Annotated in this window: 59 protein-coding genes, 1 pseudogene and 1 riboswitch; of the genes and pseudogenes, 43 read left to right on the top strand and 17 right to left on the bottom strand. The window is 45.0% G+C overall.

From position 1 onward, the window contains the following. The first annotated feature begins 283 nt into the window (after window positions 1–283). Window positions 284–394, top strand: a riboswitch (TPP riboswitch). A 109-nt stretch (window positions 395–503) separates the two neighbouring features. The 6 genes from ASG85_RS15640 (at window position 504) to ASG85_RS15615 (ending at window position 4,832) form a co-directional block, all read left to right on the top strand. Further along, window positions 504–1,517: an ABC transporter substrate-binding protein gene (locus tag ASG85_RS15640; RefSeq protein ID WP_060646777.1), complete on the top strand. Its 1,014-nt coding sequence runs from the start codon at window positions 504–506 to the stop codon at window positions 1,515–1,517. Between the two features lie 27 nt (window positions 1,518–1,544). After that, entirely contained in the window at window positions 1,545–1,835 is a 291-nt protein-coding gene (locus ASG85_RS15635; protein WP_029194191.1) for an MTH1187 family thiamine-binding protein, read from the top strand. Continuing rightward, window positions 1,835–2,602 carry an ABC transporter permease gene (locus ASG85_RS15630; RefSeq protein WP_029194190.1) on the top strand — a complete coding sequence of 256 codons (768 nt, stop codon included), beginning with the start codon at window positions 1,835–1,837 and terminating at the stop codon, window positions 2,600–2,602. The genes ASG85_RS15635 and ASG85_RS15630 overlap by 1 nt, the downstream gene beginning before the upstream one ends. 18 nt (window positions 2,603–2,620) lie before the next feature. Continuing rightward, on the top strand, window positions 2,621–3,397 hold the full coding sequence (locus ASG85_RS15625; RefSeq protein WP_060646776.1) for an ABC transporter ATP-binding protein: 777 nt from the start codon (window positions 2,621–2,623) through the stop codon (window positions 3,395–3,397). Continuing rightward, window positions 3,381–4,187: a TatD family hydrolase gene (locus tag ASG85_RS15620; RefSeq protein WP_060646775.1), complete on the top strand. Its 807-nt coding sequence runs from the start codon at window positions 3,381–3,383 to the stop codon at window positions 4,185–4,187. The genes ASG85_RS15625 and ASG85_RS15620 overlap by 17 nt, the downstream gene beginning before the upstream one ends. 84 nt (window positions 4,188–4,271) lie before the next feature. Continuing rightward, window positions 4,272–4,832 carry a DNA-3-methyladenine glycosylase I gene (locus ASG85_RS15615; protein ID WP_060646774.1) on the top strand — a complete coding sequence of 187 codons (561 nt, stop codon included), beginning with the start codon at window positions 4,272–4,274 and terminating at the stop codon, window positions 4,830–4,832. Window positions 4,833–4,889: 57 nt separating this feature from the next. Here the strand turns inward: ASG85_RS15615 and ASG85_RS15610 are convergent, their stop codons facing one another. The 3 genes from ASG85_RS15610 to ASG85_RS37905 all read right to left on the bottom strand — a co-directional run bounded on the left by ASG85_RS15610 (window position 4,890) and on the right by ASG85_RS37905 (window position 6,625). Then, window positions 4,890–5,192 carry a hypothetical protein gene (locus ASG85_RS15610; RefSeq protein WP_235550140.1) on the bottom strand — a complete coding sequence of 101 codons (303 nt, stop codon included), beginning with the start codon at window positions 5,190–5,192 and terminating at the stop codon, window positions 4,890–4,892. A 123-nt stretch (window positions 5,193–5,315) separates the two neighbouring features. Further along, on the bottom strand, window positions 5,316–6,305 hold the full coding sequence (locus ASG85_RS15605; protein ID WP_060646773.1) for a YpdA family putative bacillithiol disulfide reductase: 990 nt from the start codon (window positions 6,303–6,305) through the stop codon (window positions 5,316–5,318). Between the two features lie 143 nt (window positions 6,306–6,448). After that, on the bottom strand, window positions 6,449–6,625 hold the full coding sequence (locus ASG85_RS37905) for a hypothetical protein (protein WP_156389925.1): 177 nt from the start codon (window positions 6,623–6,625) through the stop codon (window positions 6,449–6,451). Window positions 6,626–6,775: 150 nt separating this feature from the next. On the opposite strand from ASG85_RS37905, the gene ASG85_RS15600 reads away from it, so the two are divergent. From ASG85_RS15600 to ASG85_RS15585, 4 genes are read left to right on the top strand one after another with little or no spacing between them, the layout of a single operon-like run. Then, the gene (locus ASG85_RS15600; protein WP_060646772.1) at window positions 6,776–7,717 is read left to right on the top strand and encodes a hypothetical protein; all 942 of its coding nucleotides are present in this window, start codon (window positions 6,776–6,778) and stop codon (window positions 7,715–7,717) included. A 38-nt stretch (window positions 7,718–7,755) separates the two neighbouring features. Further along, the gene (locus ASG85_RS15595; protein WP_060646771.1) at window positions 7,756–8,064 is read left to right on the top strand and encodes a Dabb family protein; all 309 of its coding nucleotides are present in this window, start codon (window positions 7,756–7,758) and stop codon (window positions 8,062–8,064) included. A 9-nt stretch (window positions 8,065–8,073) separates the two neighbouring features. Next, window positions 8,074–8,331 carry a DUF2164 domain-containing protein gene (locus ASG85_RS15590; protein ID WP_060646770.1) on the top strand — a complete coding sequence of 86 codons (258 nt, stop codon included), beginning with the start codon at window positions 8,074–8,076 and terminating at the stop codon, window positions 8,329–8,331. A 40-nt stretch (window positions 8,332–8,371) separates the two neighbouring features. Next, on the top strand, window positions 8,372–9,010 hold the full coding sequence (locus ASG85_RS15585; RefSeq protein WP_156389926.1) for an NUDIX hydrolase: 639 nt from the start codon (window positions 8,372–8,374) through the stop codon (window positions 9,008–9,010). A 54-nt stretch (window positions 9,011–9,064) separates the two neighbouring features. Here ASG85_RS15585 and ASG85_RS37900 read toward each other — a convergent pair whose 3' ends face one another. Then, on the bottom strand, window positions 9,065–9,229 hold the full coding sequence (locus ASG85_RS37900; protein ID WP_156389927.1) for a hypothetical protein: 165 nt from the start codon (window positions 9,227–9,229) through the stop codon (window positions 9,065–9,067). Window positions 9,230–9,243: 14 nt separating this feature from the next. Then, window positions 9,244–9,498 (bottom strand): YpbS family protein, encoded by a 255-nt coding sequence (locus tag ASG85_RS15580; RefSeq protein ID WP_057302708.1) that lies wholly within the window; start codon window positions 9,496–9,498, stop codon window positions 9,244–9,246. 176 nt (window positions 9,499–9,674) lie between these two features. Between ASG85_RS15580 and hrpB the strand changes: the two genes are divergently transcribed. From hrpB to ASG85_RS15555, 5 genes are all read left to right on the top strand, one after another. Continuing rightward, a complete protein-coding gene (hrpB, locus tag ASG85_RS15575; RefSeq protein WP_060646769.1) occupies window positions 9,675–12,161 on the top strand; it encodes an ATP-dependent helicase HrpB in 2,487 nt (828 codons plus the stop codon). Between the two features lie 33 nt (window positions 12,162–12,194). After that, window positions 12,195–12,914, top strand: a complete 720-nt coding sequence (locus tag ASG85_RS15570; RefSeq protein WP_057302710.1) for an alpha/beta hydrolase — start codon at window positions 12,195–12,197, stop codon at window positions 12,912–12,914. Further along, on the top strand, window positions 12,907–13,173 hold the full coding sequence (locus ASG85_RS15565; RefSeq protein WP_082562114.1) for a hypothetical protein: 267 nt from the start codon (window positions 12,907–12,909) through the stop codon (window positions 13,171–13,173). The genes ASG85_RS15570 and ASG85_RS15565 overlap by 8 nt, the downstream gene beginning before the upstream one ends. A 43-nt stretch (window positions 13,174–13,216) precedes the next feature. After that, a complete protein-coding gene (locus tag ASG85_RS15560; protein ID WP_057302712.1) occupies window positions 13,217–13,867 on the top strand; it encodes a class I SAM-dependent methyltransferase in 651 nt (216 codons plus the stop codon). Window positions 13,868–14,084: 217 nt separating this feature from the next. Next, entirely contained in the window at window positions 14,085–14,519 is a 435-nt protein-coding gene (locus tag ASG85_RS15555; protein ID WP_156396607.1) for a hypothetical protein, read from the top strand. A 75-nt stretch (window positions 14,520–14,594) separates the two neighbouring features. Here the strand turns inward: ASG85_RS15555 and ASG85_RS15550 are convergent, their stop codons facing one another. Further along, window positions 14,595–15,632 carry a stalk domain-containing protein gene (locus tag ASG85_RS15550; RefSeq protein WP_057302714.1) on the bottom strand — a complete coding sequence of 346 codons (1,038 nt, stop codon included), beginning with the start codon at window positions 15,630–15,632 and terminating at the stop codon, window positions 14,595–14,597. A 196-nt stretch (window positions 15,633–15,828) separates the two neighbouring features. Between ASG85_RS15550 and ASG85_RS15545 the strand changes: the two genes are divergently transcribed. The 3 genes from ASG85_RS15545 to ASG85_RS15535 all read left to right on the top strand — a co-directional run bounded on the left by ASG85_RS15545 (window position 15,829) and on the right by ASG85_RS15535 (window position 18,426). Continuing rightward, on the top strand, window positions 15,829–16,956 hold the full coding sequence (locus tag ASG85_RS15545; RefSeq protein WP_057302715.1) for a low temperature requirement protein A: 1,128 nt from the start codon (window positions 15,829–15,831) through the stop codon (window positions 16,954–16,956). Window positions 16,957–17,061: 105 nt separating this feature from the next. Beyond that, window positions 17,062–17,940 (top strand): collagen-like protein, encoded by an 879-nt coding sequence (locus ASG85_RS39585; protein WP_156396605.1) that lies wholly within the window; start codon window positions 17,062–17,064, stop codon window positions 17,938–17,940. A gap of 156 nt (window positions 17,941–18,096) precedes the next feature. Beyond that, window positions 18,097–18,426, top strand: coding sequence for a DHCW motif cupin fold protein (locus ASG85_RS15535; protein ID WP_060646767.1), 330 nt, complete (start codon window positions 18,097–18,099; stop codon window positions 18,424–18,426). Window positions 18,427–18,455: 29 nt separating this feature from the next. On the opposite strand, the gene ASG85_RS15530 is transcribed toward ASG85_RS15535, so the two are convergent. Further along, a complete protein-coding gene (locus ASG85_RS15530; protein WP_060646766.1) occupies window positions 18,456–18,875 on the bottom strand; it encodes a cupin domain-containing protein in 420 nt (139 codons plus the stop codon). Between the two features lie 71 nt (window positions 18,876–18,946). Here ASG85_RS15530 and ASG85_RS15525 point away from each other — a divergent pair, with 71 nt between their 5' ends. Then, a complete protein-coding gene (locus ASG85_RS15525) occupies window positions 18,947–19,525 on the top strand; it encodes a histidine phosphatase family protein (protein ID WP_060646765.1) in 579 nt (192 codons plus the stop codon). A gap of 44 nt (window positions 19,526–19,569) precedes the next feature. Here the strand turns inward: ASG85_RS15525 and ASG85_RS15520 are convergent, their stop codons facing one another. Next, window positions 19,570–20,241 (bottom strand): SIMPL domain-containing protein, encoded by a 672-nt coding sequence (locus tag ASG85_RS15520; protein WP_057302720.1) that lies wholly within the window; start codon window positions 20,239–20,241, stop codon window positions 19,570–19,572. Window positions 20,242–20,347: 106 nt separating this feature from the next. On the opposite strand from ASG85_RS15520, the gene ASG85_RS15515 reads away from it, so the two are divergent. The 10 genes from ASG85_RS15515 to ASG85_RS15470 all read left to right on the top strand — a co-directional run bounded on the left by ASG85_RS15515 (window position 20,348) and on the right by ASG85_RS15470 (window position 32,047). Beyond that, window positions 20,348–20,554: a hypothetical protein gene (locus ASG85_RS15515; protein ID WP_060646764.1), complete on the top strand. Its 207-nt coding sequence runs from the start codon at window positions 20,348–20,350 to the stop codon at window positions 20,552–20,554. Window positions 20,555–21,042: 488 nt separating this feature from the next. Beyond that, entirely contained in the window at window positions 21,043–22,092 is a 1,050-nt protein-coding gene (locus ASG85_RS15510) for a sulfite oxidase (RefSeq protein WP_162257265.1), read from the top strand. Window positions 22,093–22,338: 246 nt separating this feature from the next. Next, window positions 22,339–23,442, top strand: a complete 1,104-nt coding sequence (locus tag ASG85_RS15505; protein WP_060646762.1) for a GntR family transcriptional regulator — start codon at window positions 22,339–22,341, stop codon at window positions 23,440–23,442. Between the two features lie 613 nt (window positions 23,443–24,055). After that, window positions 24,056–25,057, top strand: a complete 1,002-nt coding sequence (locus tag ASG85_RS15500; RefSeq protein ID WP_060646761.1) for an aldose 1-epimerase — start codon at window positions 24,056–24,058, stop codon at window positions 25,055–25,057. Window positions 25,058–25,124: 67 nt separating this feature from the next. Next, the gene (locus ASG85_RS15495) at window positions 25,125–25,355 is read left to right on the top strand and encodes a hypothetical protein (RefSeq protein ID WP_156396603.1); all 231 of its coding nucleotides are present in this window, start codon (window positions 25,125–25,127) and stop codon (window positions 25,353–25,355) included. 294 nt (window positions 25,356–25,649) lie between these two features. Then, window positions 25,650–27,248 carry a response regulator gene (locus ASG85_RS15490; protein WP_060646759.1) on the top strand — a complete coding sequence of 533 codons (1,599 nt, stop codon included), beginning with the start codon at window positions 25,650–25,652 and terminating at the stop codon, window positions 27,246–27,248. A gap of 285 nt (window positions 27,249–27,533) precedes the next feature. Next, complete coding sequence (locus tag ASG85_RS15485) at window positions 27,534–28,505, top strand: ABC transporter permease (protein ID WP_414858738.1); 972 nt, start codon at window positions 27,534–27,536, stop codon at window positions 28,503–28,505. 66 nt (window positions 28,506–28,571) lie between these two features. Next, window positions 28,572–29,492, top strand: a complete 921-nt coding sequence (locus ASG85_RS15480; RefSeq protein ID WP_060646758.1) for a carbohydrate ABC transporter permease — start codon at window positions 28,572–28,574, stop codon at window positions 29,490–29,492. Between the two features lie 112 nt (window positions 29,493–29,604). Next, complete coding sequence (locus ASG85_RS15475; RefSeq protein ID WP_060646757.1) at window positions 29,605–31,137, top strand: extracellular solute-binding protein; 1,533 nt, start codon at window positions 29,605–29,607, stop codon at window positions 31,135–31,137. Window positions 31,138–31,207: 70 nt separating this feature from the next. Continuing rightward, the gene (locus ASG85_RS15470) at window positions 31,208–32,047 is read left to right on the top strand and encodes a hypothetical protein (protein WP_060646756.1); all 840 of its coding nucleotides are present in this window, start codon (window positions 31,208–31,210) and stop codon (window positions 32,045–32,047) included. Window positions 32,048–32,307: 260 nt separating this feature from the next. Here ASG85_RS15470 and ASG85_RS15465 read toward each other — a convergent pair whose 3' ends face one another. The 4 genes from ASG85_RS15465 to ASG85_RS15450 form a co-directional block, all read right to left on the bottom strand. Further along, the gene (locus tag ASG85_RS15465; RefSeq protein WP_060646755.1) at window positions 32,308–32,544 is read right to left on the bottom strand and encodes a hypothetical protein; all 237 of its coding nucleotides are present in this window, start codon (window positions 32,542–32,544) and stop codon (window positions 32,308–32,310) included. A gap of 23 nt (window positions 32,545–32,567) precedes the next feature. Beyond that, entirely contained in the window at window positions 32,568–35,810 is a 3,243-nt protein-coding gene (locus ASG85_RS15460) for a family 10 glycosylhydrolase (protein ID WP_060646754.1), read from the bottom strand. A gap of 80 nt (window positions 35,811–35,890) precedes the next feature. Continuing rightward, window positions 35,891–36,949, bottom strand: a complete 1,059-nt coding sequence (locus tag ASG85_RS15455; RefSeq protein WP_060646753.1) for a Gfo/Idh/MocA family protein — start codon at window positions 36,947–36,949, stop codon at window positions 35,891–35,893. Between the two features lie 29 nt (window positions 36,950–36,978). Then, on the bottom strand, window positions 36,979–38,523 hold the full coding sequence (locus tag ASG85_RS15450; RefSeq protein ID WP_235550142.1) for an FAD-dependent oxidoreductase: 1,545 nt from the start codon (window positions 38,521–38,523) through the stop codon (window positions 36,979–36,981). On the opposite strand from ASG85_RS15450, the gene ASG85_RS39170 reads away from it, so the two are divergent. From ASG85_RS39170 to ASG85_RS36665, 5 genes are all read left to right on the top strand, one after another. Further along, a complete protein-coding gene (locus ASG85_RS39170) occupies window positions 38,422–38,787 on the top strand; it encodes a hypothetical protein (RefSeq protein WP_235550143.1) in 366 nt (121 codons plus the stop codon). The genes ASG85_RS15450 and ASG85_RS39170 overlap by 102 nt on opposite strands. A 14-nt stretch (window positions 38,788–38,801) precedes the next feature. After that, on the top strand, window positions 38,802–39,905 hold the full coding sequence (locus ASG85_RS15445) for an SGNH/GDSL hydrolase family protein (protein WP_060646752.1): 1,104 nt from the start codon (window positions 38,802–38,804) through the stop codon (window positions 39,903–39,905). Between the two features lie 39 nt (window positions 39,906–39,944). Beyond that, window positions 39,945–41,450, top strand: a complete 1,506-nt coding sequence (locus ASG85_RS15440) for an extracellular solute-binding protein (RefSeq protein ID WP_060646751.1) — start codon at window positions 39,945–39,947, stop codon at window positions 41,448–41,450. Window positions 41,451–41,488: 38 nt separating this feature from the next. Beyond that, window positions 41,489–43,318, top strand: a complete 1,830-nt coding sequence (locus tag ASG85_RS15435; RefSeq protein ID WP_060646750.1) for a sensor histidine kinase — start codon at window positions 41,489–41,491, stop codon at window positions 43,316–43,318. Window positions 43,319–43,421: 103 nt separating this feature from the next. After that, the gene (locus ASG85_RS36665) at window positions 43,422–44,867 is read left to right on the top strand and encodes a DUF4157 domain-containing protein (protein WP_063860301.1); all 1,446 of its coding nucleotides are present in this window, start codon (window positions 43,422–43,424) and stop codon (window positions 44,865–44,867) included. 55 nt (window positions 44,868–44,922) lie between these two features. Here ASG85_RS36665 and ASG85_RS15425 read toward each other — a convergent pair whose 3' ends face one another. Continuing rightward, window positions 44,923–45,930: a DUF3231 family protein gene (locus ASG85_RS15425; protein WP_060646749.1), complete on the bottom strand. Its 1,008-nt coding sequence runs from the start codon at window positions 45,928–45,930 to the stop codon at window positions 44,923–44,925. 1,370 nt (window positions 45,931–47,300) lie between these two features. Beyond that, a complete protein-coding gene (locus ASG85_RS15420; protein ID WP_057302736.1) occupies window positions 47,301–47,726 on the bottom strand; it encodes a VOC family protein in 426 nt (141 codons plus the stop codon). A 107-nt stretch (window positions 47,727–47,833) separates the two neighbouring features. On the opposite strand from ASG85_RS15420, the gene ASG85_RS15415 reads away from it, so the two are divergent. From ASG85_RS15415 to ASG85_RS15405, 3 genes are all read left to right on the top strand, one after another. Then, window positions 47,834–48,778: a helix-turn-helix transcriptional regulator gene (locus ASG85_RS15415; RefSeq protein ID WP_060646748.1), complete on the top strand. Its 945-nt coding sequence runs from the start codon at window positions 47,834–47,836 to the stop codon at window positions 48,776–48,778. Window positions 48,779–48,868: 90 nt separating this feature from the next. Continuing rightward, a complete protein-coding gene (locus ASG85_RS15410; RefSeq protein WP_060646747.1) occupies window positions 48,869–49,201 on the top strand; it encodes a hypothetical protein in 333 nt (110 codons plus the stop codon). Window positions 49,202–49,419: 218 nt separating this feature from the next. Then, the gene (locus tag ASG85_RS15405; RefSeq protein WP_060646831.1) at window positions 49,420–49,863 is read left to right on the top strand and encodes a DUF2269 family protein; all 444 of its coding nucleotides are present in this window, start codon (window positions 49,420–49,422) and stop codon (window positions 49,861–49,863) included. A 5-nt stretch (window positions 49,864–49,868) separates the two neighbouring features. Here the strand turns inward: ASG85_RS15405 and ASG85_RS15400 are convergent, their stop codons facing one another. The 3 genes from ASG85_RS15400 to ASG85_RS15390 form a co-directional block, all read right to left on the bottom strand. Continuing rightward, a complete protein-coding gene (locus ASG85_RS15400) occupies window positions 49,869–50,567 on the bottom strand; it encodes a class I SAM-dependent methyltransferase (protein WP_060646746.1) in 699 nt (232 codons plus the stop codon). Window positions 50,568–50,720: 153 nt separating this feature from the next. Beyond that, window positions 50,721–51,149 carry a threonine/serine exporter family protein gene (locus ASG85_RS15395; RefSeq protein WP_047677780.1) on the bottom strand — a complete coding sequence of 143 codons (429 nt, stop codon included), beginning with the start codon at window positions 51,147–51,149 and terminating at the stop codon, window positions 50,721–50,723. A 4-nt stretch (window positions 51,150–51,153) separates the two neighbouring features. Then, entirely contained in the window at window positions 51,154–51,927 is a 774-nt protein-coding gene (locus ASG85_RS15390; protein ID WP_057302740.1) for a threonine/serine exporter family protein, read from the bottom strand. A gap of 174 nt (window positions 51,928–52,101) precedes the next feature. On the opposite strand from ASG85_RS15390, the gene ASG85_RS15385 reads away from it, so the two are divergent. From ASG85_RS15385 to ASG85_RS15360, 6 genes and pseudogenes are all read left to right on the top strand, one after another. Continuing rightward, window positions 52,102–53,349 carry a TolB family protein gene (locus ASG85_RS15385; protein ID WP_060646745.1) on the top strand — a complete coding sequence of 416 codons (1,248 nt, stop codon included), beginning with the start codon at window positions 52,102–52,104 and terminating at the stop codon, window positions 53,347–53,349. Window positions 53,350–53,532: 183 nt separating this feature from the next. Further along, the gene (locus tag ASG85_RS15380; RefSeq protein WP_060646744.1) at window positions 53,533–54,081 is read left to right on the top strand and encodes a DUF1697 domain-containing protein; all 549 of its coding nucleotides are present in this window, start codon (window positions 53,533–53,535) and stop codon (window positions 54,079–54,081) included. 6 nt (window positions 54,082–54,087) lie between these two features. Beyond that, a complete protein-coding gene (locus ASG85_RS15375; protein ID WP_235549195.1) occupies window positions 54,088–54,537 on the top strand; it encodes a DUF6157 family protein in 450 nt (149 codons plus the stop codon). A gap of 62 nt (window positions 54,538–54,599) precedes the next feature. Next, a pseudogene (locus ASG85_RS15370) lies at window positions 54,600–55,340 on the top strand (DUF2087 domain-containing protein). A 35-nt stretch (window positions 55,341–55,375) separates the two neighbouring features. Continuing rightward, entirely contained in the window at window positions 55,376–55,735 is a 360-nt protein-coding gene (locus tag ASG85_RS15365) for a GIY-YIG nuclease family protein (RefSeq protein WP_057302757.1), read from the top strand. 111 nt (window positions 55,736–55,846) lie between these two features. Next, window positions 55,847–56,665, top strand: a complete 819-nt coding sequence (locus tag ASG85_RS15360; protein ID WP_060646743.1) for a polysaccharide deacetylase family protein — start codon at window positions 55,847–55,849, stop codon at window positions 56,663–56,665. Window positions 56,666–57,671 lie beyond the last annotated feature (1,006 nt).

Here is a 57,671-nt window from a genome sequence, read left to right as displayed (position 1 = left end):
AAACTACAACTTACACTTAATAAATAGCGTTTGTGAGTGGAAAATGTTGCAGAAAATACAACAACAGTAACCACGGATGGCTGCCTATATGTACAAAGCCTTTGACCAACGTTACAAACAAATTTGAAGTTATGGCCGTCGGGTCTGCTGAAGAAGTTAATGAGAGTTATCAACAAGCATCAAAAGCGTATAACATAAGCCCAATTTGCTGGATGCAGCAGGAATGTAGTTATCATTTCTGTTTGCAATAAGTACGAACATGAGGTATGGTATAAACAAACCAATAAGAACCCACGGGAGCTTGAGAAGTCAGGCTGAGATTGTGACCGTCATTGTCACTCACCGTTAATCTGATCTGGGTAATGCCAGCGTAGAGAACTCACATAAATGCACGTTCATTCGATCTGTTTCGAATGGGTTTATCATTTTCTACACATGGCGCTCCCGGATAACGGGGGCTTTTTCTTGTGGTTAAAAAGAGATGTGGAGAGGGGAAACAAAGAATGAAATGGAAGAAAATTGCACCACTTATGCTAGTGAGCTTAACAGTCGCCTTGGCAGGTTGCGGTAATAAGATGGCAGAACAGCCGGCAAAACAAACGGCCAAGCCGTTAACGAACGTGAAGGTCGTTCTAGACTGGACGCCAAATACGAACCATACGGGGTTATACGTCGCTAAGGATCAAGGCTTTTTTGAAAAAGAGGGACTGAATGTAGAAATTATTGCTCCTGGTGAAGGCGGAGCCGATGCGATGATTGCTTCAGGCGCTGCGGAATTCGGTGTCAGTTATCAAGAAAGTATTACACAAGGACGAATTCAAGGTGTACCGTTAGTTTCCATTGCTGCGGTGATTCAGCATAACACATCCGGTTTTGCATCGCCGGTAGCGAAGAACATCAAGTCGCCTAAGGATTTCGAGGGGAAAACGTATGGCGGTTGGGGTGCACCGTCAGAAAGTGCGATGATCGACTCGCTTATGCAATCCGAAAAAGCAGATCCAAGCAAAGTGAAGATCGTGAACATCGGTGATGCCGATTATTTCACTGCCGTTAAGCGGGATATTGATTTCGCATGGATTTACTACGCTTGGACAGGTGTAGATGCCGAGCTGCGCGGTGAGCCGCTGAACATGATTTATTTGAACAAATATTCGGATAAACTGGATTACTATACACCGGTTCTTGCGACGAATGAGAAAATGATCAAAGAGAAGCCTGAGCTCGTGAAAGCCTTCATGGCTGCTGCATCGAAAGGGTATCAATTTGCGATCAGCAAGCCTGAGGACGCTGCTAATATTTTGATCAAAGCGGTTCCTGATTTAGATAAAAAACTTGTGCTTGCCAGTCAAAAATGGCTTAGCCCGCGTTATCAAGATGATGCCGCTCGTTGGGGCGAACAAAAAAAATCCGTATGGGAAAATTATGCGACCTGGATGCTTGATCACAAGCTGCTCGAGAAAAATATCGATGCAGATGCTGCATTCACGAACAAATTCTTACCGGAAAGCTCAAAATAACACGATTTGTTGGAGGAGGCACTTATAGTGGCTAATGCACTTGTCAGTATTCAAATCATTCCGAAAACGAAAAACAATGAAGATGTCATCCCCTATGTAGACCGTGCTATTGAAGTGATAGCCAAGTCTGGCGTGAAATATTTCGTATCTCCGCTGGAAACGACAATGGAAGGGGAGCTCGACCAACTTCTGGCGATCATTCAAGACATGAATGCCGCGATGATTGAGATGGGCAGCCCTAACGTAATTTCGCAGGTGAAAATTTACTTCAATCCGTCAGGTGCTTCTATGGACAAATTGACGGAGAAATACAGATAATGAAACAGCATCGCTGGTTCAAAGCGGGGTGGCCACCGATTGTTGTGGTCATCCTTCTGCTGCTTTTATGGCAGCTTGCCGTGACTTGGGGAGGTACAGCAAGCTGGCTGCTGCCTAGTCCGCTCAAAATATGGAAAGACGGCACTACGGATATGCCCAGGGTATGGATGCACACATTCGCTACACTGCGTTTAATGTTGATTGGGTTTAGTGCTGGTGTAACAGGCGGCGTGATTGTCGCTAGCTGCTTACATCGAGTGCCTGCGCTAAAGGCTGGTTTTTACCCGCTCCTTATTTTATCTCAAAATGTCCCGACCATTGCACTGGGACCGCTGCTTATCATTTTATTTGGTTTTGGCATTTTACCTAAAATTCTATTAATCTCACTTGTTTGCTTTTTTCCTGTAACGATGTCTACCTTGGACGGTTTCATGCAAACGGATCGCAGTATGTATAACTATATGCAGATGATCGGCGCCAGCAAACGGCAAATCTTTTATAAATTAGAACTACCGCATGCTTTGCCATTCCTCTTCACAGGACTCAAAATATCGGCCACATACAGTGTGATGGGGGCCGTGATTGCCGAATGGCTTGGCGGAGGCGTTGGACTGGGCTATTATATGATTTTGCAAAAATCGGCATTCCGCGCTGACCGCGAATTTGTTGCAATTCTGATGATTGTCACGCTCAGCTTACTCTTCTTCTGGCTCATCGCTGGGCTTGAGAAGCTCGTCATTCGATGGAACGCGAAACGGTCATCTTAAGAAAGGGGAGATGAGTTCATGAGTAAATTAGAACTTAGAGGAATTCATCAAACGTTCCCTGGTAAAAAACAGCGCGTATCCGTGCTTGCGGATATTTCTTTACATGTTAAAAAGGGGGAGTTCGTTTCACTTATCGGTCCATCGGGCAGCGGAAAAAGCACCCTTTTTCACATTATTGGCGGGCTTGTAAAGCCTTCTTCAGGGGAGGTATGGCTGGATGGTGTGAATGTAACCGGCTCTAAAGGCCTAATCTCATACATGCCTCAGCAGCCTGCCTTGTTCCCATGGCGCTCTATTGAGTCCAATGTAGCACTTGCTCAGGAAGTTGCAGGAGAAACGCGAACAGACGCGCTAGCCAAAGCAAGGGAGTGGCTGCCGAAGGTCGGATTAGGTGGCTATGAGCAAGAACTTCCGCATGTACTTTCAGGTGGGATGCAGCAGCGTGTTTCATTTCTGAGAGCTTTGCTCAGTCCACAGGAACTCATGTGTCTGGACGAGCCGTTCGGCTCCTTAGACGCACTTACACGGCAAGACATGCAGGCATGGCTGCTTAATATATGGGAACAGAATAAGCGCTCCATTCTATTTGTGACACATAGCATTGAAGAAGCGTTGTTTCTATCCGATCGTATCTATGTACTCTCTAACAAGCCTGCCAAGATCATAGAAGAGTTGGTTATTCCGTTTGCAAGGCCGCGTCAAGAGTCCGTCATGCTTGAACCGAAATTTCAAGAGCTCCGGCAGTATATTCAAGGGCTTTTGCGTCAGGAGATTACATATGATAAAAGCCATTGATGCTCATATTCATCTCGATATGTACATAGAATCTGCTGCACGGACTCTTTTAACGGAATTAGCAGAGTGCCGCATTGAGGCATTGATCGCAGTGTCGAGACACCTGGACTCCTGTAAGGCAACTGAGCAGCTGTTAATGCAAGCCCCAGAGCAAGTTTTTCCAGCATATGGCTATCACCCTGAACAAGATCTGCCTACTGAAAATCAGTTGAATGATTTAAACAAATGGATTCGTGAGCATTCGTCTAGGATGATCGCTGTTGGTGAAATTGGTTTGCCTTATTATATGAGGCTGGAAGCTGAAGCACAGGGGCGTGTTTTTGACTTAGCGCCTTACATTGCACTGCTTGAGAGCTTCTTGAAGTTGGCAGTGGAATTGGATAAACCGGTAGTCTTGCATGCAGTGTACGAGGATGCTGACATTGTGTGCGACTTACTTGAAAAGCATGGCATGAAAAAAGCGCATTTTCATTGGTTCAAAGGGTCACATTCAACGGTAGAGCGTATGATTCAAGCTGGCTATTTTATCTCCATAACACCGGACGTTCTATATGAAGAAGAAATACGCACACTCGTTCGTAATTATCCTATTACGCTGTTGATGGTCGAAACGGATGGCCCATGGCCTTTCGAGGGGCCCTTTGAGGGGCAGCAGACGCATCCGCGTATGGTCCATGCTGTCATTGAACAGATAGCGCTTCTAAAAGGACTGCCAGTGGAAGAAGCGGCACATACTCTTTTGAATAATACCAAACAATTCTACGGCATTCCTACACCTCACTTATTCTAATTAAATCTAACTGGACATCTATTCGTATAGGTTTTATAATAATATAGAACGCATGTTCGATTTTTAGATAAGGTGAGTGTTTAAATGACTATTAGATGCGGTTGGGTTAATGAAGATCCGTTATATATCGATTACCATGATCATGAATGGGGTGTTCCTGTCCATGATGACCGGCATTTATTCGAGATGCTTAATCTGGAAGGCGCACAAGCGGGACTGAGCTGGTATACGATTCTGAAGAAGCGGGAGAGCTATCGGGAAGCTTTCGATGGGTTTGATCCGCAGATTATTGTGAACTATGACGATAAAAAGCTGAATGAACTTCTTGAGAACTCAGGGATCGTTCGCAATCGCTTGAAAATTGCGTCTGTAGTTCAGAATGCGAAAGCCTTTCTAAAGGTGCAGCAGGAGTTTGGTACGTTTGATTCCTATATCTGGGGATTCGTTGGCGGGAAGCCGATCAACAATCATTGGACGGATATGAGTCAGGTGCCCGCGACGACGGAAATCTCTGATGCTATGAGTAAAGATTTAAAAAAACGCGGCTTTAAGTTCGTAGGTTCGACGATTTGTTATGCTTATATGCAAGCGGTTGGCATGGTGAACGATCACAACCAAACCTGTTTTCGATATAATAAAGTGTAGAGAAAAGGCCATCTGATAGGACGATCGTCCAAATCAGATGGCCTTTTTGTGCTTCAATCAGGCGTATTGGAGTTGCTTCTCCATTAGATTGGTTTTAATTAAATAAATACGCTTACGAATGTAGAAGTCATATACGGCTCCTGTTAGCTCGCGAGGTTTAATGCGGTTATTTGTGTCGTTATCTATGATTGTCACCGAACCATCGTCATAAAACTTGAACGTATAATCGGCGTAGTGGGTGTGTGCTTCGTCCAGCATGGCGTCAATCTGTCCGGGAAGAAGATGGTCAGTGTTACACAATGCCTTGTGGTACCAATAATCCCTCTCAATAAACCGAAAATTGTGACTGGTGTTCATCATGTTAACAACCTCCTCATCTAATTGGAACATTTGTTCTTGTTTTCATTATAGCAAACAAATGTTCGTAATGGAAGAGGAATCTATGAAAAATGGGAAATATTTTCATATATAAAAAACCTCCAATCAATTGGATTGGAGGTTCGTTCTGGAAACGATATGCTTCGTGATTGCCAGACCATGCGTACGGCCTGTTTCAATGAAAATTTCGTTCGCGTCATATTTAGATGAAGCGACAACTCCAGCTACATATAAACCTGGGATGTTCGTTTCCATCGTATCTGGTTGAACAAGAGGAGCGTTGGTTTCTTCGTGGAATTGTACACCGATGGAGGTCAGAAGCTCACGATCCGGTCGAAATCCGGTTAGGGCAAGTACGAAGTCATTATCTAAAGTGACGTGTTGGGTTCCTTTTCGCACGGTAATGGTATGCTCATCAATACGTTCTACTTGGGAATCGAACCACATTCGAATACGGCCTTTATTCACCATACTTTCAAATATCGGACGAACCCACGGTTTAATGTTGGCTGAGAAGTCCTTGCCGCGGTAAACCACTGTAACTTCAGCGCCAACTCTAAGCAAATCCATTGCAGCATCGACAGCGGAGTTGTTTCCGCCAATAACGGCAACTTTTGCCCCTGCATACGGATGTGCTTCTTTATAATAATGCGTCGTCTTTGGCAGTTCTTCACCGGGTATACCGAGTAAATTAGGATGATCAAAATAGCCCGTAGCTACGATAACATTGCGCGTGATATACGCCGCCTTTTTCCCAAATTGATCCTCTGTATGAACTTTAAATCCCGTCTCTAGTCGTTCGATAGAAACAGCTTCCTCATAGGAATGAATTCGCAGCTGTTCTCTTCGCGCAACCTCTCTGTAGTAGACCAAAGCTTCTTGGCGATAAGGTTTCTCATGAGGTGTTGTGAATGGATAACCGCCAATTTCCAACAGCTCTGGTGTGCTGAAAAACTGTAAATAGGTTGGATATAAATAAATGGCATTTACGATGCAGCTTTTTTCTATAAGTAAAGGTGAAAGGCCTTCGCGCTGTAAAGCGATAGCAGCAGACAATCCGCAAGGACCCGCACCAATAACGATGACTTGTTCCAATGTGATAACCTCCCCAAGACTAAATACTCATTCCATAGTATCGCAAGCTGAAGGGGATGCCAAGTTACGTAAAGTAAAAAAGAGCAGACGGCTATACCCAACTTTAGGAAATAGCAGACTGCTCTAAATGGAAGAATGACTCCTTACTTCTGATTCAATTGTTGTTCTTCGTTACCTTCACTAATGTCGTCCTTGGCGATGTTGATAGGTGTCGTGTCGGGTGCATTTTCTAATGTGTCGTTAACGAAAGCCATATCTTGATTTTTGGCATTCATATTCGTTGTGCCTTTGTATTTGCCTCTATGCTTCTCGTTTTCCATGTCGTTCTTCCTTTCAAGGGCAGTTTAACGTTCATCTTTAACGTGTACAGTTGTGGTTTTTTTATTCCCCATAAATAGGAAGTTGATGAAACCAATGAAAGCTGGACGTCGTCTATTAGAGTAGATAAATCGCGTAAGGGATGGTGGAATATGATTCAAGAGCTTGTGCAAAGATTGGCAGCAGCCAAAGAAAATGGCCGATTGCAAGCAGTTTGGTCGGCCCGGTTAGCGGATTTAGAAAGAGAATGGAGTAACTCAAAAGATCATATTGTCATTTGGGAAGAACAGCTCATCAAAGAAAAAAGAGATGTGGAAAAATTGAAAACTCGCAGCTTTACCAGCTTTCTGTATGATTTAATGAACAAGAAAGCAGAGAAGCTGGCTGTTGAGGAACAAGAACTGCTGGAATTGAAATTTAGATATAATGAAGCTGTCCGTCGAAGGGATCATCTTGAGCAAGAGATACAAGAGATGCGGAACAAGCTCCATTCCGTGCGATTTTGGGACATAGAAGTGGAAGATCTGACTCTACGAATTGAATCCTATATTCATGCTAATGACTCTGAGAAGAGCGGGCAGCTGCGGGAGCTCTCTGAACGGATAGCGGAATTTCAATTACAAATCAAAGAGCTTAAAGAAGCGTTAAGCGCAGGAGAGTCAGTCCTGAAATATTTGCAATTAGCAGCTGACTCACTTCGTTCTGCACGGAATTGGGGTACTTATGATATGCTCGGCGGAGGTATGCTGTCTACGCATATCAAACACGGGAAAATTGATGAAGCCATGGATCATGTACACGCTGCTCAGAGTAGACTAAGCCGTTTTGAGAAGGAACTTAAGGATGTCCATATGACGTTATCGATAGATAGCCATATTAGTGGATTTCTCAAATTCTCAGATTATTTCTTTGACGGATTATTAACCGATTGGTTGGTTCAAGGTAAGATTCACGAAACTTCAAAACAAGTAGAAGATAAATCGATGGAAGTGAATCGAATATGTAACGAGTTAGAGCAAGCTTTAAGTAGGTCGGAGTCGAGCATGGAAGAAGCAAAGAGGTTATATAGTTCGTTGATACAAAATCCGCTATAATGGAATTATAGATGGAAACAAAAGGAGAAGAGAGACCTATGAATCAGGCAAGTATCAAGCATATGGTTGTATTTAATTTACATGCAGGTAAAGATACGCTGGAAGCCGAACAATTTCTAAAAAGCAGTGCTGAAGAACTGGCAGCAATACCTGGGGTTGAACAATTTGAAGTGTTTCGTCAAGTCAGCACAAAGACAGATTATGATTACGGATTTTCAATGGTTTTTGCTGATAGAGCGGCTTATGAAGCTTACAATGCTCATCCGGTACATACCCATTATGTTTCGGAGCGTTGGGCAAAAGAAGTAAGTCGGTTTCAAGAAATCGATTTGATGATTTTTAAGTGAGGTGCTCGTATGAAACCATTGAAATTAGCAAAAGAAGAGAAGGAATTGTTGATTGAGGATTTGCAAGGCCATCTGGAGTTGGATCACAATATTGAATTAGGACGGTTGGCCACAGAACAATTAATCGATTATATGCTTCAACAATTGGCTGCACCTATTTATAACCAGGCCATCGAAGATGCTGGCAAGGCATTGATGGAAAGAATGAGTTCATTGGAAGAAGACCTCTACGCCATGAAAATGACGAAAAAAATAACACGCAGGTAACCAGGTACATAGAAGGTTCTGAGGGGAGAACTCGAGCAATTTGAACAAGTCAGAAGAGATGTTTGATATCTATGATGAAAAGATGAATAGGCTTGGGGTGGCTCCGCGCTCAGAAGTGCATGCGAAAGGGCTTTGGCATCGCACTTTTCAGTGTTGGATCGTTAGCCTGGAAGGGAAGGAGCCGAATCTCCTGCTCCAGTTAAGACATCCAGAGAAGGATCTGTTTCCAAACTTGCTGGACATTTCTTGCGCCGGGCATCTCGCAGCCGGAGAAACCACGGAAGACGGTGTGAGGGAACTAGAGGAAGAGCTAGGGCTGAAGGTCGATTTCAGTGATTTAATCCCTTGCGGGATGTTTGCAGAAGAAGACCAGATTTCGGATCAGCTCATTGATCGTGAGTTTTGTCATGTGTTTATATACCGTTGCGACCAACCACTGAATCGTTACGTGCTGCAGCCAGATGAGGTAAGCGGTCTGTTCGCAGTAAGTGTCGCTGACCTTGAACGTTTAGTTCATCAAGAAACAAAAGAAATAATGGCAAGTGGCTATAAAATGGGTGTTGAATGCGAGGTAGATCAAACAAGTCTGCTTCTGACCCTAGATCATTTGGTGCCGCATCCAGTCGCTTATTTTGATCTAGTGTTTCGTACATTAATGGAAAATGGATGGTCGGAATGAAAAAGAACCGTATCGGGTGACCCAATCGGTTCTCTATTAGCGTACATATCAATTTTAGACGAAATACTTGTTTGCTATGTAGGCATAAGCGATATAACAGACAATGGAGAGTCCGATACAGACAATACCAAGAGCTGTTTTTCGCTTAAACAAAAGCAAGAATCCAGCGCTAAATGCTGATCCTATAATTAGCAATGAAATAAATGTTAGAACACCCATCGATACTTATCTCCTTAACCTTTGTTTACGTAATCACGCACCATGTCTTCTGTTACATAAGAACGGAGCGGAGAAATACCTTCTTTGGCATGGGCGATGATTTGAGCTGTTACGGCGTTGATCGCATCAACGTTAAAAGGCAGCCCGCTTCTGCACAGGTCGACAGCAGCATCAATAGCTTGCTCACGCTGTGCGTCTAGCTCTGCAAACCTAACGAGATGTAGGTGCTGTGCATTCGAATGTTTGGATATCGCTTCATGTACATTCATCTTCAAGTTCTCCTTTAGTGACCGGATTCTAATCTAGTATACACGATTGAATAGGTGAGGAACAGTTTTTGTAAGAGGAAATCCGAACAAAAATCGACAATACAACTTCACCTCAATAATAATTAATGTCATTAATTAGCGATAATAAGACTGACAGAAGCCTCGGAGTGAAACAAATGAACTCGTTACCGATTGAAACCGTGCTTCCTCAATTGAAAGAAGCGTTACGAACAAATGCATGCGCGATATTAGTCGCTCAGCCTGGTGCAGGTAAAACAACGCAAGTACCGCTTGCTATTCTGCAAGAGTCTTGGCTTCAAAACCAAAAGATACTCATGCTCGAGCCCAGAAGATTGGCAGCTCGTGCAGCTGCTCGCTATATGTCGAAGCTTCGTGGTGAAGAAGTTGGGCAGACCATAGGTTATCGGGTGAAAAATGACTCGCGAATCGGACCGAACACACGAATTGAAGTAATAACAGAAGGTGTTCTTACTCGCATGCTTCAAGCAGATCCTGCCCTGGAAGGGGTAGGGGCTGTTATTTTTGATGAATTTCATGAGCGCAGCTTACATGCTGATTTGGGGTTGGCACTTAGCAGGCAATCACAAACCTTGCTTCGTGAGGATCTGCGAATTCTTATTATGTCGGCTACGATTGAGGCCAACACGGTTTCGGCCATGCTTGATCATGCACCGATTATTCAAAGTGAAGGGCGAACTTATCCGGTTGTAACTCATTATCTGGATGCGAAAATTACGAGTAAATTAGAACAGGCTGTAGTAACAAGCATCCAACGCGCCTTGCAAATGAATGAAGGCAGTTTGCTCGTTTTTCTCCCGGGCGCAGCTGAAATTCATCGTGTTGCTAACAGCCTTACTGCGCTTAAATTAGGAAAAGAGATAGAGATTGCACCTCTGTATGGTAATCTCTCTCAAGAGGCGCAAGACCATGCGTTGGCAGTATGTTCCCCTGGACACCGGAAGATTGTGCTGGCCACTTCGATTGCCGAGACAAGCTTGACCGTCGAAGGCGTCACGGTCGTTATCGACAGCGGGCTCATGCGCGTGCCTCGCTTCTCACCACGGACCGGCATGACTCGTCTGACGACGGTGCCTGTGTCTGTCGCCTCTGCGGATCAGCGCAGAGGCCGTGCCGGTCGACTCGGTCCAGGCGTGTGTTACCGCCTGTGGACCGAGACCGAGCAGCGGCAGCTCCCGCTGAGCAGCACGCCAGAGATCCGCGAAGCGGATCTGGCGCCGCTCGCGCTGGAGCTGGCCGCCTGGGGCGTGCCAGACCCAGCTTCGCTGGTCTGGCTGGACCCGCCGCCTGCTGCTGCGTATCAGCAGGCGCGGGAACTGCTCGTGCAGCTGGGCGCGCTGCACGAGGACGGGGGCTTGAGCGCGCACGGCAAACGCCTAGCGTCGCTGGGTCTACACCCGCGGCTTGCGCACATGGTGCTGCAAGCCATACCGCTTGAGCTCGGCGCGCTAGCGTGCGAGCTCGCCGTAATGCTTGGCGAGCGCGATTTCATGCGCGCTGCTGAGGGGAGAGATGCGGATATTCGTACCCGCATCGAAGTGCTCTGGCGCGCTGCGCAGGGCGAGCAGCGCGCAGACGTTGACTTTGGCTTATGCCGCCGCATAGCGGCGGAAGCCAAAGTGCTCATGCAGCAGCTCGGCATCCGCCCAAGCGGGAATAAAGCGAATGCGAGCGGGTTGCTGCTCGCATTCGCTTATCCCGACCGCGTCGCGCAGCGGCGGTCGACGGGGCGGTTCCTGCTCAGCAGCGGGCGCGGCGCTGTGCTGCCCGAGCTGCAGCCGCTCTCGAACGAGCGTTATCTCGTCGCCGCCGAGCTGGACGATAATGGATCGGAGAGCCGCATATATTTGGCAGCCCCGATACAGGAGGACGAGCTGTTTGAAGCCTTTGAGGGCCGCTTGCTCAAAGAACAAGAAGTGGCTTGGGAACAGGCAACGGGTTCCGTTAAAGCAAGACAGCGTCTTCGGTTAGGTGCCATTATCCTCAAAGAAAACCCATTGCAGGATCCAAACCCAGACTTGGTGCTGCAAGCTTTGATATCCGGAATTCAAGAAGAATCTTTGGAACTGCTGCCTTGGACTCGGAGTGCGAGGCAGCTTCAACAGCGTGTTATGTTTTTGCATCGATTTGATGTAGAATGGCCAGATATGGGGGATGCCAATTTGCTTGCTTCCTTAGAGGACTGGCTAGGACCTCATCTTTATGGTTTGAAAAGCAAAGGGGCTTTAGGGCGTCTTAACTTGACAAGCATATTAGAAGAAATGCTAACATGGGAGCAGCGTCGATGGTTAGAAGAATGGGCGCCAACGCACATTCAGGTACCCAGCGGTTCCCGAATTCCCGTTGATTATAGCGTCAGTGAGTCGCCTGCGTTATCAGTTCGCTTGCAAGAAATGTTTGGTTTAGCCGATACCCCTCGGATCGCAAAGGGTAGGGTGCCCATGACCTTACACTTATTATCGCCTGCTCAGCGTCCAGTTCAGGTGACGAAGGATTTGGCTAGCTTCTGGCGGGATGCTTATTTCGAAGTCAAAAAAGATCTCAAAGGCCGATACCCCAAACATTACTGGCCGGACGATCCGATGGCGGCGATGCCGACAAATCGAGCTAAACCGCGTTCCTAACCTAATTTGCACGAGAAGGGAACTGAGCAAGCCATGACAATCCACTCCAAACCGGAGGAATTCGTCATTTATGTATCTGCTGGTTTTGCCACAGCGCCTTATTTCCTAGATGCTTTCGCCGCGGAACTAGCTTCTCGTTTTGAACAAGTCGGTTCACGTGTCCAAGTCGTTATCCATTATCCATATGGCGATTGGACGCGGCGAAAGCAAGTGCAGCTCCGAGAAATTACCAGTGATCTATGGAACAATGCACATCGAAAAAGGTCTCATTATGGCGGCAAAAGCTTGTTGAAGTTGATCAACGACAACCTGGTCCCTGGCCAGCAACTGCTGCTAATTGGGCATAGTGCAGGGGCTGTGGCTTGTATTCTGGCGGCCGATGCCCTTATGAAAGAGGGGGTTTCCATCCTCGGTGTGGTCCAAATCGGATCGCCGAAATGTGCGATTCCTCCCTCGTTAAAGAACCGTGTCCTTTATCTTGATGCTGCTAATCAGTTGGATAAATCCAATGATCCAGTACCTAGACTGGGCACATGGGGTGGCTGGATGAGAACGCGCTTGGGATTGCGCCGTTGGAATGGCATGAAACATGCACCTTCTCATCGACAAACTTTACCGTTAATAGGTGGGCATGCCGATTATTTCAGAGATCACAATCCCTATATATGGAATGAAGCAACGAACCTGCAAACCACAATGAACACGATTTGGACTTGGTTACAACGAATAGAAAAGGATGATGAACATGATTGAAATTCTAAAGGCAAGCATGGAACACAACAAAGAAGAAGGTTACCTCGGGCAAGTGCAATTCAAGGTGGAAGGCCACGAGCACCCGTACGAAATTACCCTGCAAAGCAAACGAGGTAAAGATGACTGGAGCTATGCGCTTCACTTTTTACAGGAATCAGGAAAAGAAGAGGATATTGAAGCTGTTGAAGATTTGTTGGAAGACGACGAATGGTTTGATTTGCTAGTGGACGCAGCTCAAAAAAACCTAGTGAAGGAATAATCATTCTGTTACATATCGATCGTTTGGATAGGAGAAAACACCGATGGATCCTGAGGTAAAGGCAACGCTCAAGATGAGCTATGATCAACAGGCTCGATTGCGGGCTGGGGATACAGTTCAGTCGTGGAAAGTAGATGAGATGGATCGTTTTTTGGCTAGGCTTCAGGCAGATGATAAGGGTACTGGGCAACGGATTTTAGATCTTGGAAGCGGTCCTGGCCATCAAGCGATATATTTGAAAAATCATGGATGCCATGTCTCTTGCGTTGATTTATCCGATGAGATGGTGAACATTTGCCTTCAAAAAGGACTTGAAGCCTTTGTCATGGATTTCTACACCTTGGAATTGGAGCCGGAGTCGTTTGACGCGATATGGACGATGAATGCCCTGCTTCATGTGCCAAAAGATAGTCTCCTGCAAGTTCTGGCCAATATAGAGCGAGTGCTGAAGCCAGACGGTTTCTTGTACATAGGCCTGTATGGCGGGTACGAAAGCGAAGGGATTTGGGAAAATGACTCGTACAGACCTCAGCGGTTTTTCGCCTTCTATGAAGATGAGCACATTCAGAGAATAGTAAGTGAAGTATTCTACATCGAACACCTTTCTGTTCTCCCGATGGAGGGCATGCAGGCCGATTATCAATCGATTTTTGCCAGGAAAACGCAACAGAAACCTCTCTCAGGACCAAAGTAGCACAATCTTCAGCTTTTTTTATGAAAAGTTAAGCCTAATTAGTTCAGAACTAGTTGAACTAATTAGGCTTATTTTTGGTTTCGATGGGCTTGAAAAGAATTTGCTTTGTTCGGATCAAGTAGGGCTTTATCTGAATTAACATTAAGTTCTCTGACCATACTGTTATTCAATGAGAGAACCCTGGTACATTGAGACGAGGTGCAGAATTTTGCTGTTCATGACAATCGCATCAATCTTAGCCAATCTGATCGTCTGGCTTATGCCTAAGCGACTGACTCGCCAAGAAATGTACAGTACTTGGTTATTCATGGTGTTTATTACACGCTCCACGGATCAGTTGTTAGACCTTGTTTTACATCTTTATGATCAACTTGGTCCTGGCATACAATGGCAAGTTGTTGTGATCCAAACTGTTTTTCCAGGGGCGGTAGGTATTATAATCTTAAACTTTATGCCACTGAGTAGATTCAAGTTTTTCGCTTATTTATTTGGATGCACGCTATTTTCTATTTTCTTTGAATGGATAGCCATACGTGTCGATTATTTGACCTATAATAATTGGTCAATGTGGTATTCGGTTGGTGTGTATATCATTGGGGTTATCATGCTACGCATTCATCTTTCTTTTTTAAGGAGAAATAGCAAAGCCTAATGAATAATAGTCAAGGACTTGACCCCTTGTTAAAAAGAAGAGTCATGCTGCATTCGCAACATGACTCTTCTTCATTTAGAACAATCTCCTAGCCGTGACAAATCGTTTCTTCCATTTTTCATCGAAGTCTGCAATGTGAACGCCAAGCTCTTTCGAATAAGTATGAAGGATTTTCCCGTTTCCCGCATAGATGCCTACGTGGCCGATATCTAGCCCGCGAGCGCTGAAGAACAGTAGATCGCCTTTACGTATTTGGTCGAGTTCGATTTCTTTCCCTTTCTGGGCTTGGTCATAGGAGACTCGCGGCAGATCGATAGACAGTACTTCGTTAAAAACATGCCGGACGAAAGAAGAGCAGTCGAACGTATTGGTTTGGCCTGAAGCGGCACCGAACTCGTAAGGGGTTCCCAGGAATTTGGAACCGTAGGCGAGTAACTCATCGGCTTTCTTTTCGGCCAAAGCGGAACTTGTGTAATCGGTATACATCGATGCAGCCGAGATGAAACCAATTGTATCGTCTTTGGTCTGTACCTCCAACCAATTTGCGTCGATTTCTCGGATTACGTGGATTCTCTCGTTTTTCGGAAGAATTCGGAGCACTTGGGTTTCCGTATCTTTTGCTGGAGAGTCACGCAGGTTGACGCCGTATTCAATAGTAGTTTCATAGTCATGAGCGGATGAAATGGTAATCGAACGGGAATATTCATGCCATTTCACGATATTGCCAAGTGTTTCGCTAATAAATCGCACCGGAACCATAGTAAACCCGTCGATAATTTTGCCTGGCACGGGCATCTCCAGCCGTTCTTGGTTTTTATAAGCGACTGTTTCTCCGATTCGGTATGTAAGGACGACGTCTTTATTAATGGCAGTAACCGTTCTTGTGGTCTCATCCCAAGAAATTTTTGCACCCTCAGCCTCAAAAATGGCACGCATCGGAACAAGGCTGTAGCCGGTTTCGATCACGGGAGGAGTCTGAAAGGACAACGGATGCCCGTCCAGAAATACAGTAGGCGATGGATTCACCTCGGCTTGTGCCGACGTTGTTTGGAGAAACATCATGGTCAGCAGCGTAAACACTGTGCCTGTAAGAAAGCTGGTTTTAATCTTCATGTTCATACACCCTTACTAAGTTTTCTTTGGTAATATATAGACGCATCTGCGTGGGTGATAGTTGCTTTCCAATTTGTGGTAACTATTTCAACGAGAAATAATAGAAACGATAGAAAATTAATTAATTTGATAAGCCTATATGTTAAAATGTGGGTAGCATTTTATTAAATCACATCCAAAACAAAGGAGCAGAATGATGAATCAACACACAACGAGATCTCAACAAATCACTGCATTTGCTGAGAAGAAAGTTACCTGGCTGGAACTTTTCTATGATCTGCTTTTTGTAGCGGCAGTTTCAAAGGCTAGTCATGTTTTATTACATGTCGAAAATGGATCAATTCCAGTTGAATACTTAGTCAAATTCGTTCTCATATTTATTCCGATTTGGTGGGCATGGGTTGGGCAATCCCTCTTTGTAAACCGGTTTGGACGGGATATCTTATCTCACCGAATATTTCTGATTCTGCAATTATTTTTTGTTCTCATCATGACGGCCAGTCTATCGGTTAATTTTGACCAATATTATGTCCCATTTTTAATAGGTTATATTGGTTTAAGAGCGATGACAGCCATCCAATATCTTTCGGTACATAAAAAAGAAGAAGCACATAGAAAGATCGCAGCCCGTTATTTAGGTAGCCGCTTTTGGATTGGATTGGTGATATCTTCTTGCTCACTTTTCTTCGACTCGTGGATTCGTTATGCCGTTTTGTACGCAGGCATTTCAGTAGACATTTCGCTCCCATTAATCGGTCGGCAATACTTGGTGAAAAGCCCTATAAATACGCATCATCTATTAGAGCGCTTTTCGTTGTTTACACTCATTCTTCTTGGTGAATCCGTAATCAGTATACTTGCAGTCTTGCAGTCTAGTGACTGGACGTGGCAATCTATTGTATTTGCGACCCTCACTTTTTTATTAATTATTGCTATGTGGTGGCAATATTTTGACAATGTTGAAAAGAAAGTGAATAAGACATTAGAAACAGCAGGGCAAACAATCATATATGGCCACTTATTCATTTATTTATCCATGTGTATGATTGCAGCATCGATCCAATTGTTATTTTTGAAACAATTAAATTATTCATTTATGCTAAGTTTTGTTTTTGGATCTGTACTGCTTTACTTTTTCTCAACCACGTTGGTTTTTCATAAATATCGACACGCACATCAAAGACTAGGTATATCTCACTTAGTGTTATTGGCAGGGTTACTTGGGATATTTTTCACGCTGGATATGTTTTTTCTTTTACCAAATTACATGATTATTGGAGAAGTGATGCTGTTCTTTGGCGTATATGCGAAATTAACGACTTGAACTTTAGATGAATGAACCAAGACAAACATCGTGCCGAGTCATATCACCTTCCTCATATAATGTGGGTAGTTTATTATCCCTAGCATATGAGAAAGGATGATGACATTGGTCAGAAGACGAACGATATCAAGCTTAGATAATGATATACAAGTTCTGAAGAGAGATGTTAAGAAGCTTGAACTGCCTATAACCTCAGGCAGAATAGCAAGTAGGGCGGTAACGAGAAGGGAACTTGCTCCAAGAGCTGTTAGTGGATCCAAGATAGCAAGGAGAGCCATCACATTAGACAAACTTGCTCCCAGCGTGGTTAACAATATCACATCAAACGTTGTGCAATTGATTGGTGCTAGTGCATTAAACGTCGCAACAGCGGCTAGTCAAGGTGCGTTAGGATCACAAGGGCCTGTTGGATCGACTGGTCCACAAGGTCCGCTAGGTCTACAGGGTTTACAAGGTCCACAAGGACAGGAAGGTCCTATGGGACCGGCCGGAGTACCAGGACCAACAGGTGCTCAAGGACTCCAAGGAGCGCAAGGTCTTGAGGGGCCGACGGGATCCTCTGGTATTGTCGATGTTCGATTCGCGGGAAGCAACCTTCCTGTCCCATTTATTATTATCCAAGGATCGGGAGATGCTGCGACAGAATTAATTCTACCGCCAATTACATTGCTCGCTAATCAGGTGGTCAAATTAGATGCGTTTGCGAATATTAAATTTATCATCGTTCAAAATTATTCGGTGGAAAGCTCCATTTCCAGAAATCAAGGGGACATCGTTACATCAGATAGTGCTGTAATGATCCAAAATCAGGATCAGCCCTTTTTTCCGCAAGCAGCTGTAACGACTTCTTTGACTTGGGTGGATAATCCTGGTCCAGGAACCTATAGTTACTCGTTTACAATCGCAGGATCAGCTAACGGCATAACAGGAGCATCTATAAATAGTAGGGGATTAACCGCTATGATTATTACTGTAACACAATAAGTAATTAATAAGGTTATTGGAAAAAATGGAAATAAGGCTGGACACAACTTGTGTTCAACCTTATTTTTAATATATGTAAAATTTTAGTGGAAGAACATTGGACTATCGGAAAATGGTAGTCATATGAAAACCAAATTATCAAAGGGGGACCATTTTATGAAAATAACGGATGTTCCATTCTGCACAATTGACTGGAGTGAAATAAGCGCTACCCAACATCCTGGAATTGAAGGTGATGCTTATTGGCGTACATTTGAAATGGGAAACATAAGGGTGAGAATGGTAGAATATACGCCTGGTTATATAGCTGACCATTGGTGTAATAGAGGTCACGTTCTGTTAGTACTAGAAGGTGAGCTGTATACCGAACTTTCAGATGGAAGAGAATTTAAACTCACCTCAGGAGTCAGTTATCAAGTGGCTGATGATGCAAACCCACATAGATCTTATACGAAAACTGGAGCCAAATTATTTATTGTAGATTAACAAATGCTGTCACTATTACGCTATTCTGCTTATAACTGTTTCTTTTGCCAAACAGCATCAAGCTCAGGAAGAAGGAGGACACTCTCTTGTTCATTTGGATCAGTTCGGGCAATCAGAGCCGTGCAGGACTCAGTCTCACTTGGATTATAGGGGAGATGAGGGATCCCTGCTGGGATGTATAGAAAATCCCCCGCATCCAATTCCATATGCTGTTCAAGCTGCTCACCATACCACATTGCAGATTTTCCTTGAAGCATATAAATGGCTGTCTCATGATCTTGATGAAGGTGAGCCTTTGCTCTTTTTCCTGGTGGTATAATCAATAAATGCATACAGATCCCTTGTGCACCAACGCTTTCCTTTGATATGGCTTCGGCATAATCAAGACCTTGTTTTCCATGATAAGTTCGAGACGAACGGATAAGTCGACAAGTACTCTTTTTATCCACTAAGTTACGCACCTCCTTAAGATTCAAAATATTAACTTTACGGAGAAATGATGTAAGTGAAAGGAGAATGAATGAAAACCTCTATTTATTTTATTCGGCATGGGTTAGCCCCATTTTCAATTGAACATGAACGAGCAGGAGGCTCTAGTCTTTCTGAACAAGGAAAATTAGACGCTATGAGAGTGGCAGAGATATTAAGTAACGAAGACATAGATGTTATCGTTTCAAGTTCATATTTTCGAGCAATAGAAACGGTTAGTCCGTTGGCAGAGCTATTAAAGAAAGAAATTATTCCATACATAGAGCTTACCGAGAGACCAATTGCTAGCCTGAATTACGCAGTATCCGAAGAGGAATTATTAATTGCAATTGAACAATCTTTTGTCGATATTGATTTTTGCATGCCTGAAGGAGAAACAACAAGACAGGCGCAGGAACGGGCTATACCATTAATTAAGAAATTATTGTCTAACTTTGAAGGCAAGAAAATCGCTATAGGTACACACGGAAATATAATGACGATCATATTGAATTATTTTGATTCTAATTACGGATTCGAATTTTGGAAGAAGACCACTAAACCTGATATTTATAGACTAGAATTTGAAGAAAAGGAATTAAAGCTTGTTAAGAGGTTGTGGAATCAATGAAACCATCCGGTCATCAACCAGTAGTGTAAATCAGTACGATTCATTTATCGGTCGGAGAACTGATACCACACACGTACTTTGGCATAAATCGTTAATTGTCCCGGTTGGATCGGGGTGACGGCACTTTTGGAAAGCATGGTAGTTGCATAGGGGATGGGTTCGGCGGTTTCGGTAATTTCTTGGATTTGACTGGGGACTGTGATAAGAGTAACTCCTAGTGTATTTGCGATAGTAACAGCCTTTTGACGGGCGTTACGAATGGCAAGCGATAATGCTTGATTCTCGTAAATTTCTGGCTGTGATGTCGTAAACTTAATATCGGTGATGTTATTAGCGCCACTTGCAACTGCGGTATCAACGAGAATTCCTGTCAATTCTACCTTATCGTTGGTGATTTGTAAGAGATGGGTTACTTTATAGCCTCGAAAAATTTGCTTACCATCATGATAATCGTATTGAATTTCAATTCCAAAATCGTACGTTTGTATCTTTTCCCGGGGGATGTTTAGTTTTAATAACGATTGAATGATAGTGGTTACGATTTTTGCGTTTTCGGTTTGGACAGCAGGTAAGACAGGACCTTCGGTTATGGCTCCCAGCACCACTAACGCCCTGTCGGGAGCTGCAGCCGCTCTACCTGTACCTAGGACTTCTATTGTAGGTGGGCATTTATATTGAGAAAAAGAGGCCGACTTATTAACTGGATAATTGCACATAGAAGGACTCCTTTCAAGTGAAGGGCATATTCTAATGTATGGAAATAAACGGACTAAAATTCTTGATTAAATAAGCAATATCGCTGGTGTTCAAAGGGGGAGAACTGTGGACTGGACACAATTAAAGGAAAGTAAATTATTACGTCTGGAACAAATAGGTGAATCTCTAAGGAAAACAGGTAAAGCTAGGGCGCTCATCGGTTTCGGATCCATGGCAGAGCAAGAGCGAGTAGATGCTTACTCAGATTTAGATTTTTTGGTTATACCAAAAAAGGGATTCAAACAGAACTTATTGAAAATTTGGATTGGCTAACGTCGATCAGTCCTGTTGGATATTACTACCAGTTTACGGCCGATGGGTACAAGCTTTTCTATAAGGACGGGATATTCTGCGATTTTGGAATTCTTGAAGCCTGTCTGCTACCAGACATATTCAAAACATCGCACTAGATAAGCTATTAGCTTGCTCGCGGATATTTACGAGTGAAGAAGCCTGCTTTAAGGATCCTTTTCAAAATGAGCGGCGTTATGAGCGTTGTCCTGAATCAGCCTTAGAAATTATTTCTCTTTTAGAGGAACACACTCCTATCAATCCATTCATGAAGAAGATGATTACAGGAATAGCTGAGGACCTTATAGCGAAAAGATCATCATTTAACGTAGAGTAATCTGTTGCTGAAGCAGCAGGTTACTTTTTTTGGATCAACTTCTAGTGAAGAGGTCCAACACTATTGAAGTCTCAATTCAGCATGTGGTCCATATCTTTTAGTAAGATCTTGTTCTTACGAAAGGATGGTTAAATTGTTGTATTCGCCTCATTTGATTACACGTAGAATCATGCCAGAAAATCAAGAATTCCCAATGCTGTCACTTTCCAGTCGAATCACGCCTGAACATCTGTTTTATATCCGAAACCATTTTCCATATCCGAATGTGGACATGCGAACTTGGGGACTTTCTATTGAAGGAAGTGTAAATAAACCAATTCATTTTCGGTATCATGATCTCTTGAAAATGCCTCAAGTTACACTGCCTGTAACGCTCGAGTGTGTTGGAGATAAGAGATTATTTTTTCAGCCGAAAACTCGCGGCGAGCAGTGGGGACTAGGGGCAATTAGTCATGCTGTTTGGACAGGGGTACGACTTCAAGATTTATTGTATGTATCGGACGTTCAAAGAAATGCACGTGAAGTGGCGTTCGAGGGTATGGATAAGGGTGTTCGAACGGATATGCCAGGCTTGTTTTCCTATACAAGAAGTTTAACTCTCAAACACGCCCTGCATCCCGATACCATTGTAGCCCTTTACATGAACGGAAAACCTCTACCCTTCCGTCACGGTTATCCAGCTAGATTAATTGTTCCAGGATGGTATGGAATGGCTTCAGTCAAATGGCTTCACCGTATCGTCGTAATGGAGGAGCACTTTCAAGGACCTTTCCAAGTCGTAGATTATGTCTATGATCGAAAACCATCAACTCCAACTACTCCCGAACCGGTTACTTCCATTCGCCTCAATTCGACCATTGCGGGGCCAACAGATCAGGAGGTATTGGCAAAAGGGGAGAATTGGGTATGGGGGATGGCCATATCTGGCAGTGATCCAGTCGTTCTGGTAGAGATAAGTACGGACAATGGAAACACTTGGCACGCAGCATCTTGGTTGGATCAGCAAGAAACTTATTCTTGGAGGCGTTGGTGTTGGAAATGGACGGTAACGGAATCCGGAACCTACGATATTAAGATCAGAGCTAAGGATACAGCAGGTAATATTCAAAGCGAAATGGCAGATTGGAATGTAAAAGGTTATGGCTATAATGCGATTCAGCATATACGAGTGTATATTAGCTAATCTTTTTATACGATTTAATACGGGCGTTGTGCTGCAACAAGTTTGCGCCTTTAAAAGCAGTGCGTTTCCTTGTCAGAGGGCGTGCTGCTTTTTTTCTACCTATGCTAAGCTTACCCTTTTTTATTTGATTGCTTCAGCTTAAGCGCGTTTTCCGCCTTACATATAGTACATCTCCCCCTACCGTATATGTACATACAAGTTGAGCAAATGATATAATACGGTCAGAATTAATACCTGAGGTGAATTATGAAAGAAAAGCAAATGCCAAAATACTTACAGCTCAAACAAGAAATCTTATCGTGGCTTCATACCGGGAGGCTGAAACCGAATGATCAAATGCCATCGGAAAATGAAATAGCCGAGCAATTTCAGATGAGCCGTCAAACAGTTCGTCAGACGTTCGGGGAGTTAGAGCAAGAAGGCTGGCTGTATCGGATGCAAGGAAAAGGGACATTCGTTTCCACGCCCCAAACGCAAAAAAGTCGGGATGTTCAAACCATTGGCATTCTGACAACATATATATCTAATTACATTTTTCCTCATATCGTAAGAGGAGCGGAGTCTGCATTACGCGCGAGAGGATACAGACTACTCTTGTCTTCCACAGACAATGATAAGGGAAAAGAGAAGGAAAGCCTCGACATGATGATGAGTCAGCCCTTAAGCGGTCTTATTATCGAACCAACCAAAAGCGCGGAAGGCAATCCGAATTTTAGCTATTACCTTTCCTTAGACTATCTACATATTCCTTATTTGATGATTAATGAGCGGTACCCTGAGATGAATTGTCCTTCTTTGGTCGTGGATGATGAAGAGGGCGGATTCAAGGCTGCTCAGCATTTAATTGAGCTTGGGCATCGCCGTATTGCTGGGTTTTTCAAGACCGATGACTTGCAAGGGGTTAATCGGTTGAAAGGGTTTATTCGAGCTCATCATCACTATCAAATCCCGTTGCTGCCGGAACTCGTCATTCATTATTTGACGGAGGAGAAAAGACAAAAACCCTACGAAAGCGCAATAACGATGCTAGGTCAGGCGGATGAGCGGCCAACGGCTTTCGTTTGCTACAATGATGAGATAGCTATTCACCTGCTTGAAGCTGTACGTACAACAAGCCTTCAAGTGCCACAGGATATCTCGCTGGTCGGTTTTGATGACTCTTCTTTAGCAACCGCAACAGAAGTCAAGCTAACGACACTTTCGCATCCCAAAACGGAAATGGGAGCTGATGCAGCTAAGATATTGATCGATATGATACAGAATAAACGAGCAAATGGAAGTGAAATGGGGAAAGTCTATAAACCAGAATTAATCGTCAGGGAGTCAACCATCCAAGTTTCACTTTCTTAAAAATTCATCTAGCCAACTTGTACGTACAAGTGATATACTGAATTTAGAAACAGCTGAATATTTAAAGGAGGCTATCCATGTCTAAGATATAAGCGATTGGTGTTGACTATGAAACGGAATCTGGCCGTGCCGTACTGGTCGACTTGAGTGATGGAACTGAGGTTGCCGATCATGTAACGCCATACCCGCACAACGTTATTGATGAGAAACTGCCTGTATCCGGGATCAAGCTTGCGTATGATTGGGCTTTGCAGCATCCCTAAGACTACATTTTTGTATTGACCCAGTCTGTTCCAGCGGTTGTGCAGGCATCCGGTCATCTTTTTTGAAGGTGACAGTTTTTTTCTACGACGGAGCAATTAACCAGAATAATCGCTCCAGTCCTTTAGCCGGCAAAGATGAATCTGAAGTTGATTTCACACCCATTTCCTTACTCAACAGCTGTATGTTGATTGGTCAGTCGTAGTTTTTTTTCGTACCTATATAGAAAGTCATATTTATCAATATATGCGTTATTTTCATCCATTGACTTCCTTGATTCACATGCTTTAGAGTAAATTCATATAAGCCTGTCCAAATTTAATGGCACAGCTATCTAGGAGGTTAACGCGAAATGACGACGAAAGCGTTTGAAGGAACATACCAAGGAGAGAAAGCCATTTGGTTACAAGCTAGCCGTTATGAAGCAGCTGTTTTACCGGAAATTGGGGCTAATCTAATTGCTTTTAGAGATACTGAAAAAGAATATCGCTTTTTGCGTGAGCCTGCAATGGAAGAGATGGAAGCTTTTAAAGAACGTCCGATCGTGCACGGGATTCCGGTATTATTTCCACCCAATCGGTATGAGGACGGGAAGTTTCCTTGGAAAGGCAAAGTCTATGAATTTCCGATCAATGAACCGAAAACAGGAAATCACCTACACGGTTTTGTACACAATATTCCATGGGCTGTTGAGAAATTTAGTAGAGATGAATCTGAGAGTCGTGTTACTTTAGCTTTACGCGTAAGAGAAGGGCATTCGGTTTATGCGTATTTACCTCATGAATTCACCATTCGCTTGACTTACACATTGAATGCACATGGTTTACATCAGCATGTATCCGTACATAATGAAGGCAAAGAGGCAATGCCTTGTTTGTTAGCGTATCACACGACGATTAATGCACCTTTTGCTCCGAACAGTCAGGCTTCTGATTATGGATTCAAAATGACAATCGGCAACCGCTGGAAAATGAGTGAAAGAATGCTGCCAACAGGTGAGTATCAGCCATTGTCAGCTGAGGAAGAGAAGATGAAAGTAGGCGGCTTGTCGCCGTTCTTTGAATCCATGGATAATCACTATACAACCTCGCCGCAAAATGGTCGTAACTATATGGAGTTGACAGATTCACGCGAAGGGATCAAACTTGTTTATGATGTAGGGACTTCCTACAAACAGTGGATGATCTGGAATAATGGCGCTTCTGAAGGTTTTTTCTGCCCAGAGCCGCAAATGAATCTAGTGAATGCACCGAACGTTGATCTCCCGGCTGATCAAATTGGACTAGTTTCCTTGGAACCAGGCGAAATTTGGGAAGAGACAGGACGTCTTTATACGATTGAATTGAACAAATAAAATAGTGACTTTGATCTCCGACCAAAGATCCCTAAATAGCCCCTTTGACGCATGGAGTGAATCTGACGTGATGATCTGCTTGTGGCGAGGGGCACTTTTATCCGGAAGAAAGGGCGCGGTACAGTTGGAAAATAATGAAGGCTCGGAAAAGGGACAGCTTCTAGATCAGATCAAAAAATTAACATTAGAAAACGAGAGATTGAAACAAGAAATCGCGAAACTACGCGGAGTTAAGCGTCCATCTTCGGGCTCTATGGATAGCATGTCTACGAAATTGAAAGAAGCGTTGAGAGAGTAATCGTAAAGCCTATCTGTGATCACTAAAAAAGAAGTCTCTTGGAGAGGGTTGAATTTCCAAGAGATTTTTTTTATGTCAAAATACCAAAGAAAGTAACCATTGTCCTCTATCAAGTCCGCTGCAGATATGATAATTTCTATACCAAACACACAACAGAGCGGTTTACGCTCTTGGCTCATACCAAAGGGATGTGAGGGCGGTTGGGTTAGTGACAAGTTAGACCAACGCAGGAAAGTAACATGCCATGAGCGAATGGGTTTTGAATACATCTTATCCATCAAGGAGATTCCGACTATGAATTTATTAATTGTGGAAGATGAAATCCGACTCAGAAACGCACTAGCTAACAACATTCCCTGGGACAAGCACGGAATAGAAGTCGTCGGGCAGGCTGGAAACGGAATAGAAGCGCTGCGGCTGATCGACCGTAAAAAGCCTGAAATTATTTTGCTGGACCTACAGATGCCGGAGATGGACGGGCTGACTCTAGCAAGACAACTTCGCCAAGCCGACCCTTTGTTGAAAATCATTGTTCTCAGCGGACATGACGATTTCGCATACGCTCAAGAGGCATTGGGGCTTGGCGTTATGAAATATTTGTTAAAACCGGCAGGAGACGAGGAGATTTTGGAGACGGTGCTCGAAGCGGCCGATCGGTTGAAGAGTGAGCTTGAGCAGCGCCATAACGAGGATGAGCTAAAGCATAAATGGAAGCTGCATCTTCCGCAGCTGGTCAATGAATTTTTCCAGGGGTGGCTGAACGGGAAGTACGAACCTTGGGAGCTTGAACAGAAAAGCAAGGATCTCCAACTGGATTTACAAAAAGATGCCGAATATGCTGTTGCCGTAGTCGATATGGACCCATTGTCGGAGGATGAAACCCGATTCAGTAAGAAAGATATTTCGCTACTGCAATTTTCGCTGAGCAGTATCGTGAGGGAAACGTTGCTGGCCACTCCTTGTTGGGTGTCTACCGATTATGCGGGCTGCACGGTCGTTGTGTTCCAACTTGATGGAAATGAAGAGCCTGGAGTTGCCCTACAGAAAGTCAATGCAGTCACCGAAAAACTGCTTTTAACTGTACGAAGCTGCCTTAGGCTAAGTGCAAGCGCGGGGATTAGCGGGATAACAGGCGGCCAAGAGGATATGAACAAGCTGTATGTCCAGGCGGTTCGTGCGTTACAGAATCGGATTGTACTGGGCTATGATCTGGCGATCCCGTACCGGGAAGAGCAGGGGAGAGAACCTGAACTGTCATTTCAACCAAACCTGGAGAAGGCGCTGGAAATCGCTCTAGAAACAGGGGAAGGTGACAAAGCGATCGAAACCTTAACTGCCCTCTGGGACGGCGGTATGGCCAAAGCGGAAACGGTAGAAGACATGCATGAGCACATCCTTTATTTCACTAGCCTCTTTATTTGCATGATCCAGAAGCAGGGCTGGCCAGTGAGGGAAGTGGCCGGTGAGGATTACGTGTATTTCCACAATCACTTGGAGCTGGCCGCAAAGGAACAAATTCTATTTTGGCTGCAGCGGATGATTAGGGCGTATTTAACCTATGCCAGCCAGAGGCGGAAATCGACGAGTCATGGCATGATCAAGACCATATTAAGTCTGGTCGAAAATGAAATTGATCAGGAAATGACGCTGCATGCTGTCGCTGACCGGTTGTATGTTAACTCTTCCTACCTAAGCCGTCTCTTCAAACAAGAAACAGGAAAAGCCTTCTCCACCTATGTACTGGAACGTAAAATGGAGCGGGCCAAGGCAATCCTGCAGGAGGGAGCACGGGTATATGATGCCGCTGCTGGAGTCGGGTATAGGGATGTGAGCTATTTTACAAGAGTATTCCGCAAATATTGGGGCGTGACGCCCGGGGAAGTTCGTCATTGAATTCCTTGCAAGCCGTTTGGCAGCCTTCTCAGTTGATCTGGGAAGGTTTTTTTACCACATAAGAAAGTATAAGTTTTCGGTTCCAGAAAACCGCTTTCTTATTGGCGATAAAACCTACCTCTAAACGCGGTCGCTCATCTTTGAATGACCTCGATAGAGGTTTTCTCATATATCAGACGCGAGAAGTTATGAAAGTACCAAAACAAGTAATATTCCTCTAATTCGCAAAAAAACGGTGGGTGATAAACTAAATCTAAGAAAGACAGGTAAGAAGGAGGAGACACCTTGCGAGAAACGACCACAACGACGGATACTCTCATATTAACAAAGAAAAATGGTAAAAAGAGCTATAGACGACAATTGTGGATTGATATCAGGAAAGATTGGGATTTGTATCTTGCACTCATTCCCGGCATCGCTTTTCTGCTGCTGTTTAAGTACACGCCGATGTACGGGATTATCATCGCTTTCAAGGATTTCAATATTTTCGATGGTATGGCCGCAAGTCCATGGGTCGGGTGGAAGCATTTCGATAAATTGATTTCCTCCGCCAGTTTTTTGCAAGTTTTCCAGAACACCTTGATCATTTCTATTTATAAAATCGTATTTCTCTTTCCGCTCCCAATTGTGGTCGCTATTTTGCTTAACGAATTGAAGAACATGGCGTTCAAAAAAAGCATACAAACTGTCGTTTATCTGCCTCACTTCCTGTCATGGGTTATCGTCAGCGGCTTGTTCATCGATCTGCTTTCCACGAACGGCGGTATCGTCAACAAAATAATCGTCGCCATGGGCGGCGAACCGATCCGCTTTTTCCTGGACAGCCACATTTTCCGCTCGGTTCTCATCAGCACGGCAGGCTGGAAGGAGACCGGTTGGAACACGATCATTTACTTGGCGGCTTTGGCCGGCATCGATCCGGGGTTGTACGAAGCGGCCAAAATAGATGGGGCGAATAAATGGAAGCAAATCATACATATTACACTGCCTGGTCTGATTCCAATTATCCTGCTCATGTTCATTCTTCGTCTCGGCTATGTGCTCGAAGCGGGAACTGAACAAATTCTCGTTATGTATAACCCAAGCGTATACAACGTCGCAGATGTTATTGGCACCTTTGTTTATCGCATAGGTCTTGGTGAACAGGATTACAGCTTCTCAACCGCCGTAGGAGTATTCGAATCCGTAGTTGCGTTTATTTTGATCTTAACGGGTAACGGATTGGCCCGAAAGTTTTTCGGACGAGGTATCTGGTAAAGGGCGAACAAAGCTTATGCTTACGATGTTAGTTTTGCTAAAGCAAAACTTTTAGGAGGAACAGCTATGCATACAAAAGGCACCTTACAATCACCTGTCGTCAGAAGGTCTGGAGCCATCCCAACATCTCGTGGCGAGAAAATCTTCACAGTGGTCAATCATGTTTTTTTTATTTTGCTGGGACTTTCCACTATCTTTCCGTTCATCAATCTCATCGCCAAATCGCTTAGCAGCGAGGCGGCGGTCGTTTCGGGGATGGTTACCTTGTACCCGATCGATTTTCAGGTAGGGACTTACAAGTATGTGGCGAGCAATTCCTTATTCCTGAATGCGTTTATGGTTTCCATTACGGTGACGCTGGTTGGTTCACTGCTCGCTTTATTCATGACGACGTTAGCCGCTTACCCGCTTTCCAAGCCGAGGCTGAGGGGACGCAAGTTTTTTATCATCATGTACCTGTTTACAATGCTATTCAGCGGTGGATTGATCCCGACTTACCTGCTTATGCACGAACTCAATCTTATCGATAAACTGCCGGTGCTCTTCCTGCCATTAATGATTAATGTGTACAACATGCTCATTGTCAAAAGCTATTTCGAAAGCCTGCCTGACAGCCTTGAAGAATCGGCGAAAATGGATGGGGCCAGCAATATGACGATCCTTGTGCGCATCATTTTGCCGTTGTCGATGCCAGTGCTGGCGACCATAGCATTGTTCTACGCGGTTACGTTCTGGAACGATTACTTTACGTCACTTATCTATATCAACTCAGTAGAAATGAAACCGCTGCAGCTTTATTTAAAGGAATTGTTCGTTTCTTCGACAGACGCCTTCATGAGGACCAATGTTGACGCATCGCTGAACGTTTCACCACAGTCGATCCAAGCGGCTTCCATCATTCTGGCGACGCTGCCGATCATATTCGTGTATCCGTTCCTGCAAAAATATTTCGTGAAGGGTGTTCTGGTCGGCTCCGTAAAAGGCTGAATCTCACAAACAAAACTTGAAGGGTGGTGGTGGGCAGGCTCAAAGATGGTTCCATGAAATTTGGTTTTACGCACTTCTCCATACTCAAAGAACGAAAAAGGGAGGCTCTTTCATGGTAAAAAAATTTTTAGCTCTAGTGTCCATCACGACTTTGGCAGCGTCTATCACCGCTTGTGGCGGAAGCGGCCAAACGGCAGGCAATACCACAGCGCCGTCTGCGTCCACAGCTCCAGTTGCAACTGTAGATACCAACAAGCCGAAGCCAGAATTCAAGGCGCTGCTGCAATATGCGCGTTTTGATCCCAATGCTGAAGTCGTGGCGAAGTTCCTGAACGAAAAAACCGGCTACAAAGTTACCTACGACATGCTGCCGGTCGAGAACCCAGACGACAAGCTTAATCTGCTCATGGCCAACAAGGAGAAATACAGCTTCATGCTGCTCAGTGGCCCACAGTATTCCAGACTCTCATCTTCCGGCGCGTTGGAGCCGATTGATGAGTTTGTGAACAAATATGGCACGAACATGAAGAACGTTATTTCCCAAAACTCCTGGAACGGGGCGAAGCTGAACGGTAAAATTTACGGTATTCCACAGACCGGATCAGGTACGATCGTTAACACAGCGCTGATCGTGCGCCAGGATTGGATGGATGAACTCGGACTTAAGGCCCCGACAACACGCGATGAGCTGTACAACGTGATGAAGACAATCAAAGAGAAGAAGAATGTCATGGCGTTGTCCGGCGGTAAATCTCCGCTCGTGCCTGAAATCATGCCGACCTTCGGACTCACGCTGGTTCAATCTACCGCAACGACCGGCTGGCAGGATGTTAACGGCAAACTGGTCAATGTGGTAGAAAATCCGAACATGAAAAAGTATTTAGAGTTCATGAAGAAGCTTTATTCGGAGAAATTGATTGACCAGGAATGGTCTCTCAATCAGGCGAACAAAGTCATCGAGAACTTCACGAGCGGCAAAGCGGCTATGATCTCAAACGGCTACTTCAACGCGCCTACTGTACAAAATGCACTTCTGAAAAACACGCCTAACGCCAAAATCGCAAGCCTTCCTTACCTGAAAGGCGATGACGGCAAAGTACAAGTCATGGGTTCCGCAGGTATCAGCTATTACGTAGGTATACCGAAATGGGCTGAAAACAAGGAAGAGATTATCAAATACCTGGATTTGAAGCTCGATAAAGACGTTCACAAGGAAGCGACGATCGGAAAAGAAGGCGTTCACCACAAGGTGGAAAACGGCAACTACTTCCCGATTCTGCCGATTTTCAACGACCAGTATAATAACGCTTCTTCGTTTCTCACTGGCGTGGATGAGAAAAACTACCCAATCTACTGGCAGGCGCGCGTTCGTAAAGATCCTATCCTGACCGATGCATTTAACAAAAATCAGGAAGCTGCCAAAGGCAACATCGTCGTAGATCCGCTCTCTTTTGCACCTCCACTTGAAGCAATCGGTAAATACAATTTAAAACTGCAAAAGTTGATGGAAGACACCTTCCTGAAATACATCACAGGTGCAGAACAGCTCGAAAATTATGATAAATTCCTGGCTCAGTGGAAAACAGATGGCGGGGATGAAATGACGAAAGCTGTCAACGAATGGTACGCAGCGAACAAGAAGTAATTTTAAGGAGCAATATTCCCCTGCGGTTCACGCCGTGGGGGTTTTATTTCTCTGAGGGAGTGAGAAAAGGATGAAAAAGATTGGATTTATTGACTATTTCCTAGACGAGTGGCATGCGGAAAAATATCCTGGTTGGATTGAAAAGGCATCGAGTGGCAGCATGAAGGTCGCGTACGCTTATGGCAAGTCTAATGTCGAAGGAAAGCTTAGCAATGCGGAATGGAGCGAGAAGAAGGGAATCCAGCTTCTTGAGTCGATCGAGGCGGTTGTGGAGCAGAGTGACTATTTGCTTGTTCTGTCACCGGATCATCCGGAGTACCATGAGGAACTGTCGTTGATTCCACTTCGTTCGGGCAAGCCTACCTACATTGATAAAACGTTCGCGCCTAACCGAGCAGCGGCCTTGCGGATGTTCGAACTCGCAGATAAGCATGGGACCCCCATGTACTCGACTTCGGCTTTACGGTTCGCTTCAGAGTATATAGGACTAAAAAAACAAGGACTAGAGTCCATTTGCAGCCTAGGACCGGGACAATTTGAGAACTATTCGATCCATCAGGTGGAGCCGATCGTCTCGTTGATGGGGACGGATGTCCAACGAGTGATGTGGACGGGAACGGCAAACACGCCAGCGCTGCTAATCGGGTATGCGGACGGCCGCCAAGCAACGATCAACCTATATGGATGGGAATGTCCATTCAGCATGGCGCTCAGTTATGAAGCGGGGGCATCGAAGTTTCTAAAGATCGAGTCGGATTTCTTTGGGGCGTTTATTGAGAATCTTATCGGTTTTTTCGAGACGGGTAAGCCGCCTGTTCCGCAGGCAGAAACGATTGCGATTGCAACGATTCTGGAATTTGGAATGAAGGCGGCGAATACGCCATATCAGTGGCTGGAGCTGCTGCCGTAAACGGAGATGGGAACTTTGAGTTGCGCGTGTAATGAGCGTGTATTATGCATGTAATCCGGTGTGGAACTATATTGTCGGCATAACAACTCCGTAGCCTGGATTGGATGGAGCATGTGACTTTGGCAAGTTGAGCGGAGGTCTGAAAGCGGAACGAGCTATTGATTTCAAGAGGGAAGCGGAACGACGATGCGCTAAAGTGCTGTAAAAGGCCGATATTGTGGTCAAACGGAACGACGATCCTCTATTTCGCAAGAATACAACTAAATGACCGTATTTTGAAGAAATAAGGTATTCTCGTTCCGTGAAGACCCCAATTTGAGCCCTTTGGCCGAAAATAAGGTACTGACGTTCCGCAGGTCATCGTAACCAACTGATGGGATAGTTCCTCGTGAGAACCAACGCGCAAGCACAATTCTAACCAATCGGCCCCATTTGTATCTGCCCCAAAAAGCATCCGGTCCTTTCCAAATGGAAAGAACCGGATGCTTTTTGAACATGTGAGGTTATCCGTTGTCAAACCTTAACCCATATCTCCAACTTCATTCTCTCTATTATCATTCGCTGCATCGTCGTACACGCCATCATCATTCTCTTTATCATCGATCTTTTCATTGTGTGTATTGAATACCTTGATCTTAATCTCCGATTGTTTGCCACGATAAGAGGCAGTAATGGTTGCTGATCCAGGCTTCACAGCTGTGATAGTGCCGTCTGCAGCTATGGATGCAACTTTATCGAGCGAAGAGATGAATGTCGCGCCTTGGATGATGTACGCCATTGTGCCATCTGAGTAAGTTGCTTTGAGCGGTGCTTGGAAGGTCTCACCTTTCACAAGACTGTGTTTATTCTCTTCAAAAGTGATACTTGCCAGTTCGACGACAGTAACAACTGATTTGGCTGTTTTTCCATCATATACAGCAATGATTTCCGCAGTTCCGGCCTTCAGCGCGGTAATCGTTCCGTCTGCGGCAACGGCTGCTGTCTCAGGATTGCTGGAGCTGAACACAGCACCGGTTACTACGGCTCTCGTTTCGTCCGAGTAGACGGCTGTTGTGACAGTTGCATGCTTGTCGCCTGCCACTAGACGGTAGGCGGCAGAATCAAGCTCAATGCCTGTGATGACAGGAGCCGTACGCGTTATGTTTACGGTTTTTTCGTTCGTTTTGCGGCCGTCTACGTAAACGGATATTTTTATAGGATTGGAACCAACTTCCAGCGGGACCATACCGCTAAAGTCTCCGTTGCTAGCCAATGCAGCGGGAACGCCATTCAAACGAACATCAGCCGTACCCGGCCCAAGTACTTCAACATTGCCTTTGATCTCGAGATTCTTCAGCGGTGTGCTAACGTTTGCATAGGCAAGGTGACCGCGCAGCACGGCCGATCTGACAGCATCACCGACCTTGTAAGTTTTGGCAACCAGCTGCCGTCTCGTCCGAACGCCTGAAGCATCCAGAGCAGAGATCACGAAGCCGCCCTGCGGAATGACGCTGTTATTGGGTGACATATTCGTCCAGTTCCAGCTAAGCGCCTGTTGTTGGTTTACGACCTTAGTGACTTTACCGGTGCTGTCTACGATCGCTTCGACACCAAAGGTGCTGGTAGCTGTCGTTAGACCGAACGAATCCGTATAGACGTTGAGATTATTCTCATTCCGGCTTACATTGTACAAATCGCCTTCTAGGAACGATTCCGGATTGCTAGGAACACTTGAGCCTACCTGATAATCCTTGACGTACTCCACGTTCTGGAGCGACGCTTTAACAACCGACCAATTAACCTGCGAATAGTCGAAGAGCATCAAACCATTCGATTGCGACAAGCCAGCCTGGAACACTGACCGCTGAAGCGGAGGATCCTGGATGTTCGCCAGTGCGATACTCGCGTACATCGGAACTTCGCCGTTCGTTACAATGCTGCCCAGCGTGATGTGATGCTCGATTTCTTTTTGTGTTGTTTGATACGTGCCGATCATTAGAAAATCGATGTTGCCCGTATAACCGGTTTGTGCGTAAGACTCAGTGTAAAGGCTGTCGTCAGGGAATTGCAAACGGCTGTCGTATTTGAAATTCGGGCTGCCCCAGTGGACGCCGTTCAGGTAATAAGAATCGAACCAGGAGCCTACATAGGCGGAAGAGTAGATCTTATGGCCTTTCAGTGCTGTGTACCGATCGGTGAGCGAACGGACTTCATCCGTAAACGTCTTGATCGTCTGCGAGCGGAACTCCCACCAATCGTTGATGAGAGGTCCGTATTGCCGGACATTGTTCACGTAAGTGAAGACGTCAGCAGGCCAATTTGTAAGCTGTTTACCGCGATCGGCGAGAAACGCCTCGAACTTCGAGCGGGTTAACGGGCTGAAGTCGGCAGTTTCATTGTCATAGCGGGTTCGGTCTAGCACGACGCCGTCAACATCGTAGTTTTTGATAACTTCTTCCATGTTTTTCAACTCAAAGGCTCTTACGTCATCATTAGCCGGGTTAACGAAAGCTACGAGGGATTTACCCGTTTTGTAATAGTTGCTTTCACGCAGCCGCAGAATCTGACCGCCATCCTCAGGACGGTAAACATGTTCTTCCCAGTCGAGGTGCTGGTTCAGCAGCCCATACTCGTTGTGCGCAGGTGAGCCTTCGGCAAAGACGTTGAACGCTGCATGGATTTTGATGCCGAGCTGATGCCCGTACCTGATGAACTCCTCCAGCATGTCAAGGTTCGGATTCGCTCCCGCGCGGGTCGGCGCGGTCATCTGGGAGATATGCGGACGACCGGTTAGGTCGTTTTTCTTGTAGTTGGCGAAGCCTTCTACACCTTTAACATCTAGTGCAATTGCCGTGACTCCGGCGTCTTTTGCCTTGGTCAGCATATCATGAACATTTTCAGGCGTTTGCAGTTTGAAAATATTCGTTCCTTGGTCGACCCATAGGACGACTTCCTTTGCGGTGCCCGTTTGTTTTTTGTAAAACACGACAAGCGTCTTGCGGTCATTCTCCGTCCCGTTCTTAATGGCGAGGACGTCAAGATAATTGACACCCTCCGTGAGACCAACCTCGAGCTGAAAGGTGCCGTTCGCTTGCAACGTAACCGTGGATTGGTTCACACGAATTGAATAGGGGATACCTTGCTCTAGGTTTTCCAGCTTGCCGGAGACTACTGTTTTCGGCTCGGTTACCGTAAACCATTCGTCGTTGTTCAGTTTAAGCCGAGCTTTGAGGCCTTGTCCTGTCATTAATTCAGAGACAGGAATGACTTCCCCGTTTTTACGCAGCTTGATTTTGTCACCAACCTTGAAATTTTTCGCGAGGTATTGCTTATAGGTTTTGTTCGCCCAACTGTCGTCATTCGAAACTAGGATGTAACCGCCTTGAGGGATGACTAGGTCAGTAGGCCCTGTCCAGACTGGCACTCCGCCGTTCACGGAAGGGTTTACCACGCGAGTCACTTGGTTAGCTCCATCGACGACAACGCCGACGGAAGTTTTGCCAACTGTAATCTGAGGTGCATATTCCGTTGTGAATAAAGCTACATAATCGGTAATACCGCTTACATCCTTATCGACAGCATTAATTTGCTTGCGAGGACCTTCAATATCAATGGTTATATCTACCGGAGCGGCTTCAACTTCAATGTAATTGGCGGCGGCCTCCGCAGTGGCAGTGGCAGCGGAGCCAGAAACGGTCTCCGCAGCAGCAGCAGCGGTCGTGGACCAAAGGGAAACGATCATTGTGACCAATAAGGTCAAAGACATCCATTTCGACTTATTCAACGGGTTTCACTATCCTTCCATTCATTTGATAGGGCTAGTTTTGGACCAGTTCAACTTTGAGGTTTGTCGCAAGCCGTTTCTTAGAAGTGTATTTCTTCGCCTTTTTCGCTAGATTCATAGATACCGCAAAGAATTTTCATCATTTCAACGCCGTCTTGAACAGGAGAAATGGTTTCCTTTTTGCCTTGGCATACTTCAATGAAGTAATTGATTTCATCCTGAAACCCGGCAACAAAATCAAAAGACAGGTTGTTGATCTGCGGAGTGAGGTTCAAGATCGTATCATACTTCTCTGTGACGATGGATAGCTGAGGTTCCAATTCAGCGCCGCCTTTGTCGCCATACAGCTTCACGGTAAGCTCGTCTTCCTTCGCATGAAGCGTGAAGCTTACGTCTACAAGGATGGAGGCGCCATTCTCGAAACGAATCAGCGCATTCGCCATATCCTCTACGGTATTGTGGGAAGCGTCATAGTCCGCTGCCTTGTAGAAGGCAAGGTTTTTCACGTTGGCACGGTTGCCGAGTCTATTGTAGGTATTGCCGGAGACTGATTTCACTTTCGGTCGGCCCATCAGGTACCAGCAGAGGTCGATAACGTGGACGCCTACATCGATCAACGGGCCGCCGCCAGAACGTTCCACATCGGAAAACCAGCCGCCAGGATTACCGAGACGACGAATGCACGAAGCTTTGGCGTAGTAAATTTCACCGAGTTCATCGTTTTCTAGAAATGATTTGATGATACGAGTATTGGATGCATATCTGCGGACGAAGCCGACCTGAAGCGTTTTACCGGAGCGGTGGACCGCTTCCTCCACGGCTAACGCTTCATTTACCGTTTTGCAGAGCGGTTTTTCCGTAAGCACGTTTTTGCCGGCATCCAATGCGGCGATGGATATCGGCGCATGGCTATTGTTCCACGTACAGATGCTGACGGCATCAACTCCTGGATCGGCAAGCAATTCTTTGTAGTCAGTGTAAATGCGTGTTATGCCGTATTTTTCGGCTTTCGCCTTAGCGCGTTCTTCGTTCAGGTCGCAGATGGCATAAAGCTCAGTGTCTGGATTATTTTGATATGACTTCAAATGCATTTCAGAAATGGAACCGGCTCCGATAACCGCTATACGTACTTTGCTCATTTGAAAAACTCCTCGTCTCTAGACTATTTTTATACCGAATGAATCGTTGGCCAAGCGAGTTCAATCCCATAGCTTACAAGCATATTCTGGAAGCCACGAAGCTCTGTCTCCATACTGCGCACCTCGCGGGGCAGGAGTTCACGGTCGATACAGCGGCTTGCCAGAAAACCAGCAGCCTCGCCGATGTTCCATTCAACAGGATGGAGCCGGTAGCAGCCGTTTGTGATATGCGTAACGCCAAGATTTTTGCATGCCGGCAGCAGATTGTTTATGCGGACGGGAATCAGGCTGCCTAGTGGAATCTGGAACGGTAGGGAAGAGATATCGATATAATGGCGGTTCCCCGTGCTCGGGTGCAGATCAATTCGGTAACAGCCGATGCCGACAGAATCGGCAAATTGCTCTGCTTTACCATCGGGGCGGCAGGCTTTGCTCACATGCTGTTCCAGTACGGTAAACTGTGCTTTGATCCTGCGTGACTCCCGCATGTACGGAGTCATGGCCAGTCCGTCCTCGGTGCCGACGATGTCTTTGCGCAGACGAAGTCCCGGGTAGCCGAAACCTCCGTCCGGCCGAGGCGCTTCCGTTTGCAGCCAGTAAAGCAAGGAGAGGCTAAGCTGCTTCGCATCCCACAGATTCCGTTCTCTTTCCTCATCGCTCACGTCGATGACCGAACCAACCCAGTAGTCATTCTGCGGCCAGTTGACCAGTGTAATGCTACCAGGATAAAAGCCTTTCACGAAGTTTCTGCTGTCGATGATGCGTCGATAGTAGAACAGAGAGTACTTTTCCGTCCCTTCAAAAAGTTCATAAGTGACATGTTCTAGCGTATGAGGGCGGACGCCAGACCAACTTAGCAGGCGATCGGGCCAAAAATCGGCTTTATACTGCCGCCAGAAATCATAGCGCTCTGGACGTTCGATGGTGTGGTCTTCGCCTTCGATGTAATCCATCGCAAAGCAGTATGTAAAGCCCTGCATGTCCTGTGGAAGAGCTTCACCTTCCACGGCATGCGGTTCACCGGTTTGGCTCTTGGACTCCGCCCCAGTCACATATTCCGCCCCGGCAAGCGGCAGAACATCTCCACATTCCGTTGCGTCAAGGAAGTAGGCGGCGGATAGCTCCACGAGTTCCCCGGTAAGCAAATTCCTTACCCTTACGGTTCGTACATCATCACCGTCCACGGAAGCCGATTCAACGCGATGACGGGTAAGAATCTGCAGCCTCCCGCTGTGAATATAAGGAGCCAGTATTTCCTGCAGAACTGCCAGTGCTGCGAGTGGCTCATGGCACAACCGCGAAACGCCGCCGTTCCCGGGGTTAAGATGAATGCGGGACCGTGCTTCTTCGGTAAGGGGAAAGTGGCGCCGGTAATAATCACGCACCCCATCCCGGAACTGCCGGTACGTGCGGGTGCAGCCGAACTGTTCAATCCAGGGGTGCTCATCTGGCGGAACAGCCTGGCTCGTTAATTGCCCGCCAATCCAGTCGGTTTCCTCGGTCATGATCACCGTCTTGCCCGATTTGGCAGCGGCAAGGGCGGCTGCGCAGCCGCCGGTTCCCCCGCCAATCACGATGATATCGGCATGAAATTCTTGAATGTTGTGGTTGCTGTTCATGTGTGGCAATGGAAATATTCCCTCCTTTTTCCTCCTCGCCTGCAGGATTTCACAGGCTATCCTCATTGTAATACAGCGGGAACGAGGTCACAGCGGAGGACCATGACTTCTTTTGGTACTTTAATAACCATTGCCTATGGAAAAAAAGGGATTGCTGGATCGGAGTCGAAAATGGATAACAAAGCCCCACAATGTGAGTGGATTTTAAGGAGTAAGTAGAGGAGGAATGTTAGATGCCAAATCAACAACAACCTGTTAACGCCGTGCAGTTGGACGCAAACATGCGAATTCAGCAATCAGGCGACATTCATGTTAATTGGTATTCACCGCTAGAGAAGCCATTCCATATTGCCGGTTTCGGTTGGCTGCACGAAGAAAGGCTTTACCGCCGGCTGCCGGCAAAACCAGATTGGAAACTCCCAGAGGCGGTAGACCAATTGGCCAACTGCACCGCCGGCGGTCAAATCCGCTTCGAGACGGATGCTATATCGCTATCTGTCAAAGTAAAACTGTCAGGAGTTGCCAATATGTATCATATGCCCTCGACAGGGCAGTGCGGGTTTGACTGTTACATTGGAGGTCCAGGAGAGCAGCTATATTATGGCACAACGGTTTATGATCACAAGCTCGCCGAATACGAAGCTGTTATTTTTAAGGATATGGCGCGGGAGAGACGGATCATTACGCTAAATTTTCCACTCTACCAAGGCGTAGAGGAGGTTTGGATCGGCTTGGAACGTGAAGCGCAGATCGCTCCGCCACCGGCATACGAAAATAACGGCAAGATCATTGTCTACGGCACCTCAATCACGCAAGGCGGCTGTGCAGCCCGTCCGGGGATGGCTTATACCAACATACTTTCCAGACGTATCAACAGGGAGTTTCTCAACCTGGGCTTTTCCGGCAACGGTAAGGGAGAACCTGAGCTCGCTCATATCCTTTCGGACATCCCGAACCCTGCATGCCTGATACTGGATTATGAGGCGAACTGCGTTTCTACTGAACTGCTTCAGACAACTCTACCCGAGTTCATATCGATCTACCGAGATAAACATCCGCTGACTCCAATCCTTGTAATGTCGCGCATCATCTATGCGAAGGATAAATTTCATGATCAAATGGTGAAAGATCGGTCGGAACGCAAACAATTCCAGCTCCGAACCGTAGAGCAGCAGCGCGAGATGGGCGATGCCAACATTTATTTTTACGACGGATCTAACCTGCTGGGTGAGGATGCGCACGAATGTACCGTTGACGGAGTCCATCCGACGGACCTCGGCTTTTTGCGTATGGCAGATGGGTTGACGCCAGCCCTGCGAAAGATTTTGGCCGATTAAAGATTGCTGGTTCATTATGCCTGGAGGGGTGGTTGAGTAATGAAAAGAAATAGCGCGGCCATTCTAGCCCTACTCACGTGCTTCGCTACCGCCGGATGCAGCTTTCCGGAATGGTCAAAGAACCAAGACAACGTTTCGGAAGCTGTCCAGGAACCGGTCATTCGAATCATCGTGAACAGCCTGGGCATGAACTTTCCGGAAGGTATGGACGAGAACAACAACCCCTATCTTAGCTACATTGAGAAAAACATCGGCGTACAGGTGAATGTGACACTCCCGCCGCTGAACGGATATGATGAAAAGCTAAACGTCATTATGACGTCTGGGGAGCCTCCCGATCTACTGAACACGAGCAATCCCTCTTGGTTTATCAATTTCGTGAATCAGAAGGCGCTCACGCCTTTGAATGATTATATTGAGAAGTATGGGGCGAACCTGAAAGCCAAAATCCCAAAAGAAGCTTGGGACAACGTAACCGTCAATGGTCATATATATGCAATACCCAGTCTGAACGAAGTGAAGGGAACTGAAATTGTTTATGCTCGAAAAGACTGGCTGGACAAGCTCGGCCTGCAGCCTCCGCGAACAATCGAAGAGTTTACAACGGTGATGAAGGCTTTTGCCGAAGGAGACCCGGACGGAAATGGTAGAAAGGATACTTTTGGTCTCTCGATCCTTGAGCGTCTCAGGAGAACGTCACCATTTCTCGGCGCCTTCGGCGTACAAATGAACGCTTGGTATGAGCGGGACGGTAAGTTGGTTTACTCCGGTATCCTCCCAGAAATGAAAGAGGCACTCATTTACCTTCGCAGCCTGTACGACCAGAATATTCTGGACCCGGAGTTCCCGCTCAATAAAATCGATGTACTTGGCGAAAAGATTGCGACTGGCAGGGTCGGCTTATATTCCGCAGCATGGTCTGACACACGCACCCACATTGCGGCTAACCGTAAAAATGATCCAAATGCAATATGGATTCCGCTTGATTTCCCGTTAGGACCGAACGGTAAACACGGGGTCTACAGCACTTCAAACGTCCGTTCTTACAATGTGGTGCCCATTAAGAGTCAAAACGCGGAAGCCGTTGTTAAGTTTCTCGATTTTATCGCTGGCCCCGGTCAAACAAGCCTGAAGCTAGGTTTTGAGAACGAAATTTGGACTCGAGTGAACGGAAAGCTTTCTATCCGGTTTGACGAGCACACGAAGCATGGCTATCGAGGTATCTATGGAGCGTTGGTCGATACCGCTGATCAGGACATAACGCGGGATCGGCTGGAGGGACTCGGCGAACAATTTCATCTATACGAAAACACGCAGCGAATCGAAAGCAACCTGATGGAAGACCGGTTTAATGGACCGCCGACACCCGCAATGGGCAAGCATTACGTCAAGCTTTCCAAGCTGCAAGAAGAGACTTTTACACGAATCATCGCGGGGTTGAGCCCCATCGAGGAATTCGATGCCTTTGTGAAGAAATGGAAGGATGCAGGCGGCGATGAAATAACTGGAGAAGTGAACGAATGGTGGCGAGAAACCGGCAAGTAGCCGGAAAGTAACAGGGCACGAATGGAGGGACCACCAATATGTTAAAAGAAATCCTGCCTAAAGTGCACAAAATACTGGTCGGTTATATTCAGATTCGGCTAACATGGTACTTTTTACTGATTCTGCTTCCGCTCGCCGGCTTCAGTCTTTTTGCCATTTCAAAATCACAGTCGATTTTAGAAGTTCAAACGGGTGAGAGGACACAAGGGGCCCTGCATACGATGACGGATTACATCGACCTGACACTGCAGAACCTCGAACAGCTTTCTTCGCTGATCGCATTCGATATGAACATGAACACAACACTGCAGTCCGTTGGGCAGGAGCCGGAAAAGCAGTCGTTCGTTCATTTTGCACAAGTGATGGACCAGATCACGAACATGACGACGGTCAATTTGATCGTGGACCAAATCTCCATCATCCATATGCCGTCACGTACCGTCATTTCCACCAAACTGGGGGGGCGCAAGCTGCCCGAAGGCGCGGAGAAGCAGGAATGGTACCAGCGTTTAATGGAATCCAGTGGGGGTACAGTTTTTTTTACGCCGAAGGAGGGCGAATCTTACTTCGATGCAGACAGCGTTCATCTGATTCGGACGATGGATCCGTATAACAGGACGCTCATTAATCCGAATCTACTTGTGCTTTCCGTCAAAAAAAGCGCTCTAATCGAGTTGGCGAAACCGCTTCTTCCCTCTAAAAATGCGAATATCTATCTGTTTGGCAGCGACGGAAGCTCGATCACGGGCACAGGTGCGAGTGTACAACCTCAAGTTTGGGATACCGTGAATGAAGTTAGGACGATCCGCAAGTCACAGCAAACCGGTACGGAAATGGTTACGATCAGTGTGAAATCAAAGTTTTCCGGTTGGTCGCTCATGATGGAGCAGCCCTTGGCGGAGCTCCGCAGCCATACCGACTCTCTAAAGGTGTTTAGTTATGGGATTTTAGCCGTCAGTCTGGTGCTAGCCGTTTGGATTTCCTGGATCATCTATAGGGGAATTTCCGCACCGCTGCGGAAGCTAGCTTATGGGATGAAACAGCTCCGTACAGGTAATTTCACGATTCAACTGGAAGATACGCGTGTGGACGAACTGGGATACGTGATCGAATCGTTCAATCGGATGGCTGAGAATCAGAAGACACTTATTCGTGACCACTATGAGAAACAGCTTTTACTGTCCAAAATGGAGCTTAAGTTTTTGCAGTCGCAAATCAACCCGCATTTTCTTTATAACACACTAGACTCCATCTATTGGACGGCCAAAAACTATGAAGCGGATGAAATCAGCGAAATGGTGCTTAATCTGTCGAAATTTTTCCGGCTAAGCCTGAATAAGGGAAACGAAACGTTTGCGGTTGGGGAGACCATCGAGCATTTGAAATATTACATTAAAGTCCAACAGCTGAGGTTCTTGGACCATTTTACGGTTCGGTACGACATTGCCGAGGAAAGCGCTCCTTATCATGTGTTGAAGCTCCTCTTGCAGCCGCTTGTAGAAAATGCTGTGCTGCACGGTTTGGAAAAGCAGAGCGGGGGCGGAGAACTGTTCATTTCCTCGTATTTGGAAGGTAATCGGCTTGTGCTTGAAGTTTGCGACAACGGGGTAGGGGTCAATGACGAAAGGCTCGCCTATATTTGCGGCAAACTGGAGGAAGCTTCTAAGCTAGCGGCAGAAGGTATTTCAACGGACTTCAAGAAGGATAAGGATCTGTTCGGACTGCGAAATGTGGTCACACGGATGATCATGTACTACGGCAAGGAATCACAATTTATCTTCGAGAGCGATGCCAAAAGGGGCACCCGGATCACACTCCGCCTACCGTTGGAAAAATGTGTGTCGCCAATAGAAGAGCAAGCGGGCTAAGGGTATCTCAATGTGAAGGTGATGAAGGAAAATAGTGGCATTCTTGTTTCATATAATATGATAAAATGGTATCAACTTAAGTGTAACGAGGGGAGGTATCAGGATGAAAAATGAAAGTTTAATGCGCAGGTCAATAGAAACATCTGCATTAAATGATCACGGGTTGTCAGCTTCTACTCAAGTGCAAATGAGTCCAAATTATATACATAGCTTACAAAAGACGATAGGGAATCGGGCTGTTGCCCAAATGGTACGGGCTGGCCAACTAGCCAATCCGACACAAACGGTTCAGAGAAAGACAAATCATACAGGGCTTCCGGATGATTTGAAATCAGGTGTGGAGAGACTTTCGGGGATTTCCTTGGACGATGTGAAAGTCCACTATAATTCTCCCAAGCCTGCCCAATTGCAAGCCCATGCTTATGCGGAGGGGACGAATATTCATGTTGCACCCGGACAAGACCAGCATCTCCCTCATGAAACGTGGCATGTTGTACAGCAAAAGCAAGGCAAGGTGAAACCTAGGATGCAAATGGGAGACGTTGCGATCAACGATGATGCAGGGTTGGAGCAAGAAGCTGATATCATGGGTGCCAAGGCCTTACAGCATGTGCAAGGGGGAGCTGAGCCTTCACGTCCAGACATTCAAAGAAGTTTGCTGAGCGATGCCGGCGTCGTACAAAGAATGCTTGTTTCCAGTGAAAAAAAACGTAACGGTGACGAGGATGAAAAGCATGTGGAAGCCTCCGATCTCGGAGACGCCAATGTCATATTTATGGAGTATGCACAATTCCTGAAAAAAGATACCTCTGCTTATGTAAAAGGAGAGGTGAAAAAAGGGATTGCAGGACTGAAAAAAGTGTTAAATGAAGCGGAAGTTGACGCCGGTGAGTTAAAAGAAAGCTTCATTGCCGGACTGATTCAGAATGAGTTATGGAAAAAAGCAAAAGCTAGCGATTTTGAATCGCTGCGGACACAGATTTCCACGCTTTATCCTGATTACGATGGTGTTGACGCGTATACAGATCAGGAAACGATTGATTACTGTAAGGATGATCCCGAGCCATTGCAGGCCTGGTTAGAGGAAATAATAACATTAACTGGGAACAAGGTGTCTGATTTCGTTACCGGCGCTGCTGCCTTCACGGCAGAATGGAAAAATTACTTGGCCTACGTTCTGTATGATAAGGCTAAGGTTAAATTTTACGATATGACGGAAGAATTTGTTCCGTTTGTTCAGCCGTTTATTCAACTCATCGAGGATATCAACGAAAACCGGGTTGATAGTTTGGATTATGTGAGAAAGTATGGTAATAACCCAGCTAATTACGGGGCTGAATTTGAGGTTGCTGGTCCTGCTGATATGGTCGCGAAGTATGACAATAAAGCAGTTATTCATACGCATTATGGCGCTAACAATACGCAGCCAAATTATGGGCATACGAAACCGTATGATAAAAGATATGAAGCGGGTTACGGATATACGGTCGTAAATCTTCCCGAACTCCTTGGGATGGACGACACCCAAAAAACGTACAATGCGTTATAGATGATTGATTCCGCCACTATGTGTCTGGCGGTTTTTTTATTTTAATCATGTTGGACTATGCTTTTGCTAGTTTATCTCTGTCAGCAGCTTGCGGCGGTTGTTCCAACCAACCATTCTCAATTAAGATATCTGATCCATCTTTTGCAAAATTCAAAATTTCTGCCGTTAGTCGAACGTAAATTTCTCCTAAATCAGTCCTAGGACTTTGACCAAGACTTCTGCCATAATGTGCAATTCCAGCCGAGCTTAACGCGGTTGTATGGAACATCATTAGTTTTTCTGAAAATGGCGCATCGGTTGATTCTGTTGGTAGTGTATCCCACGCACTTGCAGATGGAAGATATTCTTTACTTAGTAATGTTCCGAAGATTTCAACGTGTTTATCTGCAATGTTCCTGCCCCTAATGAAATAATCGCGGACCTTTTTGTCCTTAGCAACTTGACTATATCCAATCAGCAAAGACCGACCCAATTGATTTTGAATGAGGTTAAAATAGATATGATTTATTTCAATAGCATTTAACGGTCTACCATGTCCAAACAAACCTGCAAGATAACTTTGATTTTGGACATACTCAACTTTTTTCGGAATTGGAATAAAGGGAGCTCTTATGAAAGTTCCTTTTTGTAACATGATTTCTGTTGCTTTATTTAGCAATCGAGCCGATTCATTTAGACATTCGGTAAAGTATTCACACATATCCAAACGAGCGGCATTGGCCAAAGCCAGCGTATAAAATTCAAGCCCAACTTTGCCAATATTCTGTATGTAAAAAAGATAAAAATCATCTAGAAACAAGCGTGGAGTTTCCAAATTAACATCTAATTTTTCCGAAAATCCGTCTGGAACAGGGTATTGTTCCTCAATGAAAAAAGATTTTAATTTCTGTACGTGTGCTCGTGATAATTGCATGGCAAATTCAAGGACGGAACGAATTTCTGTATCTTCCACATGTGACAAGTAAACCTCTAGTGTACAAACTGCTAATGTATCATTTATATATGCAGACCAAATGTTTGCGATTTCTGCAGATGTTAATAAAATCTTATGCTCTGTTTGCATCTTATCACCTTTCCAATGGTGTTATTATTTATTTATAATATTTCCTCCATTGGCATTAATATTCAATATCTGATGTTTAGTGAGTTGTCATCGGACAGGGCAAGTGATGTCTCCATCTGTCATAAAAAAGCCACTCCATAAAGGAGTGGTTTGGTTATAAGATAAGTATTTATATGGTTTGGGTGACGTATAGGCAACCCTTTAATACAGGTGAGATAAGGCCTGATATCCGCGCTGCGTGCAACTTGTAACGATGTTTTACATCGTTACAGATATCTCAGCCGTGGCTGTCTCGCGCTGTAACGATGATATTCAGCGTTGCAGGTGAAAACAGTGCTGTCTCCCGCGCTGCGTGTGGCTTGTAACGATGTTTTACATCGTTGCAGATGTCTGAGCGGTGGCTGTCTCGCGCTGTAACGATGATTTTCAGCGTTGCAGATGAAAACAGTGCTGTCTCCAGCGCTGCGTGCAACTTGTAACGATGTTTTACATCGTTACAGATGTCTCAGCCGAGGCTGTCTCGCGTTGTAACGATTATTTTCAACGTTGCAGATGAAAACAGTGCTGTCTCCCGCGCTGCGAGGTACTTGTAACGATGTTTTACATCGTTACAGATGTCTCAGCCGGTTGTCTCGCGCTGTAACGATGATTTTCATCGTTGCAGATGAAAACAGTGCTGTCTCCCGCGCTGCGAGGTACTTGTAACGATGTTTTACATCGTTGAAGATGTCTCAGCGGTGGCTGTCTCGCGCTGTAACGATGATTTTCAGCGTTGCAGATGAAAACAGTGCTGTCTCCCGTGCTGTGTGCAGCTTGTAACGATGTTTTACATCGTTGCAGATGTCTCAGCCGTAGCTGTCTCGCGCTGTAACGATGATTTTCAGCGTTGCAGATGAAAACAGCGCTTGCTCCGCGCTGCGTGCAACTTGTAACGATGTTTTACATCGTTGCAGATGACTCAGCCGTGGCTGTCTCGCGCTGTAACGATGATTTTCAGCGTTGCAGATGAAAACAGTGCTGTCTTCCGCGCTGCGTGCAACTTGTAACGATGTTTTACACGTTACAGATGTCTCAACCGTAGCTGTCTCGCGCTGTAACGATGATTTTCAGCGTTGCAGATGAAAACAGTGCTGTCTCCCGTGCTGCGTGCAACTTGCAACGATGTTTTACATCGTTGCAGATGTCTCAGCCGTGGCTGTCTCGCGCTGTAACGATGAATTACATCGTTACAGATGTCCAAGTAGCTGGGAGGGGCTGTTAAACGAAGGACCTGGCTAATGTCCAGGGGGTTCTTATTTTTATATTAAGGTTTTAGTCCTTCGCTCCCATAAAAAAGGGCTGTTATTTCGATCTCACCATAAATAGATAGGTTAGCGTTGACGCGCAGTGAAGATCTGAAAGACTACACCGAACTTGTCTATGACCATACCGTAAGCTGGACTGAAATGAGTTTCTTGCAGTTCCAAACTCACTTGGCCGTCTTGTCGTAACGCTTCATATAGTTGCTCAGCTTGCTCCTTTTCAGAAGTTGTTATACAGATAGTAACTTGATTGCCAATGGGATGGGGTTGACCCGGAAAAATATCGGAAACCATCAGTTCTGTTTGGCCGACTTTTAGCACCGAGTGAGCTATCCGATCTCTTGCATTTTCTGGAAATGATAATTCGTCGGAATCCGGACTCTCTCCAAAGGTTTGGATAAAGACAACTTTAGCGTCTAATGATTGTACATAAAAATCGATAGCTTCTTTGGCATTTCCGTCCAACATAATAAAAGGTGTTAATTGTAAAATCATGATAATACAGCTCCCTTGGTTCAAATTTTTTATTCTTTCGCTCAATGCCAATTATAATTTATAATAGTGACAGTACTTGTCATAAATATAAAAAATGGAGAATTGCTATGCCCAAATCAAAACGACTCCTGGCATTGATGATGACTGTTAACCGAAAACGGAAGTTTACTGTCAAGGAACTTGCCCAAGAATTTGAGGTGTCATCGAGAACGATTTTAAGAGATTTACAGGAATTAAGTGAGTTAGGAGTTCCTTTATACTCGGAAGTGGGACCTCATGGCGGTTATCAGGTGTTGAATGAAAGAATCCTGCCACCCATTGCCTTTACTGAGGAAGAGGCCATAGCCATATTTTTTGCTTGTCATGCCCTGCGGCACTATGCCAATCTCCCTTTTAAAACGGAAGCTTCTTCGGCATTGAGCAAGTTTTATAACTACATGTCTGGAGACGTCCGGGATCGTATTGATCAAATGAAAAACCGGGTTGACTTTATAACGCCGTCAAGACATTCGGAATCCCCCTTTTTATCCATCTTACTGGATGGGGCTATCGATCAAAAAGTCCTTCTCATCGATTATGAATCGCGGGAAGGAATATCTAGTAGGGAAATCCAGCCGATTGGCATCTATGCAAGCAATGGCTTATGGTACTGTCCAGCTTATTGCTTTATTCGCGGCGATATTCGTGTATTCCGATGTGACAGAATTCATTCGGCGGTTTCTTCTTCTGCTTCCAAACCGATGGATCTTCGTTATGTTCATCTTGGAAATAGAGAATCACTTAGCAGAGAGGAAGAGGAAGAAGTTATTTTATTTGTGGAGTTAAGCAAAGAAGGCGTCCAGAAGTGCGAGAATGAATTATGGACGGTATCTAAATTACATATCCGTAACGATGGCACAGGTTGGCTAGACGGTAACATTGCGAAAAGTGACATCCCGTTTTTCGCAAAGTTTATTCTTGGTTTGGGTAGTGAGGCGACCGTAAAAAGTCCATCGGAATTGGTGGATGGGATGAAAGAGATGATGGCCGAAATCATGGCAAAATATAAGTAAGAAAAGATGACTAGTAACAAGGTTGCCGTACAGTTCGACAAAGCTAGTTACATTCGATATAATGAGAACTGCCAAAAGGAGGGAACTAACATGAACGAAACATTGCCACCAAAAACGTGTTCGATCGACCGACTCGTTACGAAAGAAGCTGAAGTTAGCAAGGTACTTGCTGGTGAGAAAACAGCTTGCAGACGTAATGGACGCTATGCAGATATCGGTGAAACGATGGAATTGCAAGGCATTACTTTTACAGTAACTAACGTTTACCAACAAGCTTTGGGTGAATTGACTGTGGAACATGCAAAAGCAGAAGGTCATACATCCGTTGATGAGTACCGTGATAGTATTTTAGCTATGCATCCAGGTATGCCATGGCTGCCGCAAATGAAAGTATGGGTACACGAATTTCAAAAGGCTGAATAAGTAAGAACAAAAAACAGTGTGGATCCATGGATCTGCACTGTTTTGTTGACCACATAAGAAAGTATAAGTTTTCGGTTTCCGAAAACCGCTTTCTTATTGGCGATAAACCTAATATAGGGATCTTTGGTCGTAGACCAAAGTCTCTCCTCGTTAAACGCGGTCGCTCATCTTTGAATGGCCTCGATAGAGGTTTTCTCAATTCTCAGATAGAACGGATGATGGTGTTGTCTTGGTACGTACTGCTTTTATATATCCATATATTTAGTGTTGTTTTAAGTATTGGCCCTTATTTTATCCTGTTTCCACTATTGGCTAGAATTCGTAATGCGCCATTCGAGCAATTGTCAGACTACCTAGAGCCATTTCGCATTACGGTTCGGCTTACTAAGCATGCCGGCCATGTGCTAGTTGCGACAGGGATTTTACTCACATGGTTAACGGCGTGGACGTGGAAGACATCATGGATTATCGTTACGGTCCTCATTATGGTTGCTTCGCTGTACTTTATCGCCCGTGCATTCTCGCCACTGCTTCGTAAGCTAAAGGCGCCACACGATAGTCGAGATTTCTTAGTCAACAAGCTGCGCAAGGCGTTAATCTGGTATGTCATCATTACGCTGTCTATGATGTGGTTTATGGTAGCTAAACCGACTCTTTGGTAGAAAGGTTAAACTGCTAGCTTTCGAGCGTACATCACAACGAAATTGTAATATTTATAGACACAGTCAACGTCGATGAAGCCGCAAGCTCGAAGCCAATTCAGCTGTTGATCGAGGGGAGCCATTTTATCCAGCTTTGTCCTTTCGTAGGCAGCTTGCACAGCTTCAGGAGTTAGATCAGTGGCTTCAACTTTGGCCTCCCAATCAGATCGGTACAATTGATCAAGGAAAGTGCTGCTGCCTTGTACTTGATCTGCGTTAATGAAGACCCCTCCTGGTTTAAGCAGCTTAAAAATCCTCTCATACAGGGCATGCTTATCCTGATCCTCGAGATGGTGAATGGAGAGCGAAGAGATTACGCAATCAAATGGTTCAGAAGTCTCGAATGTACTATAATCCTCAGCAATGTAGGTCATATTGGCTTGGGTTTCTCCAAATCGCCGTATAGCGATGTCGAGCATGCTTTGTGAGAGATCAATTAACGTTATTTTGGCATTCGGATATTTGTTTAGTACGTAAGAGGAAAAGAGACCTGTACCAGCTCCTAGGTCGAGAAGATGTGGAGATACATGATCGACCTGCACAAGTGAAGTTGCTGTGTGGTAAAAATCATCAAAACAAGGAATAAGTTTTCTTCGCTGGCTATCATACTTCTCAGCAATTTCGTTGAATTTTGTTGTGATTTGTTGGTTTCCTTGCTCACTCATAGTTTGATCACTCCGTTCGGTAGATTAGCTGATTTTGCTTCCTGGTCTCATTTTAAAGGGAAAAGCAGGAAAAATCTAAGATATAAAACCGATCATCTTTATAGGTATAAACTATCAAGGTGGCATGAACTATTGCGAAATAGTTCAAAAGGGTCAATGTTTTGTTCGACGCAACAGCTGATTAAGAACCTCGGAGAAGACCAGTCCGATCGCGATAGCACCAGATAACAGGAAGGCTTTGGCTGCTAACTGTACGGCCAGATCATAGTGATTGAGGACGACATTACGCATGGCATCATAGGCTAATCCTCCTGGAACTAACGGGATGATACCCGATACACTGAATACGATAACAGGTGTTTTATATATTTTCGCAAAAAATTGACTGATAACAGTTACGAAAAAAGAGGCAATCAACGTGGCCAGGATGGGGTCTAAAGGAATCATTTGAATGGAAACATATAACATCCACCCGCACATACCCACGAAGCCGCACTGCAAAAGTGTGCCCTTAGGAACATTGAAAAGAATAGCGAATGCTGCAGTCGCAATGAAACTCGTTAAGAGCTGTTCAATCATCATCATCCTAAACTCCCACCCCGTTATAAAATGAAAGTACAAAGGCAATGCCGGCTCCAATGGCAAAAGCAGTTAAGAAGGCTTCAGCGCCTTTGGAAACCCCTGAAACGAAATGGCCAGCCATTAAGTCGCGCACGGCATTCGTAATGAGAAGTCCCGGAACAAGCGGCATGACAGAGCCAATAATAATGGTATCAAGTGCATGACCAAACCCCACTTTGACAAACAAGAAAGCCATGGTTCCGATGAGTAAGGACGCCAGAAATTCAGCGAAGAACTTAATCGGCACTAACCGATTAAAATAATTAAGGAAGGCTAAGCCAGCTCCGCCAGCAACGAACGCAGGTAGGAAATCATGCCATTCTCCTTGGAACATGATTAAGAAACAACCGCTTGCAACAGCAGCGGATAGTATTTGAAACCAAGCGGGATAACGCATCTGGGCCACATCAATGTCCTCAAGCAGCCGATAAGCTTCTGTGGGCGTTAGTTCCCCCTGGCTGATTCGTCTAGAAATTGCATTCACAACCGTGACTTTGCGAAGATCGGTCGAACGAGCGGATATACGAATTAGTCTTGTGGTCTGCTCAGGCCCATCTATGGAGAAAATGATGCCAGTAGGTGTTACAAAGCTATGGGAGTTCGGTACGCCAAAGGCTTCTGCGACATGGGTCATGGTATCTTCGACACGATAGGTTTCACCACCGTTTTCCAGCATGATTTTACCAGCTAGTAAACAAACTTGTGCAATTTCGTAGTTCGTAGCAGCAGGATAAGCCATGGTTTGTTCTCTCCTGAAAAAGTATTTGCCAAAAGTATAATATATCATGGAAACCATTGAAAATCCTAAGTTGAACTCATTTGGTGTATGCCCAGCTACAATAGGCCATGTCTCCGCATGTTCTTAACGACAAAAGGAAATCGTAAAAGATAAGTTACCAAAAGGAGGAATATCATGACAGCTTTTAGGAGAACATTTCTTGCTATGTCGGTTGTATTACTCATCATAACGAATAGCACGACTATTTATGCAAAAAAGCCCGCCGAACTGCTGAAAGCAGCATTCATTCGAAATGGCGACCTATGGATTAAAGCTGGTGACAACGAAAGACAACAGACCCGAGGAGCATACATATTAAACCCGAAATGGTCTTATGACGGTCAGTGGATAGCCTATACAAAGGGCGAAAATGAACAAGAACTTTGGCTATTACAGGTTCAAACTGGACATAGTCATCTCGTTGCACAGGAAGGCGGAAGGAACTTCCAATGGCAACCTAACCGGAATTCTCTCGCATTTCTTACCGCCCAGCAGCTTAATTGGATAGACTCCGATGAACTTGCAAAACCGAAGAAAGTTGCAGAGGGGATTGGGAATTTTTCCTGGTATCCGGATGGGAGCAGTATTTTAGTTTCAACGGAAGCCAAGCTCTTAGACAACGAATGGACACCGATACGAATAATGAAAATACCATTAACCGCGAATGCCGATCCAACCCGCTTTGAGACGTTGCATGTACTGCCCAAGCAGTCTGATGATTTTTTTGCTGTTGGTACAAGCATCTTCAAGTGGTCTGCAAACGGACGTTGGATTGCCTTCTTAGCTAAACCTACCGCATCGCTGTCGGCCGATGGCAACACACTGTGTGTATTATCCGCAGACGGTTCAGTTTTCAAAACAATTGATCAAATGGTTAATAACGAGATGTGGTTTGAGTGGGCGAGCAAAGATGAGACACTTGCCTATATCGAAGGTGTTGGAAGAGAAGCTACAACGAATAAACATTTGAAAGTTATGCGGATTCCTGCCGGAACATCTGTTTCCTACACACCTAAGGGTTACGTTGAGCAAAACTTCACTTGGTATGGTCTACGGAATATCGTTACTTCAAGATCCAAAGAGGCGGAGTGGTCAATAGACCCAGCCAAACGGCAATTTCCATATTTGGTTAATGTGAAGCTGAAGAGTCAACATCAGAAATTATTGACGCAGCCATCGGAAACTTACGGCGATTTTAATCCCATTTCTCTACCATCACACCAGTTGGCATGGATTAGATCCAATCGCAGCTATTCAAATGTTATAGTCACCGATCCTCAAAGCAAAAATGCTGAAACGTGGATCGAAAACATAGACCTTGGAGCCAACTACTACGAACAAAGGAATTGGAATACTGTTTTAAGCTTTTTTATTCGAAAATAAGCGATTGAGACTACACTTAAAAAATTTGATGCAACCTGAGCCGAGTATTTAGTTGAACTCAGGTTGTTTAGTTATGCTCATATTGGATAATGGAGTGCCAACCAACGATATTGAGGCTAGAATGAAAGCAAATAAGGTATAATTGGTGTATAATGGAATTAAAAAATGTTGTGGGGTTATGCGATGCCGAAGTATATTGCACTTTTGCGAGGAATTAATGTAAGCGGTCAGAAAATTATTAAGATGGACAAGCTGCGGAGCATTTTTGAATCCATGGATTATAAAAATGTAATTACATATATACAAAGCGGTAACGTCATTTTTGATTGTGAGGAAAATGATGCTGCAGACGTACGTGATCGAATTGTGAACGAGCTCAAGGTACAACTTACTTTCGATATTCCCGTTGTCATCCGAACATTAGAGGAATTGCACGAGGTTGTAGAAAAAACACCTTACCAAATAGTCAATGCAGAAGCGAATGAACAAAGATATATAACCTTTTTATCTCATTCAGCGACTGATGCGGCTATCGCAAAATTAGAAGCCTTTCAAAATGAAGTGGACGAGTTCCGTGTCAAAGGGCTAACCGTATATTTACTCATTCGTAAAAACTACGGAGAATCAAAGTTCAGCAACAATTTTATCGAAAAGAAGCTAGGTGTATCCGCGACAACAAGGAACTGGGAGACCGTGAATAAATTGATTCAACTTGCAGAAGGAGGGAGTTAAACCAAGATGGCCTATGATGATGAACACATGAGTTATAAGAATACATTTATACAGGTTTCTGCTGACTGTCCAGTTGAAGTAGGGATTGTACCTTCCATGAAAAAGGATAGTAAAACCGCTCATTTGATCCAATACGAGCTGCTGTCTCAGAACCCATACAAATATACCCAAGGCGAGCTTATTTATGAAGTCTATTTGCAACATAAGCAAATACCTCAGAGCGAAATCGAAGCTCGTAGTGATGAAATTCGTGAGGAGCTTTTTTCTAAAAACCACCCTTGTTTAAGAGCATCCATGCTTCCAAAGAAGCACGGTTGGGGTGTACATTACAATGAAGAAGGCAAAATTGCGATTTACCCCATGGAATCTGAAGCTTACCAGCAATTTGTTGAAGCAGGTACGGGACATGAAGATGGTCCAAAGTTATTATTTGCGATGAGAAATTCTCGCGGGTGAAAGAAATAGGAAATGAAAACATGGAATCCTTTTATCGGAAAGGGATTCTTTTTTTATTCGTAATGTTCTGGAAAGCCTCACTCGATGAGTGGAAACGCGGCTATCTACAGGAAGATGATGGTTACATTTGTTTACTTTGCGGCAAGAGAACGGAAGCAGGGATTATTTACCCCCAAGATGGTGTCTTGTATGAGGCAGAGCGTTATCTGAAATGGCATATTGGGCATGCACATGGATCTGTCTTTCAATATTTGATCGGGTTGGATAAAAAGCTTACAGGTCTAACTGATCATCAAAATAGTTTGCTTCAGCTTTTCTATGAAGGAAAGAGCGATAGTGAAATCCAAAAGGAATTGGGAATTGGCAGTGCTTCAACGATTCGCAATCATCGATTTGGATTGAAGGAGAAAGAGCGCTAAGCCAAAATTTTTGTGACGATGATGGAGCTGTTGAAAGAGAAGGACCAGCATGCGCCAGCTTTTGTAGAGATTCATAAATCGGCCAAGATGGTGGATGAACGATACAATATGACGGAAGATGAGTACGAGAAGATCGTTAAGAAGTATTTCCCTGATGGTACGTCAGGTGAACTAGTCTCATTTTCACAGCAAGAAAAGCATAAAGTCGTTGTGCTGCGTGAAATTGCCAAACGATTCGAACAGGATCGCTTTTATGGAGAAAAGGAAGTAAACGAGATGATCAAGCCAATCTTTCACGACTATGCCAAAATACGCAGATATTTGATTGAATATGGCTTTCTCGATCGACAACCAGACGGAAGTCAATATTGGCTGAAAGGATGAATATGAACAACATGAATAAAAAGGAGATCAATGAGATGAATCGTAGACAAGAGCTGCAGCAGCAATATAAAGAAACGAAGAAGGAAGCCGGTGTATTTCAAGTCCGAAATACGATTAATGGAAAGCTGTGGGTTATAAGCACGAAGAATTTAAAATCTATGAATGGGAAGCTAATGGAATTACAAATGGACACGCATCGGAACCAGCTTCTGCAGAAGGAATGGAACGAATTTGGTGGCGATGCCTTCGTGCTTGAGGTTCTAGAAGTACTCAAAGTGAAGGAGACCGGTTACTTCGACGAAAATGATGCGCTGAAAAAGCTGGAAGAGAAGTGGCTTGAGGAGCTCCAGCCATATGAGGATCGCGGTTATAATCCCCTTTTGCTAGGGATGTAATTCAAATATTGGAGATAATACGGGAATGAAATGTGTGGAGTATAAGATATATGACATGTTTTATGAGAGCAAGTGAAGTGAAGGAGATAATTCTAGAATGGGGTGTGAACGATGAATGGTAGGGGTATTAATAATTATTTGCGAATTGTGCGAACGCTTGCGCCTATATTCGCGTTCGTGTGGCTCTGGCTGGCATGCTTCGCGCCAGCAGTAACCCGAGCATCCGCGTCCCAAGTCGCGGCGGAAGGGCAGCAGCATGGGATCGCGATTCCCGTGCTGAACTACCACAGCATCGGGGTGGAACCAGGGAACACGTACGTGCTCCACCCCGATAAGTTCGCGCGTCAAATGGACTATTTGTCCGCGCATCACTACACCCCGTTGACGCTGGGCGACTTCGCGCGCATCATCGAGAAGAAACAACCGTCACCGGAGAGGCCCGTGCTGCTCACGTTCGATGACGGCTACGCGAACAACGCTGAGGTGGCGATGCCGATCCTCCAGCGGCACGGTTTTCCGGCGACGCTGTTCCTGTCGCCAGGATTCATTGGCCAGCCAGGCTACTTGAGCTGGCCGCAAGTACAAGAGCTGAGAGCGGCGGGGTGGGACATAGCGCCGCATAGCATGACACATCCGCATCTCCCGCAGCTCAGTATAGAACAGCAGCGCGAGGAGATCACGGAATCGCGCCGACGTATTGAGCAGGCGATTGGGAAGAGCGCTGATGTTTTTGCACATCCGTATGGCGAGTACAACGAGGATACGTTGAAGATCTTAAAAGAGGAGGAATTCCGCTACGCGTTTACAACGAAGGAAGGCTACGCTTCGTCGAACCAATCGCCATATGAACTAAGTCGAATTGTCGTTCATGGCGAAGATGATTTCGCTACATGGGTTCAGAAGCTTCTATATTCAGGAAGAAGGAAATAAGTTACTCACGTAGAGTAATAAGTATCACCTTATCCCTTTTTCGATCTAACTAGACTGTAGAGTAATGTACTAAAGTGCTACAAATCCGGTTGTTTTGACAGACTAGATTAATTTTTATGGAGTTTTTGGAGAGTAAAACTTATCCTTATTAGCTTGGAAGGCCAGGTTTGTGTCTTAGTTGTCTTATTTAGTTTGGTTAGCTTATTCGGCTTGTTCTGCTTGGTTAGCTCGTTCTGCTTGGTTAGCTCGTTTTGCTTGATTGGTTTGTTAGGCAAAGTCAGATTGTTAAATTGAATTTTTTGGAATGTGTATTTGTAGTCGGTTAGAAGGGAAGGAGTAGGGGAAGGAAAAGAAAAAGGAAAAGGAAAAAGAAAAAGAAAAAGAGAAGGCGTAGAAGAAGAAGTAAAAGTAAAAGTAAAAGTAGAAGTAGAAGTAGAAGTAGAAGTAGAAGTAGAAGTAGAAGTAGAAGTAGAAGTAGAAGTAGAAGTAGGAGTAGAAGTAAAAGTAAAAGTAAAAGTAAAAGTAGAAGTAGGAGTAGAAGTAGAAGTAGAAGTAGAAGTAGAAGTAGAAGTAGAAGTAGAAGTAGAAGTAGAAGTAGAAGTAGAAGTAGAAGTAGAAGTAGAAGTAGAAGTAGAAGTAGAAGAGTAAGAAGGAGTAAGAGTAGGAGTAGGAGTAGAAGAGTAAAAAGGAGTAGAAGTAGTAGAAGGAGTAAGAGTAAGAGTAAGAGTAAGAGTAAGAGTAAGAGTAAGAGTAAGAGTAAGAGTAAGAGTAAGAGTAAGAGTAAGAGTAAGAGTAGGTGAATTAGGAAGCCAGTTTTACAGCCTTCCTTGGCTTAGTTGAGGGGGAAGTTGTACATCGTACAACATTTATCGTTGGTTTCTTCTCAGATAGCTAACAATGTTGTATTCTGTACAACAATTCTATAAAGCCCCCTAATTAAGTTGGACACTTTTAGGCTAAGAAAATACAATGAAATTAGCCGGAGGTTGTTCGTATGAGGGTAAAG

It is taken from the genome of Paenibacillus sp. Soil724D2, from assembly GCF_001427935.1.
Lineage (GTDB): Bacteria > Bacillota > Bacilli > Paenibacillales > NBRC-103111 > Paenibacillus_E.
This window is presented reverse-complemented; position numbering and strand designations above follow the sequence as displayed.

Excerpts from the sequence above, each read along its gene's own strand:
- ASG85_RS15470 (WP_060646756.1), top strand. The coding sequence starts at position 31,208 with ATGAAAAAGATTGGATTTATTGACTATTTCCTAGACGAGTGGCATGCG.
- ASG85_RS15505 (WP_060646762.1), top strand. The coding sequence starts at position 22,339 with ATGAAAGAAAAGCAAATGCCAAAATACTTACAGCTCAAACAAGAAATC.
- ASG85_RS15380 (WP_060646744.1), top strand. The coding sequence starts at position 53,533 with ATGCCGAAGTATATTGCACTTTTGCGAGGAATTAATGTAAGCGGTCAG.
- ASG85_RS15570 (WP_057302710.1), top strand. The coding sequence starts at position 12,195 with ATGACAATCCACTCCAAACCGGAGGAATTCGTCATTTATGTATCTGCT.
- ASG85_RS15550 (WP_057302714.1), bottom strand. The coding sequence starts at position 15,632 with ATGAAGATTAAAACCAGCTTTCTTACAGGCACAGTGTTTACGCTGCTG.
- ASG85_RS15400 (WP_060646746.1), bottom strand. The coding sequence starts at position 50,567 with ATGAGTGAGCAAGGAAACCAACAAATCACAACAAAATTCAACGAAATT.
- ASG85_RS15420 (WP_057302736.1), bottom strand. The coding sequence starts at position 47,726 with ATGATTTTACAATTAACACCTTTTATTATGTTGGACGGAAATGCCAAA.
- ASG85_RS15410 (WP_060646747.1), top strand. The coding sequence starts at position 48,869 with ATGAACGAAACATTGCCACCAAAAACGTGTTCGATCGACCGACTCGTT.
- ASG85_RS15545 (WP_057302715.1), top strand. The coding sequence starts at position 15,829 with ATGAATCAACACACAACGAGATCTCAACAAATCACTGCATTTGCTGAG.
- ASG85_RS15360 (WP_060646743.1), top strand. The coding sequence starts at position 55,847 with ATGAATGGTAGGGGTATTAATAATTATTTGCGAATTGTGCGAACGCTT.
- ASG85_RS15520 (WP_057302720.1), bottom strand. The coding sequence starts at position 20,241 with ATGTGCAATTATCCAGTTAATAAGTCGGCCTCTTTTTCTCAATATAAA.
- ASG85_RS15390 (WP_057302740.1), bottom strand. The coding sequence starts at position 51,927 with ATGGCTTATCCTGCTGCTACGAACTACGAAATTGCACAAGTTTGTTTA.
- ASG85_RS15445 (WP_060646752.1), top strand. The coding sequence starts at position 38,802 with ATGCCAAATCAACAACAACCTGTTAACGCCGTGCAGTTGGACGCAAAC.
- ASG85_RS15425 (WP_060646749.1), bottom strand. The coding sequence starts at position 45,930 with ATGCAAACAGAGCATAAGATTTTATTAACATCTGCAGAAATCGCAAAC.
- ASG85_RS15395 (WP_047677780.1), bottom strand. The coding sequence starts at position 51,149 with ATGATGATTGAACAGCTCTTAACGAGTTTCATTGCGACTGCAGCATTC.
- ASG85_RS15455 (WP_060646753.1), bottom strand. The coding sequence starts at position 36,949 with ATGAGCAAAGTACGTATAGCGGTTATCGGAGCCGGTTCCATTTCTGAA.
- ASG85_RS15565 (WP_082562114.1), top strand. The coding sequence starts at position 12,907 with ATGATTGAAATTCTAAAGGCAAGCATGGAACACAACAAAGAAGAAGGT.
- ASG85_RS15640 (WP_060646777.1), top strand. The coding sequence starts at position 504 with ATGAAATGGAAGAAAATTGCACCACTTATGCTAGTGAGCTTAACAGTC.
- ASG85_RS15465 (WP_060646755.1), bottom strand. The coding sequence starts at position 32,544 with ATGTTCAAAAAGCATCCGGTTCTTTCCATTTGGAAAGGACCGGATGCT.
- ASG85_RS15365 (WP_057302757.1), top strand. The coding sequence starts at position 55,376 with ATGAATCGTAGACAAGAGCTGCAGCAGCAATATAAAGAAACGAAGAAG.
- ASG85_RS15500 (WP_060646761.1), top strand. The coding sequence starts at position 24,056 with ATGACGACGAAAGCGTTTGAAGGAACATACCAAGGAGAGAAAGCCATT.
- ASG85_RS37905 (WP_156389925.1), bottom strand. The coding sequence starts at position 6,625 with ATGGAAAACGAGAAGCATAGAGGCAAATACAAAGGCACAACGAATATG.
- ASG85_RS15375 (WP_235549195.1), top strand. The coding sequence starts at position 54,088 with ATGGCCTATGATGATGAACACATGAGTTATAAGAATACATTTATACAG.
- ASG85_RS15480 (WP_060646758.1), top strand. The coding sequence starts at position 28,572 with ATGCATACAAAAGGCACCTTACAATCACCTGTCGTCAGAAGGTCTGGA.
- ASG85_RS15610 (WP_235550140.1), bottom strand. The coding sequence starts at position 5,192 with ATGATGAACACCAGTCACAATTTTCGGTTTATTGAGAGGGATTATTGG.
- ASG85_RS15475 (WP_060646757.1), top strand. The coding sequence starts at position 29,605 with ATGGTAAAAAAATTTTTAGCTCTAGTGTCCATCACGACTTTGGCAGCG.
- ASG85_RS15625 (WP_060646776.1), top strand. The coding sequence starts at position 2,621 with ATGAGTAAATTAGAACTTAGAGGAATTCATCAAACGTTCCCTGGTAAA.
- hrpB (WP_060646769.1), top strand. The coding sequence starts at position 9,675 with ATGAACTCGTTACCGATTGAAACCGTGCTTCCTCAATTGAAAGAAGCG.
- ASG85_RS15435 (WP_060646750.1), top strand. The coding sequence starts at position 41,489 with ATGTTAAAAGAAATCCTGCCTAAAGTGCACAAAATACTGGTCGGTTAT.
- ASG85_RS15385 (WP_060646745.1), top strand. The coding sequence starts at position 52,102 with ATGACAGCTTTTAGGAGAACATTTCTTGCTATGTCGGTTGTATTACTC.
- ASG85_RS36665 (WP_063860301.1), top strand. The coding sequence starts at position 43,422 with ATGAAAAATGAAAGTTTAATGCGCAGGTCAATAGAAACATCTGCATTA.
- ASG85_RS15630 (WP_029194190.1), top strand. The coding sequence starts at position 1,835 with ATGAAACAGCATCGCTGGTTCAAAGCGGGGTGGCCACCGATTGTTGTG.
- ASG85_RS37900 (WP_156389927.1), bottom strand. The coding sequence starts at position 9,229 with ATGGGTGTTCTAACATTTATTTCATTGCTAATTATAGGATCAGCATTT.
- ASG85_RS15525 (WP_060646765.1), top strand. The coding sequence starts at position 18,947 with ATGAAAACCTCTATTTATTTTATTCGGCATGGGTTAGCCCCATTTTCA.
- ASG85_RS15595 (WP_060646771.1), top strand. The coding sequence starts at position 7,756 with ATGAATCAGGCAAGTATCAAGCATATGGTTGTATTTAATTTACATGCA.
- ASG85_RS15615 (WP_060646774.1), top strand. The coding sequence starts at position 4,272 with ATGACTATTAGATGCGGTTGGGTTAATGAAGATCCGTTATATATCGAT.
- ASG85_RS15405 (WP_060646831.1), top strand. The coding sequence starts at position 49,420 with ATGGTGTTGTCTTGGTACGTACTGCTTTTATATATCCATATATTTAGT.
- ASG85_RS15415 (WP_060646748.1), top strand. The coding sequence starts at position 47,834 with ATGCCCAAATCAAAACGACTCCTGGCATTGATGATGACTGTTAACCGA.
- ASG85_RS15580 (WP_057302708.1), bottom strand. The coding sequence starts at position 9,498 with ATGAATGTACATGAAGCGATATCCAAACATTCGAATGCACAGCACCTA.
- ASG85_RS15535 (WP_060646767.1), top strand. The coding sequence starts at position 18,097 with ATGAAAATAACGGATGTTCCATTCTGCACAATTGACTGGAGTGAAATA.
- ASG85_RS15560 (WP_057302712.1), top strand. The coding sequence starts at position 13,217 with ATGGATCCTGAGGTAAAGGCAACGCTCAAGATGAGCTATGATCAACAG.
- ASG85_RS15590 (WP_060646770.1), top strand. The coding sequence starts at position 8,074 with ATGAAACCATTGAAATTAGCAAAAGAAGAGAAGGAATTGTTGATTGAG.
- ASG85_RS15620 (WP_060646775.1), top strand. The coding sequence starts at position 3,381 with ATGATAAAAGCCATTGATGCTCATATTCATCTCGATATGTACATAGAA.
- ASG85_RS15600 (WP_060646772.1), top strand. The coding sequence starts at position 6,776 with ATGATTCAAGAGCTTGTGCAAAGATTGGCAGCAGCCAAAGAAAATGGC.
- ASG85_RS15555 (WP_156396607.1), top strand. The coding sequence starts at position 14,085 with ATGACAATCGCATCAATCTTAGCCAATCTGATCGTCTGGCTTATGCCT.
- ASG85_RS15490 (WP_060646759.1), top strand. The coding sequence starts at position 25,650 with ATGAATTTATTAATTGTGGAAGATGAAATCCGACTCAGAAACGCACTA.
- ASG85_RS15440 (WP_060646751.1), top strand. The coding sequence starts at position 39,945 with ATGAAAAGAAATAGCGCGGCCATTCTAGCCCTACTCACGTGCTTCGCT.